Annotated in this window: 54 protein-coding genes, 1 pseudogene and 2 riboswitches (1 of these 57 cut by a window edge); of the genes and pseudogenes, 32 read left to right on the top strand and 23 right to left on the bottom strand. The window is 62.6% G+C overall.

What is annotated here, in order from left to right; genetic code table 11:
- The 9 genes from RCH91_RS14860 to pseB form a co-directional block, all read right to left on the bottom strand.
- On the bottom strand, positions 1 to 3,835 hold the 5' portion of the coding sequence (locus RCH91_RS14860) for a carboxypeptidase regulatory-like domain-containing protein (RefSeq protein ID WP_306535755.1). 2,153 nt of this gene lie to the left of the window's left edge; the window shows 3,835 of its 5,988 coding nt (coding positions 1-3,835); it begins with the start codon at positions 3,833 to 3,835; the stop codon falls past the left edge of the window.
- Positions 3,836 to 3,877: 42 nt separating this feature from the next.
- Positions 3,878 to 4,210, bottom strand: a complete 333-nt coding sequence (locus tag RCH91_RS14855; protein WP_306535754.1) for a hypothetical protein — start codon at positions 4,208 to 4,210, stop codon at positions 3,878 to 3,880.
- A 75-nt stretch (positions 4,211 to 4,285) separates the two neighbouring features.
- Positions 4,286 to 4,365: riboswitch (cyclic di-GMP riboswitch) on the bottom strand.
- Positions 4,366 to 4,533: 168 nt separating this feature from the next.
- Complete coding sequence (locus RCH91_RS14850; protein WP_306535753.1) at positions 4,534 to 7,053, bottom strand: 6-hydroxymethylpterin diphosphokinase MptE-like protein; 2,520 nt, start codon at positions 7,051 to 7,053, stop codon at positions 4,534 to 4,536.
- 17 nt (positions 7,054 to 7,070) lie between these two features.
- Entirely contained in the window at positions 7,071 to 8,132 is a 1,062-nt protein-coding gene (gene pseI, locus RCH91_RS14845; protein WP_373694398.1) for a pseudaminic acid synthase, read from the bottom strand.
- 11 nt (positions 8,133 to 8,143) lie between these two features.
- Entirely contained in the window at positions 8,144 to 8,689 is a 546-nt protein-coding gene (pseH, locus tag RCH91_RS14840; RefSeq protein WP_306535751.1) for a UDP-4-amino-4,6-dideoxy-N-acetyl-beta-L-altrosamine N-acetyltransferase, read from the bottom strand.
- Positions 8,683 to 9,744 (bottom strand): UDP-2,4-diacetamido-2,4,6-trideoxy-beta-L-altropyranose hydrolase, encoded by a 1,062-nt coding sequence (gene pseG, locus RCH91_RS14835; protein WP_306535750.1) that lies wholly within the window; start codon positions 9,742 to 9,744, stop codon positions 8,683 to 8,685. Before pseG ends, pseH begins: the two co-directional genes overlap by 7 nt.
- 15 nt (positions 9,745 to 9,759) lie before the next feature.
- Complete coding sequence (pseF, locus tag RCH91_RS14830) at positions 9,760 to 10,446, bottom strand: pseudaminic acid cytidylyltransferase (protein ID WP_306535749.1); 687 nt, start codon at positions 10,444 to 10,446, stop codon at positions 9,760 to 9,762.
- Positions 10,443 to 11,612 (bottom strand): UDP-4-amino-4,6-dideoxy-N-acetyl-beta-L-altrosamine transaminase, encoded by a 1,170-nt coding sequence (gene pseC, locus RCH91_RS14825; protein WP_306535748.1) that lies wholly within the window; start codon positions 11,610 to 11,612, stop codon positions 10,443 to 10,445. Before pseC ends, pseF begins: the two co-directional genes overlap by 4 nt.
- Positions 11,609 to 12,637 (bottom strand): UDP-N-acetylglucosamine 4,6-dehydratase (inverting), encoded by a 1,029-nt coding sequence (gene pseB, locus RCH91_RS14820; RefSeq protein WP_306535747.1) that lies wholly within the window; start codon positions 12,635 to 12,637, stop codon positions 11,609 to 11,611. The genes pseC and pseB overlap by 4 nt, the downstream gene beginning before the upstream one ends.
- Positions 12,638 to 13,025: 388 nt before the next feature.
- Between pseB and RCH91_RS14815 the strand changes: the two genes are divergently transcribed.
- Positions 13,026 to 13,820, top strand: coding sequence for a PilZ-like domain-containing protein (locus RCH91_RS14815; RefSeq protein ID WP_306535746.1), 795 nt, complete (start codon positions 13,026 to 13,028; stop codon positions 13,818 to 13,820).
- An 89-nt stretch (positions 13,821 to 13,909) separates the two neighbouring features.
- On the opposite strand, the gene RCH91_RS14810 is transcribed toward RCH91_RS14815, so the two are convergent.
- From RCH91_RS14810 to RCH91_RS14800, 3 genes are read right to left on the bottom strand one after another with little or no spacing between them, the layout of a single operon-like run.
- Positions 13,910 to 14,713, bottom strand: a complete 804-nt coding sequence (locus tag RCH91_RS14810; protein WP_306535745.1) for a flagellar motor protein MotB — start codon at positions 14,711 to 14,713, stop codon at positions 13,910 to 13,912.
- Between the two features lie 6 nt (positions 14,714 to 14,719).
- Positions 14,720 to 15,487, bottom strand: coding sequence for a flagellar motor protein (locus RCH91_RS14805; RefSeq protein WP_306535744.1), 768 nt, complete (start codon positions 15,485 to 15,487; stop codon positions 14,720 to 14,722).
- Between the two features lie 45 nt (positions 15,488 to 15,532).
- A complete protein-coding gene (locus tag RCH91_RS14800) occupies positions 15,533 to 15,796 on the bottom strand; it encodes a flagellar FlbD family protein (protein ID WP_306535743.1) in 264 nt (87 codons plus the stop codon).
- Between the two features lie 275 nt (positions 15,797 to 16,071).
- On the opposite strand from RCH91_RS14800, the gene RCH91_RS14795 reads away from it, so the two are divergent.
- Positions 16,072 to 16,449, top strand: coding sequence for a flagellar protein FlaG (locus RCH91_RS14795; RefSeq protein ID WP_306535742.1), 378 nt, complete (start codon positions 16,072 to 16,074; stop codon positions 16,447 to 16,449).
- Between the two features lie 379 nt (positions 16,450 to 16,828).
- Complete coding sequence (locus RCH91_RS14790) at positions 16,829 to 20,827, top strand: chitobiase/beta-hexosaminidase C-terminal domain-containing protein (protein ID WP_306535741.1); 3,999 nt, start codon at positions 16,829 to 16,831, stop codon at positions 20,825 to 20,827.
- Positions 20,828 to 20,902: 75 nt separating this feature from the next.
- Here the strand turns inward: RCH91_RS14790 and RCH91_RS14785 are convergent, their stop codons facing one another.
- Entirely contained in the window at positions 20,903 to 21,757 is an 855-nt protein-coding gene (locus RCH91_RS14785) for an HDOD domain-containing protein (RefSeq protein WP_306535740.1), read from the bottom strand.
- Between the two features lie 146 nt (positions 21,758 to 21,903).
- On the opposite strand from RCH91_RS14785, the gene yihA reads away from it, so the two are divergent.
- From yihA to cobD, 22 genes and pseudogenes are all read left to right on the top strand, one after another.
- Positions 21,904 to 22,518, top strand: coding sequence for a ribosome biogenesis GTP-binding protein YihA/YsxC (gene yihA, locus RCH91_RS14780; protein ID WP_306535739.1), 615 nt, complete (start codon positions 21,904 to 21,906; stop codon positions 22,516 to 22,518).
- A gap of 60 nt (positions 22,519 to 22,578) precedes the next feature.
- A riboswitch (cobalamin riboswitch) is annotated at positions 22,579 to 22,763 on the top strand.
- 91 nt (positions 22,764 to 22,854) lie between these two features.
- Positions 22,855 to 23,373, top strand: a complete 519-nt coding sequence (gene cobU / locus RCH91_RS14775; RefSeq protein ID WP_306535738.1) for a bifunctional adenosylcobinamide kinase/adenosylcobinamide-phosphate guanylyltransferase — start codon at positions 22,855 to 22,857, stop codon at positions 23,371 to 23,373.
- Positions 23,374 to 23,429: 56 nt separating this feature from the next.
- The gene (gene cobT / locus RCH91_RS14770; protein ID WP_306535737.1) at positions 23,430 to 24,488 is read left to right on the top strand and encodes a nicotinate-nucleotide--dimethylbenzimidazole phosphoribosyltransferase; all 1,059 of its coding nucleotides are present in this window, start codon (positions 23,430 to 23,432) and stop codon (positions 24,486 to 24,488) included.
- Complete coding sequence (gene cobS / locus RCH91_RS14765; RefSeq protein ID WP_306535736.1) at positions 24,485 to 25,231, top strand: adenosylcobinamide-GDP ribazoletransferase; 747 nt, start codon at positions 24,485 to 24,487, stop codon at positions 25,229 to 25,231. Before cobT ends, cobS begins: the two co-directional genes overlap by 4 nt.
- Positions 25,228 to 25,833, top strand: coding sequence for an alpha-ribazole phosphatase (gene cobC, locus RCH91_RS14760; RefSeq protein ID WP_306535735.1), 606 nt, complete (start codon positions 25,228 to 25,230; stop codon positions 25,831 to 25,833). The genes cobS and cobC overlap by 4 nt, the downstream gene beginning before the upstream one ends.
- 30 nt (positions 25,834 to 25,863) lie before the next feature.
- Positions 25,864 to 27,255, top strand: a complete 1,392-nt coding sequence (locus RCH91_RS14755; RefSeq protein ID WP_306535734.1) for a cobyrinate a,c-diamide synthase — start codon at positions 25,864 to 25,866, stop codon at positions 27,253 to 27,255.
- Complete coding sequence (thiC, locus tag RCH91_RS14750; RefSeq protein ID WP_306535733.1) at positions 27,252 to 28,559, top strand: phosphomethylpyrimidine synthase ThiC; 1,308 nt, start codon at positions 27,252 to 27,254, stop codon at positions 28,557 to 28,559. Before RCH91_RS14755 ends, thiC begins: the two co-directional genes overlap by 4 nt.
- Before the next feature lie 22 nt (positions 28,560 to 28,581).
- Positions 28,582 to 29,319, top strand: coding sequence for an energy-coupling factor ABC transporter permease (locus tag RCH91_RS14745; RefSeq protein ID WP_306535732.1), 738 nt, complete (start codon positions 28,582 to 28,584; stop codon positions 29,317 to 29,319).
- Between the two features lie 44 nt (positions 29,320 to 29,363).
- Positions 29,364 to 29,630: pseudogene (locus tag RCH91_RS14740) on the top strand (hypothetical protein); the annotation flags it as partial.
- Positions 29,614 to 30,135: a hypothetical protein gene (locus RCH91_RS14735; RefSeq protein ID WP_306535730.1), complete on the top strand. Its 522-nt coding sequence runs from the start codon at positions 29,614 to 29,616 to the stop codon at positions 30,133 to 30,135. The pseudogene RCH91_RS14740 and the gene RCH91_RS14735, both read left to right, overlap by 17 nt.
- A gap of 22 nt (positions 30,136 to 30,157) precedes the next feature.
- Complete coding sequence (gene cbiQ, locus RCH91_RS14730; RefSeq protein WP_306535729.1) at positions 30,158 to 30,910, top strand: cobalt ECF transporter T component CbiQ; 753 nt, start codon at positions 30,158 to 30,160, stop codon at positions 30,908 to 30,910.
- Complete coding sequence (locus RCH91_RS14725; protein ID WP_306535728.1) at positions 30,901 to 31,755, top strand: energy-coupling factor ABC transporter ATP-binding protein; 855 nt, start codon at positions 30,901 to 30,903, stop codon at positions 31,753 to 31,755. The genes cbiQ and RCH91_RS14725 overlap by 10 nt, the downstream gene beginning before the upstream one ends.
- Positions 31,752 to 32,135, top strand: a complete 384-nt coding sequence (locus tag RCH91_RS14720) for a sirohydrochlorin chelatase (RefSeq protein WP_306535727.1) — start codon at positions 31,752 to 31,754, stop codon at positions 32,133 to 32,135. Before RCH91_RS14725 ends, RCH91_RS14720 begins: the two co-directional genes overlap by 4 nt.
- Positions 32,135 to 32,779, top strand: a complete 645-nt coding sequence (locus RCH91_RS14715) for a precorrin-8X methylmutase (RefSeq protein ID WP_306535726.1) — start codon at positions 32,135 to 32,137, stop codon at positions 32,777 to 32,779. The genes RCH91_RS14720 and RCH91_RS14715 overlap by 1 nt, the downstream gene beginning before the upstream one ends.
- Before the next feature lie 23 nt (positions 32,780 to 32,802).
- Entirely contained in the window at positions 32,803 to 33,882 is a 1,080-nt protein-coding gene (locus RCH91_RS14710; protein ID WP_306535725.1) for a cobalt-precorrin-5B (C(1))-methyltransferase, read from the top strand.
- 43 nt (positions 33,883 to 33,925) lie between these two features.
- Positions 33,926 to 35,143 carry a precorrin-6y C5,15-methyltransferase (decarboxylating) subunit CbiE gene (gene cbiE, locus RCH91_RS14705; protein ID WP_306535724.1) on the top strand — a complete coding sequence of 406 codons (1,218 nt, stop codon included), beginning with the start codon at positions 33,926 to 33,928 and terminating at the stop codon, positions 35,141 to 35,143.
- On the top strand, positions 35,140 to 35,844 hold the full coding sequence (gene cobI, locus RCH91_RS14700) for a precorrin-2 C(20)-methyltransferase (RefSeq protein ID WP_306535723.1): 705 nt from the start codon (positions 35,140 to 35,142) through the stop codon (positions 35,842 to 35,844). The genes cbiE and cobI overlap by 4 nt, the downstream gene beginning before the upstream one ends.
- Positions 35,845 to 35,875: 31 nt before the next feature.
- The gene (cobM, locus tag RCH91_RS14695) at positions 35,876 to 36,670 is read left to right on the top strand and encodes a precorrin-4 C(11)-methyltransferase (RefSeq protein ID WP_306535722.1); all 795 of its coding nucleotides are present in this window, start codon (positions 35,876 to 35,878) and stop codon (positions 36,668 to 36,670) included.
- A gap of 34 nt (positions 36,671 to 36,704) precedes the next feature.
- A complete protein-coding gene (locus tag RCH91_RS14690; RefSeq protein ID WP_306535721.1) occupies positions 36,705 to 37,760 on the top strand; it encodes a cobalt-precorrin 5A hydrolase in 1,056 nt (351 codons plus the stop codon).
- 17 nt (positions 37,761 to 37,777) lie between these two features.
- Positions 37,778 to 40,138 carry a cobyric acid synthase gene (locus RCH91_RS14685; protein WP_306535720.1) on the top strand — a complete coding sequence of 787 codons (2,361 nt, stop codon included), beginning with the start codon at positions 37,778 to 37,780 and terminating at the stop codon, positions 40,136 to 40,138.
- Positions 40,135 to 41,091, top strand: a complete 957-nt coding sequence (gene cbiB / locus RCH91_RS14680; RefSeq protein WP_306535719.1) for an adenosylcobinamide-phosphate synthase CbiB — start codon at positions 40,135 to 40,137, stop codon at positions 41,089 to 41,091. Before RCH91_RS14685 ends, cbiB begins: the two co-directional genes overlap by 4 nt.
- Positions 41,088 to 42,164, top strand: a complete 1,077-nt coding sequence (cobD, locus tag RCH91_RS14675; protein ID WP_306535718.1) for a threonine-phosphate decarboxylase CobD — start codon at positions 41,088 to 41,090, stop codon at positions 42,162 to 42,164. The genes cbiB and cobD overlap by 4 nt, the downstream gene beginning before the upstream one ends.
- Before the next feature lie 10 nt (positions 42,165 to 42,174).
- On the opposite strand, the gene RCH91_RS14670 is transcribed toward cobD, so the two are convergent.
- Both RCH91_RS14670 and RCH91_RS14665 read right to left on the bottom strand, forming a co-directional pair.
- The gene (locus RCH91_RS14670) at positions 42,175 to 43,530 is read right to left on the bottom strand and encodes a hypothetical protein (protein ID WP_306535717.1); all 1,356 of its coding nucleotides are present in this window, start codon (positions 43,528 to 43,530) and stop codon (positions 42,175 to 42,177) included.
- A 26-nt stretch (positions 43,531 to 43,556) separates the two neighbouring features.
- The gene (locus tag RCH91_RS14665; RefSeq protein ID WP_306535716.1) at positions 43,557 to 44,021 is read right to left on the bottom strand and encodes a PPC domain-containing DNA-binding protein; all 465 of its coding nucleotides are present in this window, start codon (positions 44,019 to 44,021) and stop codon (positions 43,557 to 43,559) included.
- A 184-nt stretch (positions 44,022 to 44,205) separates the two neighbouring features.
- Between RCH91_RS14665 and RCH91_RS14660 the strand changes: the two genes are divergently transcribed.
- The 7 genes from RCH91_RS14660 to fsa all read left to right on the top strand — a co-directional run bounded on the left by RCH91_RS14660 (position 44,206) and on the right by fsa (position 48,838).
- On the top strand, positions 44,206 to 45,159 hold the full coding sequence (locus RCH91_RS14660; protein WP_306535715.1) for a metal ABC transporter substrate-binding protein: 954 nt from the start codon (positions 44,206 to 44,208) through the stop codon (positions 45,157 to 45,159).
- On the top strand, positions 45,150 to 45,902 hold the full coding sequence (locus RCH91_RS14655) for a metal ABC transporter ATP-binding protein (RefSeq protein ID WP_306535714.1): 753 nt from the start codon (positions 45,150 to 45,152) through the stop codon (positions 45,900 to 45,902). The genes RCH91_RS14660 and RCH91_RS14655 overlap by 10 nt, the downstream gene beginning before the upstream one ends.
- 99 nt (positions 45,903 to 46,001) lie before the next feature.
- Entirely contained in the window at positions 46,002 to 46,820 is an 819-nt protein-coding gene (locus RCH91_RS14650) for a metal ABC transporter permease (protein WP_306535713.1), read from the top strand.
- Positions 46,821 to 46,898: 78 nt separating this feature from the next.
- Entirely contained in the window at positions 46,899 to 47,318 is a 420-nt protein-coding gene (gene nikR, locus RCH91_RS14645) for a nickel-responsive transcriptional regulator NikR (RefSeq protein WP_306535712.1), read from the top strand.
- Positions 47,319 to 47,398: 80 nt separating this feature from the next.
- Positions 47,399 to 47,887, top strand: coding sequence for a 2-amino-4-hydroxy-6-hydroxymethyldihydropteridine diphosphokinase (folK, locus tag RCH91_RS14640; protein ID WP_306535711.1), 489 nt, complete (start codon positions 47,399 to 47,401; stop codon positions 47,885 to 47,887).
- Between the two features lie 10 nt (positions 47,888 to 47,897).
- Positions 47,898 to 48,197, top strand: a complete 300-nt coding sequence (locus tag RCH91_RS14635; RefSeq protein WP_306535710.1) for a transcriptional regulator — start codon at positions 47,898 to 47,900, stop codon at positions 48,195 to 48,197.
- The gene (gene fsa / locus RCH91_RS14630) at positions 48,194 to 48,838 is read left to right on the top strand and encodes a fructose-6-phosphate aldolase (protein ID WP_306535709.1); all 645 of its coding nucleotides are present in this window, start codon (positions 48,194 to 48,196) and stop codon (positions 48,836 to 48,838) included. Before RCH91_RS14635 ends, fsa begins: the two co-directional genes overlap by 4 nt.
- Before the next feature lie 82 nt (positions 48,839 to 48,920).
- Here the strand turns inward: fsa and RCH91_RS14625 are convergent, their stop codons facing one another.
- From RCH91_RS14625 to RCH91_RS14590, 8 genes are all read right to left on the bottom strand, one after another.
- Positions 48,921 to 49,535, bottom strand: coding sequence for a GNAT family N-acetyltransferase (locus tag RCH91_RS14625; RefSeq protein ID WP_306535708.1), 615 nt, complete (start codon positions 49,533 to 49,535; stop codon positions 48,921 to 48,923).
- 16 nt (positions 49,536 to 49,551) lie between these two features.
- A complete protein-coding gene (locus tag RCH91_RS14620; RefSeq protein ID WP_306535707.1) occupies positions 49,552 to 49,929 on the bottom strand; it encodes an SET domain-containing protein in 378 nt (125 codons plus the stop codon).
- Between the two features lie 67 nt (positions 49,930 to 49,996).
- Positions 49,997 to 52,018: a TonB-dependent siderophore receptor gene (locus tag RCH91_RS14615; protein ID WP_306535706.1), complete on the bottom strand. Its 2,022-nt coding sequence runs from the start codon at positions 52,016 to 52,018 to the stop codon at positions 49,997 to 49,999.
- Positions 52,005 to 53,588, bottom strand: coding sequence for an ATP-binding protein (locus tag RCH91_RS14610; protein WP_306535705.1), 1,584 nt, complete (start codon positions 53,586 to 53,588; stop codon positions 52,005 to 52,007). The genes RCH91_RS14615 and RCH91_RS14610 overlap by 14 nt, the downstream gene beginning before the upstream one ends.
- 3 nt (positions 53,589 to 53,591) lie before the next feature.
- Positions 53,592 to 54,131 (bottom strand): YfiR family protein, encoded by a 540-nt coding sequence (locus tag RCH91_RS14605; protein WP_306535704.1) that lies wholly within the window; start codon positions 54,129 to 54,131, stop codon positions 53,592 to 53,594.
- Between the two features lie 18 nt (positions 54,132 to 54,149).
- Positions 54,150 to 55,250: a PAS domain-containing sensor histidine kinase gene (locus RCH91_RS14600; protein WP_306535703.1), complete on the bottom strand. Its 1,101-nt coding sequence runs from the start codon at positions 55,248 to 55,250 to the stop codon at positions 54,150 to 54,152.
- A 2-nt stretch (positions 55,251 to 55,252) separates the two neighbouring features.
- Positions 55,253 to 55,678, bottom strand: coding sequence for a response regulator (locus tag RCH91_RS14595; protein WP_306535702.1), 426 nt, complete (start codon positions 55,676 to 55,678; stop codon positions 55,253 to 55,255).
- A gap of 17 nt (positions 55,679 to 55,695) precedes the next feature.
- On the bottom strand, positions 55,696 to 56,307 hold the full coding sequence (locus tag RCH91_RS14590) for a DedA family protein (protein WP_306535701.1): 612 nt from the start codon (positions 56,305 to 56,307) through the stop codon (positions 55,696 to 55,698).
- Positions 56,308 to 56,467: the final 160 nt, after the last annotated feature.

Here is a 56,467-nt window from a genome sequence, read left to right as displayed (position 1 = left end):
CAAGGCCGAAGACGACCTGGGTGGTCGAGGGCTCGCTGGTGGTCCAGTAGACGACCGCCTGGGTTTCGGTGATGCCGGTTACCATCGGGGTTGTCATGTCGGGTCCGATCGTGTCGGCGGCTCCCTTGGTGGTGAAGGTATAGATCGAGCTCGTGGTCGGGCCGTTGCCCTTCGGGTCGTACGATACCACGTAGTAGGCGTAGGTGGTGGCTGGCTGGAGGTTGGTCAGGACCACCACGTGCTCCTTGAGGTACTTGGTCTCGCCTTCGAAGTTGTCCATGGGCTGACCCTGGATGCCGAAGTAGACGCGGGAGTCGGCGGCCCGGTCGGTGCGCCACTTGATGCTCGCCTTGCTGTCGGTGATACCGATGGCGATCGGGCCGTCGATGATCTGCGGGGCTGCCGTGTCCGGCGGGTTGAGGGTGGTGAAACTGACCGGGGCCTTGACGACTGCACCGTCAACACTGGCGGAGACAACCGTTGCGTTATAGGGGGTGTTCTGGGCCAGGTTGCCGATGGTCAGCTGGTGCCTTTTGTCCCGCTTGGCGTCGGAAACCCGCAGCGTGCCGGGAACGCCTGCCGCGGTGTACTCGATAACCGAGTCGGCCGGGATGTCGGTCTCCCAGGCGATGGTGGCCAAGTCGTAGGAGAGGTGAACCACATCCGGTCCTTTCGTGATGACGAGGGACTTCGCCCTGGGGAGGGTGTCGGTGGTGAAGGTGAGGATCGTGCTCACCGTGGGGCCGTTGCCGACGGCATCCTTGGAACTCACGCGGAAGTAGTAGAGGGTCCCCTGCTCAAGTCCGGTGAGGGTAATGGTGTGATGGGTGACCAGGGCGGCTTTCCCCTCGCTGCTCCCGAGGGCATCGGTCTTACCGAATTCCACGAGGCTGTCGGCGGGCTCGTCGGTGCGCCAGAAGATGACCGCTGACTGGTGAGTCGTGTGGACCACCACCGACCGCTCGATAATGACAGGTGGCGTGGTGTCGGGGGTTGAAAGAGTTTTGAACGTGGCCGGCTGACTCAGGGCCGGGCCGTTTCCGAGGGCATCCTTGGAGGAAACGGTATAGGTGTGCATCGTGGATGGTTTGAGCCCCGTCAGGCGCACCGAATGGTCGGTTACCCGGCCGGCGTCCGCGGTGACGCCGTAGGCGACGCCGTCGTTGTAGGAAACGCCGCTGGTGGCTGGTTCGTCGGTCTTCCAGAGGATAGTGGCCTCCGTGTCGGAGATGTTGACCGCCATGGGGCCCTCGACGATCAACGGCGCCGTCGTGTCGGCCGCGGCCAGGGTTCTGAAGGATACGACGGCGCTGGTGGTCGGGCCGTTCCCCTTCAGGTCCTTTGCCGCTACTTTTACATAGTAGAGGGTGTTGGCTGCAAGCCCCGTGAGGGGGAGCCGGTGGCCGGTTGTCTGGGTTGTGTCATTCTTGGCTGTACCAGGGTTGCTGGTCAGCCCGTAGTAGAGGGTTCCCGTGGAGGGCTCGTCGGTGGCCCACTCCACCGTGGCGCTGTTCTGGGTGATGGAGGTGACGGTCGGCCCTTCGAGGATAACGGGAGGCGTGGTGTCGGCAAGCTGCTTGGTGCGGAACGAAACCACCGGGCTGTTGACCGGGCCGTTGCCCGACGTGTCGGTGGCCGCCACGCTGACGTAGTAGATGGTGTCGGCAAGAAGGCCGCTCAGTGTCTGGGAGTGGACAGACTTCGGAGTCGCGATGGAGTGTCCGGATGCCGGCGGGTTGGCGGTGCCGTACTTGAGCTCTGCCGTTGTCGGTTCGCTGGTCTGCCATTCGACCACGGCCGAGGAGTTGGTGATGGCCGAGACGGAGGGACCGGAAACCACCACCGGCGGTTTCGTGTCGGGGAGGTCTAGGATGATGTTCTGGAGGATGTCGCTCGTGTAGTTAAGACTCCTGAGCATCTGCGGCGAGAATCCGCTGCCGGTCGGAGGGGTGATGTTGACGGAGTAGCCGTTGTACCGGGGCACGTAGAAGGTGTATGAGCCGCCGGCGTCGGAGGTCACGGATTCGGAGTAGAGAATGAAATCCGACAAAGAGGTATATCCGATGCTCAGGGAGACCCCCGCGATTGGCACGCCGTTGCTGTCGGTGGTCTTGCCGGATATCGTCGTCAGGTTGAGCGTGAAGTCTCTGGTGCCGCCGGTGGTGAAAGTCTGGCCGTAGAAGTAGAGGCGTGAACTGAGGGGGACGTGGTTGGCGGTTCCCTTTACGGGGGAAATGATCACGTCGTAGGAACCGGCGGAAAGCGTGACGGAATAGGCGCCGGCGGAGCTGGTGTTGATCTGTTTCGCGATGCTGCCGGTCCCTGAGTAGTAGAAGTAGACGGTGGCGTTCTGAACCGGAGTGCCGTCGGAGCTTAGCACGGTGCCGTCCACCGTTATCGCGGAATTCAGGGCGAAATCCCTCACTGTGTCGGTCAGGAAGCTCAGACCGGTAGATACGGTCGGGGCGAGGGCGGTATTTCCGGCCGGCGGCGAGACGTTCAGCGTGTGGCCGTTGTATGTGGGGAGATAAAGGGTGTAGTTGCCGTTCACGTCCGAAACGGCCGATTCACTGTACAGGATGAACTGCGAGGAGTTGTAGACCATTTGCGCCATGAGCGTTGCGCCGGCCACGGCCGTTCCGCCGCCGTCGACGACCCTGCCGGTCACCGTTGCTATGCCGAGCACGAAATCCTTGGCGGTTGCGGCGGAGAAGTTCTGCCCGTTGAAGTAAAAGCGCGCGCTATACGGGACATGGTTCGCCGTCCCTTTGGCGGCGGATATCATCACGTCGTAGGTGCCCGGAGAGAGGGTTGTGGAATACGCGCCGGTTGTTCCGGTCGTCACGGTTTTCGCCGCGGTCGACGTGCCCGCATAGTTGAAGTAGATCGTTGCACCCTGGACGGCGGTGCCGTCGGAGCTCGTCACGATGCCGGAGACGACAAGGGCCGAATTGAGGACAAAGTCCCTGGCGGTGTTTGCAGTGAGGTTCAGCCCGGAATACATGGTCGGGGCCAGAGCCGTATTTGATGAAGGAGGAGTGACGTTGACGGTGAAGCCGTTGTATGACGGCAGGTAGAGTGTGTAATAGCCGCCGGCGTCGGAGGTTGCGGTCTCCGACACCAGATAGAAGCCGGACGTGATGAGAGACACAACCGACAGGGATGCGCCGGGAACGGGCGTCCCGCCGCCGTCGGTGACTTTCCCCGTAACGCTCACCACGTTGAGAGTCAAATCCCTGGTTCCCGATGTCAAAACGGTTTGGCCGAGAATGTAGAATCGTGCGGATGCGGGTACGTGATTGGCGGTTCCCTTCGTTGCGGAAACTTCAATGTCGTAGGTTCCCGGCGAGAGGGATAAGCCGTAGGCCCCCGCCGTATCGGTCGTGCAGTTCCTGGCGACTGTGGACGTCCCGGTATACTTGAAGCTTACGGTGGCATTCTGTACGACGGTTCCGTCAGAACTTTTCACCGTTCCGGAAACGGTGACGGCCTGCTGCATCAGCACAACGTTCTGGGTCACATCCGCGCCGCTCACCGTGATGCCGTTTACGCTCGACTGGCTGAAGCCGCTTCCGGCGGGCGGGCTGACATTCAGATTATAGATGCCGTTGCCGGCCGAGAACCCGTATCCCCCGCTGCTGTTGGACGTCGTGCTCGACAGGTTGGAGAAGGTCGACGCGTTAATCAGGTCAACCTTCGCATTGGGGAGCGGGTTGCTTCCCCCATAGATAGTTCCCTTCAGCTGGTAGGCGAAGGCATCCGGGCCGAGGGCCAAGATCACGAGAGCGATCACCGCCATAAGGCCTGTCGCAGCTTTGTGCAATCCGCGTTTCATACCATCCTCCTTGCAAAGACCGGTTTGCGGGGTCCGATTTAATTATAGTAAGGGTTGCAATACCAAGGCAGTGTCGCCCGACGCGATGATTCCCGCGGGCAACGTGATGGGGATGAATTCGGCGCCTCCGGGTTCTTTGGCGGTGATGAGGGCCGCTGAGAAATCATTCGTCGGGAAAAGGAAATAGCCGTTGCTATCGGTGGAGAGGGCAAACTCGAGGCGGCTGTCGACGAGTATCGACACCGAGAGGTCGGCGGCGGGCCTGCCGTCGGGGTAGATGACCCTCACACCTCCTGCCATGGAGGGTGCAGTCATGAAGGCGAGGAGGATAAAAGTCGTGCAACACACTAGCATCATTGATTTTTTCGTGTTCATAACAACCTCCTTGCCGCGAATAAAAAAGGCCTGCCATCTATGAATAGATATACGGCAGGCCCGTTCTTGCGCCATTTCGACAGCCCCTCTATCCTGCACGATGCAGGATGGTAGCTTTGTGCCGCCTGGTTACCCAGGGTTTACCATTTCGATGGCTTGCAACGATTCGATTGTACCCTGGCCGGTGCGGACAGGGTGGATGATTCATTTTGTAAATTAAGGTCTTAGTTGCTTTATCGGTGATGTTTAACAGAACTTTAGAAAAAAATGCACGGGACACTTCCCGTGCATTTTTAAGTGGTGGGAGTCGTTTGAATGTGTGGTCAGGCTGGAACCGCAGTCCCCAGTTCCTGAAGCACGGCTGTTGCCGCACTGTTATTGGGGGCCTTTTCAAGGACTCGCCGGAAGAGTTCCGTGGCTGGTTCGATTAGTCCCGCCTCTTTGCTGAGGAGGCCAAGGGTTACCAGCGCTGCGACATCGTCGGGGGCAAAACCCAGGTAGCGGTTATAGGCGTCGAACGCTTCCTCGAACCGTCCGATGGCCTTGAGCAGGTCGCCATAGGGGGGGAGATAGGAGGGAGATACTCCTATGAGGCACTCCATGGCAAGGAGCGAGTTGTCCAGGTCATGGCATTTCAAGGCAAGGGACGCGAACTGCAGCAGCGCATCTTCTGTCAGTGCGTGGGGGGGATCGGTGAACAGGTTTTCATAGTGGGACACCGCTTCCTGGGGGTCATCCCGCAACTCCGCAAGGAGCCCGTTCACGAAATGAATGTAGGGGAGCGCCTTTTCCTGGTCGGGGTGCTTCTGGAGCCCAAGGGCCATGGTTTCCAGCTCCGCGCACTCGCCGCGCACGAAGAGAAGCAGCGCCTTGCTGCGGGTATGGATGAGATCGTGAAGCTGTTCGAGCAGTTTGATTTGTGATGTCTCTTCCTCGGTCATGGAACGGGTGAATTCCGCTTCGAGTTCCCGTACCTTTTCCTGCTCGGCGGCGGTCAGCGCTGCCGCACGTTCCGGATGCCGCTGCCGCCAGACATGGAGCCGGCCGAATTGCTGGTCCTTTTCCCATTGGGAAGCCAGCGCGCTGAAATCGGGAGATTCCTTTTCCTCTTCCAGTCGCGAAGCGACCCTCTCGGTGGTGTCATCCAGAATCCTGATCAGGTTTTCGGTCCCTTCGACGTACGCTTCGTAATACTGGCGGGTGGCGGCCTCAACCTGCTCGTCAGTCAGTTCCTCCGCCTGGGATGCCCCTTTGAGGCTGACGAGGAACCGTTTGATGCCAAACTGTTTCACCAGTCTGGTGTAGTCGCCGAGACTCCGGTCGAGCCGCCGTTCGATCTTGTCCATCTGGACCTTGTGCCGAAAGTCCTGCTTCTTGCCGTTCCGTCCAAAGAGTCCGTCGCAGTGCCGGAGGGCGTCGTTGCAGAGGTTCAGGGTCTCCTGCAGCTTGCCCCGCATGCGGGAGAGTTCCTTGCTGACGGTCCTGTAATGGGCGATCCGTTCTTTTGACGTCGCTCGGGGAATGCGGGCCGCGAGTATGTCGCTGGTGGACGATTCGGCAGGGGGAAGCTCGAACTCGTCAAGGGCTTTGTAGTCGATAAGGGGGATTTTTGCGGCACCGAGCGAACAGTTGTAGACGCGGGCGCCGAGGTTGCGGGCCCAGTGCGCCTGAATCTTCAGCTCGTCGAGGGATTCCAGGTAACCGCGGTTGGAGTCGGCATAGCCGCCGCCGTAGGTCTCGACACGGGGTGCCACCTGACCCAGGTCCGGCCCCACCTTGTTCTCGTTGCTGCCCGCGGCGTGGGTCTGCCCTTCCGCGGAGAAGCAGAGGTTGACCCCGGCGAGTATGATCGTTGTGCACCCCAGATTGACGGCCAGGGAGAGGCCGTAGTTGCTGACCGTCGGGCCGCTGAATTGAAGCGTGTTGACGTTCAGGTCCGTTTTCCAGGGGAACAGGTGGTTGCTGTATACTGATTCCCCTCCCCACTGGCTCAGGAGCAGGGGGGATACGTGGTGGCTGTTGACCAGGAGGGGGGGATTGGGGAGGCCGGCGAAACGGAGCATTTCCCGACTTACGTCGAAGCTGATCTTCTGGGGGTCCACCGACACCACAAAGTGGGGGACGATCCCTTCATCGAGAAGGATCCTGCTGATCCGCGACACGGCAATGACGACCAGTTGGTCGCGGTTCTCCCTGATCCAGGGAAGCGCCGCGTTGAGGGACGGCCCGCCAGCCAGAACGATTGCCGTCCGGCCGGGGAGAAGATTGTGGAGGACAGTGGAAACGGCGAGCCGGTTTTCCGGGAGGTTTTCCAGCTGCTTCAAAATGAACGGGGCACTGTTGTTGGCTACTTGTATCCGGTGGATGCTTGTCATCAGCTGCTGGCTGATGGTCCAGGACAGATTCCTGTATTCCGAGAGATTGGCATCGGTTGCGGCAAGGGAGTCGAGAAAGAGGACCGCATCGAGAAAGATAAAGTCGCTTATCTGGTATTCTTTGGCCCTTTTCTGCCACGAGCCGGAGGTCGTTACTGAAATTTCGGCCGGCAGGTCTTCCAGCAGACCCGATTCCTCCAGGGCGCTGAGGACTTCCGGCAATTCGATGAAGAGAAAGCGCGACCCCGTCGGTATTCCGGAATTGACGATGTGACGTACCAGCATTCCGGAATCGGTGCCGATGATGACAGTGAACTGGTATTCGGCTGAGAGCCTTTCACCGAAGTGGGTCCGGTAGAGGGCATCGGAGCCGATCCTGTTGAAGGCGTTGCGGTTGACGGAATAGAGGTAGCGGTCGCCGAAATCGTTAGTCAAAAAAGATCCGAGAGAGTGCCCGGCAGTTTCCATGATGATCCTTTCCTGCGTTATTCGTTGCCTAACAGGTTCCAGTCGAGGGGGGTTCCCTTTCTGATGTCCCGGGCCGCCTTTCTGCCGAGGAAGAGTTCCAGGTATTTCGTCGGCAGTCCCAGGCCGGGGCGGATGGCTTTCAGGTTTTCCGGCCCGAAGGTTTCGCCTCGGGCGATGTCCCGCACCACGTAGAGGGAGCGGCGGAACTTCAGCGACGGCACTTCCCGCGCCGTGGGGCCGTAGCTGATGCCCCCGAGAGCCTGCCAGGCCCTGAGGGTTTCATCGGCCAGCATCTTCATCTCCTGGGGCTCCAGGGAGAACGCGGAATCGACCCCGCCGTCGGCCCTGGAGAGGGTGAAGTGCTTCTCGATGACCGTTGCGCCCAGGGCCACTGCGGCGACTGCCACCCCTGTCCCCATGGTGTGGTCGGACAGCCCTGCCTCGCAGCCGAACAGCTCGCGCAGGTGGGGGATGGTGCGGATGTTGGTGTTTTCGGGGGTGGCGGGATAGGTGCTGGTGCACTTGAGGAGGATCAGGTCACGGCATCCCCCCTCCCGGGCAGTGCGGACCGTCTCGTCCAGTTCGGCCACGGTCGCCATGCCCGTGGAGATGATCATCGGCTTGCCGGTGGCGGCAACCCTGCGGATGAGAGGGAGGTCCGTATTCTCGAAGGAGGCGATCTTGTAGCAGGGGACCTGGAGCGCTTCGAGGAAGTCGACGGCGGTTTCGTCGAAGGGGGTGCTGAAGCAGATGAGCCCCCGATCTCGGCAGCGGTCAAAGATGGGGCCGTGCCACTCCCATGGGGTGTATGCCTCCTGGTAGAGTTTGTAGAGGGATGCCCCCTGCCAGAGGCTGTTGGGATCGCTGATGTGGAACTCGCCTTCATCGCTGTCGATGGTCATGGTGTCGGCGGTGTAGGTCTGAAGCTTGAGGGCATGGGCACCCGAGTCGGCCGCCGCATCGACAATCGCCAGTGCCCGGTCCAGGGACTGGTTGTGATTGCCTGACATCTCGGCGATGATGAATGGCGGCTGGTCCGGACCGATGGTTCTGCCGCCGATAACGGTCTGTCGCATCATGGTTCACCTTTTCACGGGGCAAAGGGGTTGAACTGCTGCTTGTGGGCCTCCCACTGGTCCCTGAACAGGGCAAAGGAGAGGATGTCCTGGTAGCTTCCGTTCTTCATGACGTGGCGCACGAAGTGCCCTTCCTGGGAGAATCCGAGCCGGCGGTGAAAGGCAATGCTTGCCTCGTTGAAGGCGAACGCCTCGCCGGTCACCTTGCGGATGCCGAGGGTCCCGAAAATGTACTCCAGCCCCAGGTACCCCAGTGCCGTGCCGCTCCCCTTGGGGGCATCGGCCTCTCCGATGTAGAAGCCCCAGTGGCAGGTGCCGTTGAGGCGGTCGATCCGGGTGACGTTCACCACCCCCAGGGGGCGGTCGTTCACCTCGAAGAGCAGCGCACGGGCCGTGTCGTTCGTGCCGAGGCGCTCGAACCAGGCGGCGTGTTCCTCCCAGCCGATGAGGTGGTCAGTATACATATAGGCCCGGATCCGGTCGGCATTGCGCCATTCCAGGAGCTTTTCCAGGTCTTCCCTTTCCACGGGCCGCAGGATGCACTGCGAACGCTCTAGCATGATCCGTCTCCTTCCCCGAGAAGCGCCCTGACCAGGGGGCTTTCCTCCCGTGCCGCGCCGCTCCCCATGAGGGCCAGGGCGCGGATTCCCATCTCTCGCACCGCGCCAGGATTGCTCATGGCCCACTCCAGTTCCGCGACGATCCGGTCGACCGTTACGTCGTCGTGCCATCCCAGGTTGCGCAGTGCTCCGCCCCTCTCCACGGCCCGGATCACCTCAAGCTGATTCTGGGCGAGCACGATGGCGGCTGTCGGCAGGCCGAGGAAGCACCGCTCCCAGGTGGCGGTTCCCCCGGCGCCAAAGGCGAAGTCCGCCTCGGCCATGAAACGCGCCATGTTCTGGACCTGGCAGTGGAACGCCACGCCGGGGATGGCGGCGCACTGCTTTCGAAGCTCTTCACGACGGGGATTGGACGCACCGACCACCACATCGACCGAAAGGTTTTTCCCTCTGAACCGGGCGAGGGCATCGAGGACTTTCCCGGTTTCATTGGTGCTGTCACTGCCGCCGAAGAACACGAGCACCCGGGTGACCGTGCCGTCCCGTTCCTTCATGGAACTGCGCGCGGCGAAAAATTCCCGTCGGAGCAATGCATGCCGCGGACCCAGAAAAAGACGGCAGGTCTCGGGAACGAGGCCCCGGTAACGGCTGTCGAGGTCTGCGTAGTAATTCTGATCAAGGAGGAGGTCGCAGTCGTGGCGCCGGTTTGCCAGGTCGTCGATGACCATGATCCTTCCCACATGGGGGCGCATGGGGGACTCCCACGCCGTATCGAGGTCATAGTGGTCGACGATCAGCAGATTGGGGCGCTCTTTCCGAAGGACCGCTTCCGATTCAGCGGCATCATTTCCCTCGGGAGCCAGTCGGAGTGTGCGGAACCCCCGCGCCTCGATATGGTCGCACAGGTTTCCGGGGAGTTCCCGGCAGAGAAAGGATACGTTCGCACCCCGCTCCGCCAGGCTTTCGGCAAGGGTCAGGCACCGCATGACATGGCCGGATCCTGTCGGGATCGATGCATCGGCTCGTATGATAACGGTCTGGAGCCTGTCAGCCACAATGCACCGTCCTGTTCATGGAAACAGTGCCCGGTACATCCGTTCCGCCGTCTCCCAGTCCTCGGGGGTGTCGATGTCCTGCACCAGGTGACGCGGGATGAAGACCGGAACGGCATCACGGGAGAAAAGTCTCCGCTCTTCGAGATATCTGCCGGTGTCGGCCCAGTAGAACTGCCCCGCGTCGTGACAGGCCTCGCCCAGGTCCTGGGAGCGGCGGTCGCGGTTCTCGGGCCAGATCATCTCAAGCCGGCCGTTTGCGGTGGTGCGCAGCGCCCGGAAGATGGAATAGGCAAAGGTGGTTACCGAAAAGGCCGTCGTCGCCTCCTCGCGGCGAAGCGCCTCCAGCCCCTGGCGCAGGTAGTCGCTTCGGACAAAGGGAGCGGTGGCGTAGATGCAGCAGAAGGCGGCGGGGAGTTCTCCCCTCTCCTCCAGCCACTTCAGGGCGTGGAGCAGGACGGCGTCGGTTCCCGCGAAGTCATCGGCGAGTTCCGCCGGCCGCATGAACGGCACTTCGGCTCCATGGTCGCGGGAGACATGGGCAATTTCCTCGTCATCGGTGGAGACGATGACGCGCTCGAAGAGTCCGGACTCCCGGGCGGCGAAAATGGAGTGTGCGATCATCGGCTTGCCGGCGAATGGCTTGATGTTCTTCCGGGGGATCCGCTTGCTTCCGCCTCGCGCCGGTATGATTGCGACGTTCATTGCAGCGCCTCCCGCACCGCGTCGATGACTCTGTTCTGGTCGATGTCACTCAGTCCGGCGTAGAGGGGGAGAGTGATCACCTCCTGATAGTACTGCTCCGCTTCGGGGAAATCCCCGTCGTGAAAGCCCAGAGCCCGATAGTAGGGCTGGGTATGGACCGGAATGTAGTGGAGGTTCACCTGGATACCCTTGGCCCGGAGCGCCTCAAAGACCTCCCGCCGACCCTTCCCGAGCCGGCCGAGGTCCAGGCGGATGACGTAGAGATGGAACGCAGAATAGGCATCGGGATTCTGCCAGGGAAGGGTGAGCGGCAGGTCGCGCAGGGCGTCGTCATAGCATTTTGCCAGGTGCTGGCGCCGCTCCACGAAATCTTCGAGCCGTTTCATCTGGCTCACTCCCAGCGCAGCCTGGATGTCGGTCATCCGGTAATTGAAACCCAGCTCGATCTGCTCGTAGTACCACGGGCCGTGGGCCGCGCCTACCATGTGGGCAGGGTCGCGGGTTATGCCGTGGCTGTGGAGAAGGACCAGCCTCTCGTGCAGCTCAGGGCTGTTGGTGAGTACCATGCCACCTTCGCCGGTGGTGATGATTTTGACGGGGTGAAAACTGAACACCGCCATGGCGGAGTAATGGCACGCTCCAACCGGTTTTCCCTGGTACCTGCCGCCGATGGCGTGGGAGGCGTCTTCGATGACGGTGAACCCGTAGCGGTCGGCAAGGCGGGCGATGGCATTCATGTCGCACGACTGCCCCGCGAAGTGGACCGGAATCACCACTTTCGGCAGCCTCCCTTCCCGTGCGGCCTGCTCCAGCTTCTCTTCCAGGCGGTCTACGCTCATGTTGTAGGTGCGTGGGTCGATATCAACAAAGTCCACCGTAGCGCCACAGTAGCGCCCGCAGTTCGCCGAGGCGACGAAGGTGTTGGGGGAGGTCCAGAGGATGTCGCCGGGGCCGAGCCCCGCAGCGAGGCAGGCAATGTGGAGGGCCGAGGTGGCGCTGTTCACCGCCACGGCGTGGGCCGTGCCGCAGTGGTCGGCCACGGTTCGCTCGAAACGTTCCACCATGGGCCCCCGGGTCAGCCAGTCCGAGGAGAGAACATCCACAACGGCCTGGATGTCCTGCTGGCTGATGCTCTGACGGCCGTAGGGGATAGGGGCGCTTTTCATGCGAAATCGTCCTTGCGTCGATTGGCCTCCGGATTGAGGTGGGTGTAGATCAGCTCCCGCAGTTGCTCAACGTTCAGCCAGTCGGTGTTGGTGCCACTGTTGTAGGCAAATCCATCGCTGCAGCGTCGGCCGTCAAAGTCCTTCATGAACTGCTCGGTATCCCAGAGGGGCATGGAGGGGAGGATGACGAAGTAGTCCGTGAACTCGATGGTGTTGATTGCGTCGGTGGTGGTGATCATCTCTTCGTGGAGTTTTTCGCCGGGACGAATGCCGACGATTTCGACCCGGCAGCCCGAGTCTACGGCCTGTGCCACGTCCATGATCCGGTAGCTCGGGATCTTCGGGACAAAAATTTCGCCTCCCCACATGATGTCAAGGGCCTTGAGGACCAGTTGGACTCCTTCTTCAAGAGTGATGTTGAAGCGGGTCATCCGTTCGTCGGTTACGGGAAGCACCCCTTCGCGCTTTTTTTTCAGGAAAAAGGGGATGACGCTGCCGCGGCTTCCCATGACGTTGCCGTAGCGGACCACGGAGAATTTTATGTCTTTTTTCCCTTTGAAATTGTTGGCCGCCACGAAGAGTTTATCAGAGCAGAGCTTTGTTGCACCGTAAAGGTTGATGGGGGCGGCGGCCTTGTCGGTGCTCAGGGCCACCACTTTTTCCACTCCCTGCTCGACGGCTGTTTCGATGATGTTCTGAGCGCCAAGGATGTTGGTCTTGATGGCCTCGAAGGGGTTGTATTCGCAGGCGGGCACCTGTTTGAGGGCTGCGGCGTGAACAACGATGTCGATCCCCTCGAAAGCCCGATAGAGCCGGTCCCTGTCGCGGACATCACCGATAAAGTACCGTATCTGGCGATACCGGTCCGGCGGGAACTGCTGCGCCATCTCGAACTGCTTCAGTTCGTCCCGGGAGAAGACCACGATCCGCTTTACTCCGGGATGGGCCGTAAGAATTGTCTCGATGAACTTCTTGCCGAATGATCCGGTGCCGCCGGTAACGAGAATGGATTTTCCTGTAAGCATGTCTGCTCCGTAGGTTGTAGTGCTCGTGCGGTCTCATTGTGGAATCGCCGCACGGGGACGCAGCTGTTTTTGCTGTCAGTGGGTCACTGCAAGTAAAATGCCGGTACTTATGTGTCAAAAAAACAGAAATGGTGAGGGGGGGATGGTGTGAAATAGCCAGTTTCCGGGGGTGCTGTCGCAGTTAACAAGAGTTCCGTGGTGTGACAGAGTTTTGACTCGAAAGGACCGTGCAAGGGAGACGTTTGCGGATTAGTATGTCTTGACATGGGTTGACAAGTATGGAACTAAAGAAATGTCATATGATGCCGATAAAATACATTATGATATATATCCGGTCAAACGAACGGATTATTGAATTCAAAATCCTTCTTCTGAGGATGCCCTGGAAATGGCGGCCGATTACAACAACTACTTCGAAGAACTCCAGAAGGTAAACCTTTCGATCCGTCTCGGTGCAAACGGATCGTTCGACGGGACTGCGGCCATAACCTCCCTCAAGGGAGACCTGGTCTGGCTCGAGCTGTTCGGCAACGAGCAGCCTCCGCGCGGGGGGGTGCAGCCGGGGGGAGAGGCGTGGGTATCGGTCTGGACCGGCGGAGCCCTGTGCCGCTGCGATGCCCGGGTGGATACGGTCCGCGATGAGCGTCAGTTTTCCGTCCGTCTGGTCGGTGAGGTCAAGGAGACGCAACGACGGGAGTATTTCCGGCTCGACGTGACACTCCCTCTGCTCTACAAGGTTCTCGACGGCGCCACCCCCGAGGAGGCCGAGGCCGACTGGACCTCTGACCGGAAGGTGTTCTGCCGTCCGCCCGAAATCGTGCCGAGCGGCGAGGGGCACAAGGTTATCGACTGGGACGGTGAGGACGTCCTCCCGGTGCGGACGAACCTGAGCGGCGGCGGGATGCGCTTGAGAGTTTCCCGCCTGGTGGAGTCAGGCGCACTGGTGAAGCTGACCCTCTTTCTGCCGCTCCCCCAGCCCCGCGTCATTTACGTGGTCGCCGAGGCGCTGCGCTGTCAGGAGATAACCCTGAGCCGCGAGCCGGGCACCCACTACTCCCTTTCCCTCAAGTTCATCATGATTGTCGACCGTGACCGGGAGGCGATCATCTCCTACCTCTTCAACGAACAGCGGCGCGAGCTCATGGCGAAAAATGAGCGCGTTTCGGTGAAGGGCGGGCGGTAATTGTCCAAGCCAGTACGTAAACGGGCCGGGAAGAAATCTCCCCGGCCCGTTCTTTTTTTCTGGCATGCAATCAAGGGGATTGCCTGTCGCTACGGTTTTGGCGTCGTCTCCGGCTCCGCCTTCTCCCCTTCGTCGGAGAGAAGGACGATGTCGACGCGGCGGTTTCTTGATCGTCCTTCGCTTGTGGCATTGTCGTCGATGGGGCGGTACTCGCCGAAGCCGGCAGCAGAGATGGCGCCGGGTTCGAAATCGTAGGATTTTGTCAGGAAATGGACGATGTTGGTGGCCCGTGCAGTGGAGAGTTCCCAGTTTGAGGGGAACATGGCGGAGCTGATCGGCATGGTGTCGGTGTGCCCCTCCACCCGGACCGCGTTGGCGTAGCCGGCCAGCGATTCAGCCACCTTGGCGAGAAGAGGGTAGGCGCTCTCGCGCACGATGGCACTCCCCGAATCGAAGAACCCTGCCTCCTTGAGGCTCACCACGAGCCCCCGCCGCGTGATCCCCACGTTCACCTTGTCCTGGGCCCCCTGTTTCACCAGATAAGCTTCCATGGCTGCCTTGATGGCCCGGAAATCCTTCTCCTCGGCCCGGGCTTTTCCCCCCATCTTCTGCCCCTGGCTCCTCCCCTTGTTGAGGAGGTCGGGGGTGATGGTGGGAATGATCCGGAGATCGGAGGAGTTGATGACCGCCGGTCTGGCCGCTGACCCCTGGATGGTGGTGAAACCGAAGGATTCCCGCAGCGACTGCATGACCTGCTCCACCTTCTTTTTGTCCTGCTGCCCCATGGCGTAAAGGACGACGAAAACGGCGAAGAGGAGGGTTATGAAATCGGCATAGGAGACGAGCCACCGCTCGTGGTTGGGTTCCTTTTCATGTTTCTTCTTTCTGGCCATGAAGGACTACTTCCCTTTCTTCTCGTCTCCACCGTGCTGGACGAATGCCTTCAGCTTCTGCTCGATGAAGTGGGGGTTTTCGCCGTTCTGGATGGCGATGAGCCCTTCGATGATCATGCTCTTGCAGATGAGCTCTTCTTTGATGCCGTGCTTGATCTTGGTGCCGAAGGGGAGGCAGATGATGTTGGCGGTCATGAGGCCGTAGATGGTCGCCACGAAGGCAACGGCGATACCTGCCCCCAGCTTGGAGGAGTCCGACAGGTTTCCCATGACGTGGATGAGGCCGAGGACGGCGCCGATGATGCCGATGGTGGGGGCAAAGCCTCCGGCCGCCTCGAAGAACTCCGCGCTCTGTTTGGCGTGCTCCTCGTAGTAGGTGAGCTCGATCTCGAGGGTCTCCCGCAGTTTCTGGGGGTCGATGCCGTCAACCACCAGAGAGATTCCCTTCTTGGTGAAGGCGTCCTTGACGTTCTGGGCCTCCTGCTCCAGGGAGATGAGGCCGTTGCGCCGAGCCTTTGCCGCGTAGCCGATGATCTCCTTAATGACCTTCTCGGGGTCATGCTGGGCCGGAAAGAGGACCTTCTTGGTATCCTTTGCCGCACCGATGATCGTCTTCAAGGGGAAACTGACGAAGGCGGCGCCGAAGGTGCCCCCGAGCACGATGATCGCGGCGGTGGGCTGAATGAGGGCGGTCACGTGCAGACCCTCCAACAGCGCCCCGCCGAAGATGGCCCCGAAGCCCATTACCAGACCTATGATTGTCGCGATATCCATGTGTTAATGATCCCGTAAGAGGTTTTTTGAGTAGGGGTGCAAGATTCAGTCCTCCAGCATGCAGCAGAGGCGGTAGATGGCCATCTTCTTCCTGAAGAGGTACTTTTTGCCTGGACCGGGTGTGGCGCGACGAAGGATGATCGCCTTGAAGGAAACGATCTTGTCGACGATCGCCGGCGTCTTTTCCAGTACAAGGTACTTCTTGCCGTTGGCGAGGGTGATGTGCGTGTCGGGGGTTTCTTCGATGGTTTCGATGAGATCGGGATTAACGAAGAGCTCACTTCCATCGAGGCGTGTCAGCTTGATCATGGGTCACCTTTTGTTGAGAAGGGATAGTGGCAGTTCTCTCTCTTTGTTTCGGCTGTATCGCGAAATACTTTAGAAAAAGCCACTGTTCGGGCAGCAACTGTCGTGCCATGCGGAGGTCGATCATGTTCGCAGGTTGCCGGTATCACAGAAAATATCATGATTTTTCGGGGTGGTAGCGGGAGGGAAATTAGTCCGCCGACAAAAAAAATCCTCAAGATTTGACCGCTCGGGCCGATACGTTCCATAAGGGATATCAGCAGTCAAGGAGGAACCCCATGAATGTCGAGCTTACAAGTGTTGCCAGGGCGTTGCCGGGTGGCGTGACTGCAACGGATGCAGTGAAGCCACAACAGGCAGAAAGGCGTGACAAGGAAGTCGTAAAGGTTGAACTGCCTAAAACGGCCCTGAAGGAGCTGTCGCCTGCCGAGCAGGAAGAACGAGCGAAAGCTGCGGCCGAGAAGATCAACGAATTCATCCAGTCATTCACCCGCGATCTCCAGTTCACCGTCGACAGGGATACCGACAGGGTGGTGCTGAAGGTCCTTGATCGCACGAGCGGCGAAGTGATCAGGCAGATTCCGTCTGAAGAAGCTCTTAAGATCGCTAAGGCCCTTGACGAACTCAAGGGGTTGATCATTACGGAAAAAGTCTGATCGTCCTGCGATGTAGCGCGTAGTTTGGCAGTTGCCTCATTCGCCGGCCATCGGCGGAAGGGGTGACGTGCGTCTTAATGTCTTTAATCCGCTTTGGCACCTGTCAGATTTACGACACTCGGTGTCAAGCCCTCCCCCCCTTTTTTCGCAATTCCTTTTCTTGGCAAACATTCCTTTTTTAGTGGGCATTCAGGATGAATCGCAGAGACGTCGTCTGTGTTTTTGACTATTAGTTTCGCTAAATCAATATGATGCAAAAGTTTTTTCCGGTTGTGCCGATAAGGTATCCAGAGCGGATTGATTCGCGCCGTGGGAAGGCCAGGGTGCGAAGTCTGATACCCAGGGACGGGGCTTTTTACTGGTAAAAGGAGGCCATGTCATGGGAGTTTCAGCAAGAGTTGCCGCTTGGGTTCAAGGGAGGCTGGCCGCGGCTGCCGTCGTGTGCGGCGTGCTGCTGGTCGCGGCCGGAATGCCGGCCCTTGCCATGCAGTTGCCGGGCGAGGGAGAGATCGAACGGCTCAAGGAGTCGGGCGAGTACGAGAACCGCCGCAAATTTGCCGAGGAGATCGGCAACAACAAGATCGACCCGGAACTGGTAAAGAGGGCGGTCAACAAGGCCAAGCGCAAGGCGCTTCAGCAGCAGGGATTCGCACCGAGCGACGTGGACCAGATGGCCGGCACCTACGCTCCGCCTCCGGCCTGGAGCGGCATGCCAACCACGGGGAACGTGAAAATCTTCGCGCTTCTCATCGATTTCAACGAGTACCCGGCCGTTACCACCCAGACCAATGTGAACAGCATGCTGTTCGGTGCCGGCAGCCCTTCCGACGCGCCCTACGAGAGCCTTGCCGCCTACTACAGCCGCTCTTCCTACGGGCTGCTCGACTTCTCCGGCGGTGCTACCCTCGGCTGGTACCGGGCGGGTAACCGCAGTGCAATTCCCGAAACCCCCCCCGGCCGCGAAAACCTCATCAAGGATGCTCTCAATTACTTCGACGCCCAGGGCCACGACTTCTCCCAGTACGACAACAACGGCGACGGCAAGATCGACTACTTCCTCGTGATCTGGACCGGTAACGCCGGTGCCTGGGCATCGTTCTGGTGGGGCTACCAGACCTCCTTCTACGACACCGGCTACACCATAGATGGCAAGACCCTCGGCAAGTACTCCTGGCAGTGGGAGGGGAGTCCCTACGGCCAACAATTCAAACCCCTGGTCACGATCCATGAAACCGGCCACGCCCTGGGGCTTCCCGACTACTATGACTACAACGAGGCCTCGGGACCGAAAGGGGGCGTGGGCGGCCTCGACATGATGGACCACACCTGGGGCGACCATAACGCCTTCAACAAGTGGGTGATGGACTGGCTCTCCCCCACGGTGGTGGCGAGCGGCAGCCAGACCATAACCCTCAATCCTTCCGCCACGTCGCCCGAAGCGGTCCTCATCATGCCGACTATCACCTCCGGCGATCTGTTCGACGAATACTTCATGGTGCAGAACCGCCATCGAACCGGCAACGACAGCGGCATCCCCACCGACGGCCTCCTCATCTGGCACGTGGACGCAACCCTTAATGCCGGAGGCACCACTTACGTCTACAACAACTCCGATTCCTCCCACAAACTGCTCAGGCTCATGGAGGCCGACGGGTTGGAGGAGATCGAGAAAAACCTCTCCTACAATGGTGCCGATGCCGGCGATTTCTATGTGCCGGGCAAGACATTCGGGACGGCGACGCTTCCGTCGAGCAAGAGCTACGGCGGGCTCAACACCGGAGTGACGGTGGCCAACATCACCCGTTCCGGCTCCCAGGTTACCGCCACCTACAGCATCAATATCGCCGCCCCCTCCGGAAGCGTGAAGATCAACGGCGGAGCAACGGCTTGCAATACCACGTCGGTTGCCCTAACCCTTGCCGCCAGCAGCGCTACCGCCAACCCGGTCACCCAGATGCGCTTCAGCAATGACGACGTGAGCTGGAGCGCCTGGGAAACCTACAAAACAACCAAAAGCTGGACCATCCTCTCCGGTGACGGTGATAAAACGGTTTATGTGCAGTTCCGGAACAACGTGGGGGTCGACTCAGTATCGCTTTCCGCAACCATTACGCTGGATACCGTGGCGCCCACGGCCGTTGTCGTCGCCAACGGCGCCCTCGGCGGAGTGATCAAGGCGTCGACCTTCGGCTTCGGCGTGACCGGCGTTGCCGGCTACAAGTACAAGATCGATGCGGGCGCCTGGTCTGCCGAGAAACCCGGCACGACCGCCATGAACATTGCCGGCGTGACCACCGGCAACCATACCTTGTCGGTCGTCGGCAGGGATGCGGCCGGCAACTGGCAATCGGCCACGTCACCCACCTCCCTCAGTTGGACGGTGGACGTCACCCTACCGACGACAACCGCTTCCCCGGCCGGGGGAACCTATGTGGGGGCGCAAACCGTAACCCTCGCGGCCAGCGAAACGGCCACCATTTACTACACCACCAATGGCACCTTGCCCACCATCTCTTCGCCCGTGTATTCCGCCCCCGTTACGGTGACTCCGCCGGCCACCCTCAAGTATTTCGCCGTCGATGCAGTTGGAAACAAGGAAGCGGTCAAGACTCAGATCTATGCCGTGCCCGCCGGCGTGAAGTTGAGCGGCGTCCCCGTTGCCTTGACCAAGCTGACGAGCGCCACCGTTGGCGTGTCCGGCACCTATGTGACCTACAAATACATATTCGACGGCGGGGCCGAGTCGGCCGAAGTACCGATCAGCACGAAGATCACCAAGACCGGCCTTGCCGCAGGGAGCCACACGCTCTCGGTGCGGGGCAAAACGTCGGGAGGCGTCTGGCAGTCGGCGCCGACCACCGCCACGTGGACCATTGACCTTACCACACCGGCGACTACCGCTTCACCTGCCGGCGGAACCTATTCCTCCCCGCAGTCAGTGACGCTATCTGCCAGTGAAACCGCGACCATCTACTACACCACCAACGGCACCACGCCGACCGCTTCGTCACCCAAGTACACAGGAGCGATTCCCGTCACCACCACGACGACCATCAAGTACTTCGCCAAGGACGCCGCCGGCAATATCGAGGCGGTAAAAAGCCAGGCGTACAACTTCCCGCCGGAGACCACCCTTAAAGGCGTTCCCGCGTCCCTGACCAAGCTGGCCAGCGCACTCATCACTGTAGGCGGCGCAGGGGTGTCGGTGTACCAGTACAGTCTCGACGGCGGGGCCACCTGGTCGGCCGAGACGCCGGTCACCACCAAGATATCTCTGTCTGGTCTCACGTCGGGACTCAAAACCCTCCAGGTCAAGGGGAAACATGCCGCCACCGGCGCGTGGCAGGCCTCTCCCACCACCGCCTCCTGGACCGTCGACACGGTCAAGCCGGTTACGAGCGTATCACCGGCCGGTGGAACCTATGGGGCACCCCAGACGGTGACCCTCTCCGTCAGCGAAACGGCGACCATCTACTACACTACCACGGGGATAGCACCCACCACTGCATCACCGAAGTACACGGCGCCCATAGCCGTCAACGCCACGACGACCCTCAAATTCTATGCCGTGGACGCAGCCGGTAACATCGAGACGGTGCAGACCCAGCTTTACACCCTGCCGCTGGCGGCAGTGGTGACTGGCGTGCCTACCGCGCCCACCAAGACCACCTCCGTTTCATTGACCGTGAGTGGCGCAGGGGTTACCGCCTACAAGTACAGCCTCGATGGGGGGGCGGTTTCGGCCGAAACCCTCATCAGCGCGAAGATCGCCAAAACCGGCCTGGCAGCGGGGAGCCACACCGTGTCGGTCTACGGCAAAAACTCGGCCGGCACGTGGCAGAGCACTCCCACCACCGTCACCTGGACCATCGACCTGACCAAACCGGTTACTACGGCATCCCTGCCTGCCGGCACCTATAGCTCCCCGCAGATGGTCACCCTGTCGGCGAACGAGACGGCGACCATCTACTACACCACAACCGGTACCGCTCCAACCACAGCGTCGCCTAAGTATGCGGGGCCGGTGACGGTCACGACGACCACGACCTTTAAGTATTTTGCCGTTGACTCCGCCGGCAATGCGGAGGCCGTTAAGAGTGCCGTCTATGCGTTGCCGCCGACCGCCCTCGTTTCGGGTGTCCCCTCCGGAACAACCACGGCCACAACCGCAACTCTCGTGGTCTCTGGCGCGTATGTGACCGCCTACAAGTACAAGCTGGACAGCGGCGCCTGGTCGGCCGAGATTCCCGTTTCCCAGACCCGCACCTTCGTCGGGCTTGGGAGTGGCACCCATGCGCTCTCCGTCATCGGGAAAAACGCCAGCGGTACCTGGCAGGATGCGGCGGCGGCCACCGCGGCGGTCTGGACTGTCCAATAGAATCTCTAGGATTCTGAAACGCAAAGAGGGAAGCCATCCGGCTTCCCTCTTTGCGTTTTGATTGGGGTGTGGATGTCAGTCGTTCAGGAAGAAACTCTTGTTCTCCTCGAAGGTCTCCTGGAAGGTCTCAAGGGCCTTTTCGAGGGAGTCAGCGGTGTAGCCCAGGAGCTTCGCCTCGGGTGAATTTGCCAGATCCAGTTCCTCGTCCGACTCCCGGTCGCCGATGCCGAGTTTTTTGCAGAACTTGTTTGCCAGGCTCGCCGTGGCGGTGAGGAAGAGGTCGTACTGGTCGGTGATGGGGGCGCTTCCGAATTGGTGGTGGTACATGATGGCGGTGGAGAGGGCCTCGGGGAAGTTCCACTTCCGGATGACCAGCGCTCCCGCTTCGGCATGGGAGTAAGGATAGACGCTCCGCTCCGCCTCCACGAAGGGGAGCCCTTCGTTGTAGCAGCGCATCATCACCCCCTGGAATTTCTGGGGGTCATGGTTGTTCATGATGGTCTTGCCCAGGTCGTGGAAGAGCCCCACCAGAAAGCCGGTTTCCTCGTTGATGAATTTCCCCTGGGAGGCGATGACCCGTCCTGCCAGGGCAGCGCCGACCGAGTGTTCCCAGAGCATCTTTTCCGTGAGCCCGAAGCGCCTGCTAAGCTGTTTGAGGGAGGCGGCGATGACGAGGCTCTTCAGGGTCTTGAAGCCCAGGAGCATGATGGCGGCGGAGAGGGTGTTGATCTGCCGCTGACAGCCGTAGTAGGCCGAGTTGGAGAGCTTGAGGATGCGGGCCGCCACGGCCGGGTCGGAGGAGACCGCCTGGGCCAGCTTTTCGATGGTGACGTCCTCCTGCTCGATCAGTTCGATGACTTTGGTGGCCACCATGGGAATCGTTGGCAGGTCGACGGCGGACATGGTGAGGGTTTCGAGTTCTCTGTTCATGGGCGTTTCCTGTTGTTATGTGATACGGGGTTGTCTCTCCCCTATTGTTGCAAATACCTCGCCGGTACCTCTATCCGATTGCGCGGAACTCGCCGAGATGGTATGACTGTACCCTGTACGAACGAAGCAAGGACAGGGAGATCACGGTGAACGTAACAAACGCTGAATTCGTCACGAGCGGCACCAGGCCGGCCCATTTCCCGCCGGCGGAACTCCCGGAGGTGGCCTTTGCCGGCCGCTCCAATGTCGGGAAATCGTCACTCATCAATATTCTCGTCAACCGGAAGAGCCTGGTGCGGACCAGTTCCACCCCCGGGCGGACCCAGCTCATAAACTTCTTCCGGGTCAACGGTAATCTCATGCTGGTGGACCTCCCCGGTTACGGCTTCGCCAAGGTTCCCCTGGCGGTGAAGAGGGAGTGGGGCCCCATGGTGGAGACCTACCTCTCCACCCGCCCCAATCTCGGCTGTGTGGTACTTATCGTCGACATCCGCCGGGTCCCCACGGAGGAGGATCAGTTGATGCTCCAGTGGCTGCGGGCCTACAATATTCCGGTGCTCGTGGTGGTGACCAAGTGCGACAAGGTCTCAAAGAACGAGCGTGCCCGGCAGGCGAGCATCATCACCCAGACCCTGGGCCTCTCCCGGGACGAGATGGCTTTTTTCTCCGCCCTCTCCAGGGAGGGGCGCGATGAGGTGTGGGAGCGGATCGAGGCGATTCTGGCCTCCAGCCAGGAGGACCCGGCCGGTTCCTGCGAGTGAATACACTGTTTCAGCCATTGACTTTCGGCCCCCCCGTCTGCTAGAACAGTCGATACAACAAAATACTTTGTACGTTCAGGTGCTTTTGCCGCGCGGCAAAAGGTAAAAGGGAAAAGGGTGCGAATCCCTTGCTGTCCCGCAACTGTAAACGGCGATGAACACCGCAGCGATGCCACTGGGATAAACCGGGAAGGCGCGGATGGGAGTCGTGAGCCAGGAAACCTGCCCGAACGTCAGCTTGTCAGGACCTCCGTGGAAGAGGCTCCGAGGCCCGGCGTGCAGCTTTTTACCGGTTTTTGGACCCCGCTTCCTTTTAGGAGGCGGGGTTTTTCATTTATGGCACGAGTCATTTTCATAACGGGAGGAGCCCGCAGCGGCAAGAGCCGGCTGGCCGAGCGCATCGCCGGCGGGTTCGGCACCCCTTTGGGCTACCTCGCCACCGGCGCCGCTGGCGACTCCGAGATGGCGGAGCGTATTTCCCGCCACCGGACCCGGCGTGGGGATGCCTGGACCACCATTGAGGAGCCGATGGAAATCGCCGGCGCGCTTCGGGAGAACGACGGGCGCTTCGCCGCCGTCCTCGTGGACTGCGTGACACTCTGGCTCTCGAACCTTCTCCTGACCTACGACGACCCTGCCCGATGTCTGGGACATGTCAAAGACTTGACATTGATGTTGCCTTTGCTCACGACCCCGATCATCCTCGTCTCCAGCGAGGTTGGGATGGGGATCGTGCCCGAGAACCGGCTGGCCCGCCAGTTCCGCGACCTGGCCGGCGAGGCCAACGAGATGATCGCCGCCGCGGCCGACGAGGTCCATGTGACCTTCAGCGGACTGCCATTGCGTCTGAAATGAATGTAAGGGCGCGGCAAGCGGTGCCCTTACGACGAATCCTGAAAACGAGGTAATCCATGATCCTGCTGACCGAAACCCTGTCAAATATCCGTCCCGTGGACGCCGACCTGATGGCTCAGGCCCAGGTGAGGCTCGATAACAAGACCAAGCCCATCGGGTCCCTCGGTCGCCTGGAAGAGTTCGCCCGGCGCTACGTGGCCATTGCAGGGAACCTGGACCCCTCCACCGGGAAGAAGGTGATCTTCACCTTCGCTGCTGACCACGGGGTGGTGGAGGAGGGGGTTTCCGCCTTCCCGAAGGAAGTGACGGTCCAGATGGTCTTCAACTTCCTTAACGGAGGGGCGGGGATCAACGTCCTGGCCAGCCATGTGGGGGCCGAGGTCCTCGTGGTGGACATGGGGGTCGACCATGATTTCGGCGACACCCCTGGCCTCATGGGCCGCAAGGTGGCCCGCGGGACCCGCAACATGGCCAAGGGACCGGCCATGACTCGGGATGAGGCGGTTGCCGCCCTGGAAGTGGGGATCGAGCTGGCCAACGGCTGCAAGGCCAATGGAGTGGCCATGGCTGGCACCGGGGAGATGGGGATCGGCAACACGACGGCGGCATCGGCCATCATCGCCGCCTTTTCCGGGAAAACCGTCGCCGACGTAACCCACCGGGGGACCGGCATCAATGACGAGGCCCTGGCCCACAAGATTCGGATCATCGAGCAGGCCCTGTCCGTGAACCGCCCCGACCCGAAGGACCCTGTTGACGTCCTGGCCAAGGTGGGAGGTCTGGAGATCGCCGGCATCGCCGGCCTCGTCCTCGGCTGCGCCGCCAACCGGATTCCGGTGGTGGTGGACGGCTTCATCTCCACCGCCGGCGCCCTCATCGCCTGCGAGCTTTGCCCCACGGCGAAGGAGTACCTCTTCGCGGCCCACGAGTCGGTGGAGATCGGCCACCGGTTCATGCTGGAGCGGATTGGCGCGGAGCCAATCCTCGACCTGCGGATGCGCCTCGGCGAGGGGACCGGCGCGGCCCTGGCCATGGGGCTCATCGAAGCGGGAGTAAAGATTCTGAAAGAGATGGCAACCTTCGCGGAGGCCGGCGTGGCGGAAGGGGAATATTGAGACTCTATTTCATCGCCCTCCAGTTTCTGACCATCATCCCGCTACCGTTCTCCCCCCGCTGGGAGGAGAATGACCTGGGGCGCTCCATGGCGTTCTTTCCCCTGGTGGGGCTCACCATCGGCGGGCTCCTGGCCGGGGCGGACTTCCTCCTAACGCAGTACCTGCCGCGGCCGGTGGGGGACCTCCTCCTGGTGGCGCTTCTGGCGGGGGTGACCGGGGCACTCCACCACGACGGGCTCGCCGATGTCTGCGACGGCCTGGCGGCCCGGGGTGCCAGGGAGCGTTTCCTGGCGGTGATGAAGGATTCGCGCATCGGCGCCGTGGGGGTGGTGGGGCTCGTGCTGGGGCTTCTTCTCAAGTACCAGGCCATTCTGGCCCTTCCTCCCGAGGTGAAGCGCCAGGCCCTCTTCTTCTTCCCGGTCGTGGCCCGCTTCGCCCAGGTGCAGATGACCGTGGGCTCCCGCCGGGCGCGGGAGGACGGCCTTGGCGCCGCCTGCATCGCCGGAGCCGGGGTGGCGCAGGTAGCGGTCGCCGGGATCGTGACCCTTGCCGCCGCGTATCTCCTCTTCGGGGTGAAGGGGATCGCCTGCTGGGCGGTACTTTCCCTTTTAACGGCCGGAGTCAGGGCCTGGTCCCATCGCCGCCTCGGCGGGGTGACCGGCGATGTCATCGGCTGTGCCAGCGAACTGAACGAGATTATCTGCCTCTTGATTATTGTGGGAATGTACGGGAAATTGACATGACACCAAAAACACGGATTCATCTCATTCGCCACGGCGAAGTTGAAGGGGCGGGCGCTGTCCGTCGCTACAACGGCCATACCGACGTAGGGCTCTCGGAGCGGGGGCGGAGCCAGTACCATGCCCTCAAAGAGCGTTTTGCGGATGCGCCCATAACCGCCCTCTATACCAGTGATCTTACCCGGTGCGCCTGGGGAGCCGAAGTGCTCGGTTCCCACCTGGGGCTTACCCCGGTGCGAAAGCCGGAGTTGCGGGAAATGGGAGTGGGGATCTGGGAGGGGAAGAGCTGGCCCGAACTCATGGAACAGTACCCCAACGAGTGGCAGGCACGGCTCGACGACATCGTCAACTACCGGGTCCCCCAGGGGGAGAGTGTCCTCGACGTGCACAGCCGGGTGATGCCGGTCATCAGCGCAATCGTGGAGCGCCACCGGGGGGAGGAGGTCCTCGTGGTGGCCCACGGCGGGGTGAACCGGATCATCCTCCTGAACGCCATCGGCGCCCCCCTGAGCAGCCTCTTCGCCATCGAGCAGACTTACTGCTGCCTGAACGTCATTGACTACTTCGCCGACGGCAATACGGTAGTTAAACTGGTGAACGGCTGACCAAGCCATAGGGAAGGACCGCGAAAGACCATGAAATCGATCATCATCGCAGCGCCCCACAGCGGATCGGGCAAGACAACCATCACCCTCGGCATCATGGAATGCCTGAAGCGGCGCGGGCTGACAGTGGCCCCCTTCAAGGTGGGGCCCGACTTCATCGACCCTGGGTACCACCGCCACATCTGCGGCCGCCCCTCCGTCAACCTGGACGGCTGGATGTGCGGCGGCGACTTCGTGCGGGAGACCTTCTTTCATCACGCCGCCGGAGCCGACATCGCCGTCGTCGAGGGGGTCATGGGGCTCTTCGACGGTATCGGCGGGGCCTCGGAGGAGGGGAGCACCGCCCAGGTGGCGAAGCTCCTGGGAGCGTCGGTCATCCTCGTGGCGGACGCCAAGGGGCAGGCCCGCAGCGTCGCCGCCCTGGTGAAGGGGTTCGCCGAATTCGATCCGGAGGTGAAGCTCGCCGGAGTCATCTTCAACAACGTGGCGAGTGAAACCCATGGCCGCGTCCTGCGGGATGCCGTGGAAAGTCATCTCCCCGACGTTCGGGTGCTTGGCTGTATCCCCCGCGACGAAAGCCTCGGTATCCCGTCGCGGCATCTGGGGCTCTTCACCGTGGATGAGAACCCCCTGCCGGCGGATTTTCTCGATCACCTTGTGGAGGTGGTCCGGGAGTACGTGGACCTGGGTATGCTCTGGACGGTGGCCACCCTCCAGGGGGTACCGGACAGTAAGGGACATGAGGGACAGACGTCCCGGCGGAAGCCGGTCCGGATCGGCGTTGCCTGCGATGCAGCCTTCTGCTTCGTCTACGAGGACAATCTGCGACTGCTTCGTCAGGCAGGGGCCGAGCTTGTAGAGTTTTCTCCCCTGGCCGACGAAGCGCTTCCCGAGGGTGTTGCCGGCCTCTACCTCCCCGGTGGCTATCCGGAGGTTTTCGCCGACATCCTGGCTGCCAACGGACCCATGAAGGAGGCGGTGCGCGGGGCGGTGGAAGGGGGTATGCCGGTCTTTGCCGAGTGCGGCGGCTTCATCTACCTGTCCCGGGGGGTGGCCGGCATGCTGGGGGATGTGGAGTCGTTTCACGAATTCGTCGGCATCTTTCCCGTCGCCACCCGGATGCTCCCCCGGCGCAAGGCCCTGGGCTACCGGGAGGTGGAGCTTGCTGACGACTCCATCATCGGTCCCGCCGGCACCATCGCCCGGGGGCACGAGTTCCACTACTCCGAGATGGAGGCGATGCCCCCCGAGGTGGAGCGCCTCTACCGGGTGCGCCGGGCCGGCGTTGACCTGGGAATGGAGGGATATCGCCACAAGAACTGCCTCGCCTCCTACATCCATCTCCATTTCGGCAGCAATCCCGGGATGGCGGAGGCGTTCGTGAACAATTGCCGCAACTACGCACAAAGGAGCCGTTCGTGAAAACCCAGATCGAAATCGCCCGCGAGGGCACAATTTCTTCCCAAATGATGGACGTGGCGGCCGAGGAGCACGTTTCACCCGACTACGTCAGGCAGATGGTTGCCGAGGGGAAGATCGTCATTCCGTGGAACCACAACCGCAAGCCGCGGGCCGTCGGCATCGGCAAGGGATTGAGGACCAAGGTGAACGCCTCCATCGGCACCTCTTCCGACATCATCGATTACGAAGCCGAGGTGCGGAAGGCGCGGGCGGCCCAGGAGTCGGGGGCCGACACCCTCATGGAGCTCTCCGTGGGGGGCGATCTGGACCGGGTGCGGCGCGAGGTGATCGCCGCCGTGGATCTCCCCGTGGGGAACGTCCCCCTCTACCAGGCCTTCTGCGAGGCGGCCCGCAAGTACGGCGACCCCAACAGGCTCGACCCGGAGATGCTCTTCGACCTGATCGAAAAGCAGTGTGAGGACGGCATGGCCTTCATGGCGGTCCACTGCGGCATCAACCTCTACACCATCGAGCGGCTGAAGAAGCAGGGGTACCGCTACGGCGGCCTCGTCTCCAAGGGGGGGGTGAGCATGGTGGCCTGGATGATGGCCAATGGTCGCGAGAACCCCCTCTACGAGCAGTTCGACCGAGTGACTGGAATCCTCAAAAAATACGACACGGTTCTCTCCCTGGGGAACGGCCTGCGGGCCGGTGCCATCCACGACTCCTCGGACCGGGCCCAGATCCAGGAGCTTCTCATCAACTGCGAGCTGGCGGAACTGGGCCGGGAGATGGGGTGCCAGATGCTCGTGGAGGGACCCGGCCACGTCCCCTTGGACGAGGTGGAGGGGAACATCCAGCTCCAGAAGCGGATGAGCGGCGGCGCGCCGTACTATATGCTGGGCCCCATCTCCACCGACGTGGCCCCCGGTTTCGACCACATCACCGCCGCCATCGGCGCGGCCCAGTCGAGCCGCTACGGCGCCGACCTCATCTGCTACATCACCCCGGCCGAGCATCTGGCCCTCCCCAACGAGGAGGATGTCCGCCAGGGGGTGAAAGCGGCGAAGATAGCCGCCTACATCGGCGACATGAACAAGTACCCCGAGCGGGGCCGGGAGCGGGACAAGGAGATGTCCAAGGCCCGCCGGGACCTGGACTGGCAGAAGCAGTTCGACCTGGCCCTCTTCCCGGAGGATGCCCGGGCGATCCGCGCCAGCCGCACCCCCGAGGACGAGGCCACCTGCACCATGTGCGGCGACTTCTGCGCCTCCCGGGGGGCAGGGAAGCTGTTTGCGGCGGATCTGCGTGGTGATAAAATCTGATTATTTTGCTACAGAGGTTGTAATGAAAAAGGCCCTCTTTATGGGATGCTGGTTCCTCGCACTGGCCTCCCCCGCCCACGCCATGCACATCTCCGAAGGGATCCTCCCCTTCGGGTGGGCGCTCCTCTGGTTCGCGGTGGCGGCGCCGTTTCTGGCGGTGGGGCTCCGGCGGCTGAACGAGCTCTCCCGGGACGACCTCTCCATGAAGCCCCTGGTGGGGCTCATGGCGGCGGTGGTCTTCATCATCTCCTGCATGCCGATTCCGGTTCCCAGTGCCGGCACCTGCTCCCACCCCTGCGGCACCGGGATCTCGGCCATCCTCGTGGGGCCCTTCGTCTCGGTGGTCATCGCCGCCGTGGCGCTCCTCATTCAGGCGCTCCTTCTGGCCCACGGGGGGCTCTCGACCCTTGGCGCCGACATTGTCTCCATGGGGGTGGTGGGCTCCTTTGCCGGCTGGTTCATTTTCCGTGGGATGCGCCGCGTCGGGGCGAGTCTTGCGGTTGCCGGTTTTCTGGCAGGACTTGCGGCTGACTGGGCCACCTACCTGGCTACGTCCGGAGTGCTGGCTGCCGGAGTCCGGGGGAGCGAGCCCTTTATCCCCCTCTTCCTGAAGATTGCCGTGGCCTTCATCCCGACCCAGCTCCCCTTGGGCGTTCTCGAAGGGGCCATGACCGCCGGCATGGTGGTGCTCCTCTCCCGCAAGCGGCCCGACCTGCTGGTGAAGATGCGAGTGCTCCGGCCTGAAGAGGTGGCGGCGTGAGGATTTTTTTGCTGGTTGCGGTACTCTGGTGTGGTGTACTTTCAGGCGGGGTTTCGGCTGCCGGTGACAAGTGGCCGGGCGTCGACGAGACGGTGGTGGAAAAAGTCGCCAGGGAGCGGGGCCGTGAAGCCCGTGCACCCCTCATCAACACCGACCAGGGGGACCTCCTTCTCTTCGTCTTTCTTGCTGCCGGTGCCATCGGGGGATTCGCGGCAGGATACTGGTGGCGGATGCTTGTCTCTGAAAAGGGAAGCGCCGGCCGGACCACGGTGCACGGGGCGGCAGGGGAGAACCATGACACTCTACGGTGAAACGTCGGAAAACGGCTCAGTGGTGCCCGATGCGGATCTGGTCCGCCTCATCAACGAGGCGATTGCCCTCGAACTGAACGTTTCGCGGCTCTACGCCCTCTTCCAGGATCAGTTTCCGGAGGATGCCGAGTTCTGGCAGACTCTTTCCGTGGAGGAGGAGAACCATGCCCTCCTCCTCAAGATCGGCCGCAAGCATTTCGTCCCCCAGGAGATCTTTCCCCATGAGCTTCTCCCCGAATCGGTGAAGCCGCTGATCAATCAGAATCGGGAACTGGAGCAACTCATCGGCGATTTCGAGATCCTTCCTCCCCTGCGCGAGGACGCGTTTCATCTGGCCATTGCTCTGGAAGAGGCGGCGGGGGAGCTCCACTATCAGCGGGCCATGGCGGGGGGCGCCCACAATGAAGCCCTGAAGGTTTTTCAGACCCTCAACAACGACGACCGGGACCATGCCGACCGGATCAGGCGTTACATGGAGGAACGGGGAATCGGCCAGTCTCCGTGACCGGCCTGTGACCTCCGCACCGATGCACCGACTTTCGCACCCCACACTGATCGCTCACCCCGTCACGCTGCTGGACCCGCGCGTGAAACTCCTCTCGGCCCTGGCGCTCCTCGTCATGGTGGTGAGCTGCACGGGAGTCGCCTTTCCGCTGCTGGCGGCGGCCCTCGGCCTTCTCCTCTGCCTCTGGCTGGGGGTGCCGGCGCGGCTTATCCTCGTGCGGTTTGCCGAGCCCCTCTTTATCGCGGCGGTGGTGCTCCTCCTCAAGACCTTCTTCAGCGGCACCGACCCCCTCTTCACCCTTCATCCCTTCGGCCTGGAGATCGTGGCCCACCGTGACGGACTCGCCGAAGGGGGCGCCATCGCGGCCCGGATCGCCGGGGCCGTGGCGGTGGTGGCGGCGGTGGGGTTCGCCACCCCCTTCACCGACCTCATGGCGGCCCTGTCGTGGCTGCGGGTCCCCCAAGGGCTCATCGACGTGGCCCTCTTTGCCTGGCGCTACCTCTTTGTCCTCTTCGACGACGCCCAGGTGGTCTACGCGGCCCAGAGGAACCGCCTCGGCTACGCAGGGTTCCGGCGGGGGCTGCGCTCCTTCGGGATGCTGGCCGGCGCCCTGGTCATCAAGGCCTTCGACACCAGCCAGACCATCACCACAGCCATGGTGCAGCGGGGGTACGACGGAAACCTGCCGCTCCTGAAGCACCGCCCTTTCCGGACCGGCGAGGTGGCCGCATCGGTCCTTTTCGTGGCGGCCATGGGGATGCTGCGGTGGCTGTAGCGCGCCTTTCCGTCCATATCCGCGCCTTCACCTACCCCGACGGCACCCGCGCCCTGGCCGACATCCGGCTGGAGGTGGAGAGGGGGGAGTTCTGCGGCATCCTCGGCTCCAACGGGTCGGGGAAGACGACGCTTCTGAAGATCATGGACGGCCTCGTCAAGGAGTACGACGGCCAAGTGCTCCTGGACGGCCGGGACGTGCGGAAGCTCCATCCCCGGGACATCTACCGGACCGTGGGGCTCGTGTTCCAGAATCCCGATGACCAGCTCTTCGCCCACACGGTCTTCGAGGACGTGGCCTTCGGGCCCCGCAACATGGGGTTTGCGGAGGCGGAGGTGAAGGTGCGGGTCGAGGAAGCCCTGGCCGCCGTGGAGATGGTGGAGCTGGCAGGCAAGAACATCCACGCCCTCAGCTACGGCCAGAAGAAGCGGGTCTGCATCGCCGGGCTCCTGGCCATGGGGCACGAGGTGCTCCTCCTGGACGAGCCCACCGCCGGCCTCGACCCCATGGGGGAGTACCGGATGATGGAACTTCTGACGCGCCTCAACCGCGACCAGGGGGTGACGGTCGTCATGGCGACCCACTCGGTGGACCTGGTCCCCCTCTTTCTCCATCGGCTCCACATCCTGAGCCGGGGGAAGATCGTCCGGAGCGGCCCCCCCGAGGAAGTCTTCACCGCCCCGGCCGAACTGGAGAACGTGAAGCTTCGGCTCCCCCACATCGCCGAACTGATCCATCGGCTGAAGCACGAGGACGGTCTCCCCTTCCGGCGGCTTCCCCTCACCATTGGCGAGGCACGGCGGGAGATCGTCGAGGTAATGGAAATGAAAAGGAGCAGTTCATGAAAACCGCAATTTTATTGATGGCCCACGGGAGCCGCATCCCCGAGGCCAACGACGCCGTGCGGGAGATCGCCGCCATGGTTAAGGAGATGACCGGCTACGGGATCGTGGAGGTGTCGTTCCGGGAGCAGCACCTGCCGAATATCCAGCAGGGGATCGACGCCTGCGTGGCGAAAGGGGCGGAGCGGGTGCTCCTGATGCCCTACTTCCTCTTCGTGGGTGCCCACGTTCAGGAGGACCTCCCCGAGGAGATGGCCGAGGCCCGCAGACGCTACCCCAACGTGGAATTCGCCATGGGACCTCACCTGGGGGTACACCGCAAGCTGGCCGAGGTGGAGGTGGATCGGATCGCCGAGGCCCTCACCGCCACGGGATGGCACTGATGTCGGTTCATCTCACTCCCGAAGAGATCGAAGCCGAATCGTTCCGCCTCATCGATGCCGAAGTGGGACCCCACCCCTGGGGACCTGCCGAGTGGCCGGTGGTACGGCGGGCCATCCACACGAGCGCCGACTTCGACTACGCCCGCTCCATGGTATTCTCCCCCCAGGCCGTGGCCCGTGGCGTGGCGGCCCTGCGGAAGGGAAGGGGGATCGTCACCGACACCACCATGGCCCTGTCGGGGATAGCCAAGCCGCGCCTTGAGCGCTTCGGCATCCGCGCCGCCTGCTTCGTGGCCGACCCGGAGGTGGCCCGGGACGCAAAAGCGCTCGGGGTGACCCGCTCCATCCTGGCCATGCGGAAGGGGGTGGCCGACTGCGGCAACGGCATCTTTGTCATCGGCAACGCCCCCACGGCTCTCTTCGAGCTGCTGCGCCTCATCCGCCATGAGGGGGTGCGGCCGGAACTGGTCGTGGGGCTACCGGTGGGCTTCGTGGGCGCCGCCGAGAGCAAGGAGGCGCTCCTTGCCCTGGAGGAGGAATCTCCCGAAATTCCCTTTATCACCAACCGGGGGCGCAAGGGGGGCTCAAACGTGGCCGCGGCCGTAGTGAATGCACTTCTGATCCTGGCGGAGGAGGCGGGGTAGGGGCAGTCCCCCCGTCACTCACAATGGACAGAAAAGAGCTCAGACACGGCTACACCACCGGTGCCTGCGCCGCTGCTGCCGCTAAGGGGGCGGCGCGGATGCTCCGGGAGCAGCGCATCGTGGAGGAGGTGGAGCTTGTCCTCCCCAGGGGCGAGCGGGTCATTTTTCGCCTCCATGGCCAGGAATTCGACGCCGGCGCCGCCTCCTGCTTCGTGGTGAAGGATGCGGGGGACGACCCTGATGTGACCAACGGAGCCGAGATCCACGGCCGGGTCCATCGCGAGCCCCTCAACCGCTCCGGCGCCCGGACCATGGTCTTCGTGGACGGGGGGAAGGGGGTCGGCACGGTGACCAAGCCGGGGCTCGGGGTGGGGGTGGGGAACCCGGCCATCAACCCGGTGCCGATGCGGATGATCACCGAGGGGGTGAAGGAGGAGTTCTCCGTTGTCTGCCTCCCCCAGGTCCTCTACGTCACCATCTCCATCCCCAACGGCGAGGAGCTGGCGAAAAAGACCCTCAACGCCCGCCTCGGCATCGTGGGGGGGCTCTCCATCCTCGGCACCACCGGCATCGTGCGCCCCATCTCCGCCAAGGCCTGGACCGACACCCTCGATGCGGCCCTGGACGTGGCCCGGGCCTGCGGCTGCAAGACCGTGGTCCTCTCCACCGGAAGGACCAGTGAACTGGTGGCGCTGAAGGCCAATCCTCTCCCTGAAGAGTCCTTTATTATGATGGGGGACCACGTGGGGTATGCTCTTCGGGCGTGCGCCCGCAAGGAGATGCGTCATGTGGTCCTGGCGGGGCAGTTCGCCAAGCTCCTGAAGATCGCCTGCGGCCACGAGCAGACCCACGTCTCCTCCTCGGAGCTGGATCTGCGGATGCTGGCGGAATGGCTCCACGAACTGGGGTCCCGGTCCCCGGTCCCCGGTCCCTGGTCCCGGTACAACACCGCACGCCAGGTGCTGGAGGAGTCGGGTCACGATCGTGCCCTCATGGAGCTCGTCTGCATCCGGGCCCAGGAGGCGGCCCGGCGGCTGGCTCCTTCCCTCGACATCAAGGTTTTACTGGCAGGGTACGATTCAACGGTGCTATATTTCGGGTAAAATTACGGACAGAGTCCCATTTCGGAATTGAGGAGGTTTCCCCATGCCTCACCAGAAAATCTACCTCGTCGGCGCAGGCATCGAAGGGTGGGAAGGGTTCGGCGCCAAGGCCCTGGAGGTTATCGGCAAGGCCGAGGTCCTCATCGGCCACAAGCGCCACCTGGACATCTTTCCCGACTTCACCGGGAAGAAGCAGGAACTGGGGGACCTCTCCATCCTCCTGGAGCAGCTCAAGGGGACCGACAAGCGGACCGTGGTCCTCGGCTCCGGCGACCCGAACTTCTTCGGCATCGCCCGGTTCCTGCTCCGCAACCTCCCCAAGGAGCGGATCGAGATCTTCCCCAACGTGACGAGCGTCCAGTACGCCTTCGCCCAGATCAAGGAACCGTGGGACGACGCCATCTTCGTCTCGGTGCACGGCCGGGGGCTCAAGGGGGCCGTGGACCGGATCGTGGCCGCCGAGAAGGTGGCGGTCCTCACCGACAAGACCAACTCCCCGGCGGCCATCGCCCGGGAACTCATCGCCCGGGGGGCCGAGGGGTACGAGGCGTGGCTCTGCGAGAACCTGGGGCTCCCCGGAGAGAAGTTCACCAGGACCGACGTGAAGGGCCTTCTGGAGCTGCCGGCGGCGGAGCTGAACATCCTCATCCTCATCAAGGCCTGGGAGCCCCAGCTGACCCAGTACCCGGTCATCGGCATCGATGACGACGAGTTCGCCACTGCCAAGAAGCTCATCACCAAGCAGGAGGTGCGGGCCGTGACCCTGGCGAAGCTCAGGCTCCAGGATGATCTCATCATGTGGGACATCGGCGCCGGGAGCGCTTCCGTCTCCATCGAGGCGTCGAACCTGATGCCCAACGGCCGTATCTTCGCCCTGGAGAGGAATCCCCAGTACCTCGGCTTCATTCGCGACAACCTGAAGAAGTTCGTGGCCCGCAACGTGGCGCTCATCGAGGCCTTCGCCCCCGAGGGGCTCGACGACCTCCCCGATCCGGACCGGGTCTTCATCGGCGGCTCCGGCGGCATGCTGGAGGAGATCATCGATGCCGTGGACCGGCGCCTCAAGCCCGACGGCGTCATCGTCCTGAACGCCGTGACCCTCGACACCCTCACCAAGGCGGTGGAGTTCCTGGAGGACCACGGCTACACCGTGGAGGTGGCCTGCATCAACGTGGCCAAGACCAAGGGGCTCACCGAGTACAAAATGTTCGAGTCCCACAATCCCGTGTACATCGTTTCTGCCTGGAAGGGAGAGGAATGACCGCAAAAATTTACGCCGTAGGCGTCGGCCCCGGCGACCCGGAGCTTTTGACGAGAAAGGCCGAGCGGATCATCCGTTCGGCCGCCGTCATCTGCGCCCCCACCGGCGCGGCCGACGCGGCCAGCTACGCCCTCTCCATCGTGGAGGATCTCATCGATCCCGCCCGCCAGGAGGTGCTTCCCCAGGTCTTCCCCATGCGCAAGGACCAGGAGGGGCTCGAAGCGTTCTGGGAGGAGGCCGCCGCCCAGGTTGCCGCGCGGGTCCAGGCCGGGAAGGATGTGGCCTTCATCACCATCGGTGACCCGTTCCTCTACTCCACCTTCCTCTATCTCTACCGTATCTTCCGGGAGCGCTACCCGGAGATTTCCGTGGAGATCGTGCCGGGGATCTCCAGCATCAACGCCGCAGCGGCCGCTGCCGGTGTCCCCCTGGGGATGGCCGCCGAGCGGATCGCCATCCTCCCCACCACCTACGAGGACGACGAACTGCGCCGGACCTTCGCCGACTTCGATACCGTCATCCTCATGAAGGTGAACCGGGTCTTTGACCGGATTTACTCGCTTTTGAAAGAGCTGGGGCTGGAGCGGAAGGGGGTCTTTGTCCGCCGGGTCGGCTCCGCCGACGAAGAGGTGGTGTTCGACCTGGAATCTCTCGTGGGGGAGAAGCTCGATTACCTGTCGCTCTTGATTGTCAAAAAGTAAAACCGAAAAGGCTAAGGAGAGGTTTCCCTCTGTGTCCTCTGTGGTCGAAAGCACTATAGTCCATTTCGTCGGCGCCGGCCCCGGTGATGCCGAGCTCATTACGGTGAAAGGTGCCCGGCTTCTGCGGGAGTCCCATGTGGTCGTCTACGCAGGGAGCCTCGTGGACCGGGAACTGGTTCGCACCTACGCCCCCCAGGCCGAGGTGTACGACTCCGCCGCCATGACCCTTGAAGAGACCACGGCGGTGCTGGCCCAGGCGGTGGCGGATGACAAGCTGGCCGTGCGCCTCCACACCGGCGACCCCTCCATCTACGGGGCGATCCAGGAGCAGATGGCGGAGCTGGATGCACTCGGCATCGGTTATGCCGTGGTCCCGGGGGTGACGAGCGCCTTTGCCGCCGCGGCGACACTCAAGCAGGAACTGACCCTGCCGGAAGTCTCCCAGACGGTCATCATCACGCGGCTTGCCGGGCGGACCCCGGTGCCGGAGCGGGAGAAGCTTTCCGAGATCGCCAGGCTGGGAGCGACCCTGGTCATCTACCTGTCGGTCTCCATGATCGAGCGGGTGGTGGCGGAGCTTCTGGAGGGGGCCTACACCCCGGCGACGCCGGTGGCGGTGGTGGCCAGGGCTTCGTGGCCCGACGAGCAGACGGTGGAGGGGACCCTGGCCGACATCGCCGGGAAGGTGCACGAGGCGGAGATCGGCAAGCAGGCTATCATCCTCGTGGGGGACGTGCTGAAGGCTCGTCGGGAAGGGCTGAAGAGCAAATCGCTCCTCTATGACAAGGGTTTTTCCCACGAGTTCCGGAAGGGGATTGTCACCTAACGCTCCCGCTTCTTCCCATGGCTGAGAGGCTTTCATGCGCATCGCCATCATCGCCATAACCCGCAACGGCGCCCGGCTCGGCACGCAACTGCGGGACGGGCTCGGCAACGCGGAGATGTACGTCCTGCAGAAATTCTCCGGGCAGGCGGGGAAAGGGGCCGTTCCCTTCGGGGGGGAGCTGAAGGGGCTGGTGGCGGAACTCTGGCCCGTCTTCGACGGTTTCATTTTCATCATGGCCACGGGGATCGTGGTCCGGATGGTGGCCCCGCACCTGGTCGCCAAGGATGTGGATCCGGCTGTTGTGGTGATGGACGACGCCGGGAAATTCGCCATTTCCCTCCTGGCGGGGCACCTGGGGGGTGCCAACGAGCTCGCCTGCCGCTGTGCCTTCGTCACCGGCGCCCGTGAGGTCATAACCACCGCCACCGACGCCAACAATCTCCCCTCCTTCGACATGCTGGCCAAGGAGGAGGGGTGGGCCATCGACGATCTCTGCCGGGTGAAGACGCTGAACGCGCTCATCCTGGAGGGGGAGGAGATCGCCGTGGTGGACCCCACCGACCGGCTGCGGACCGCCTTCCACGGCACGGCACGGCTCACCTTCCACGACACCTTTGTGGAGGCCCTCCAGAGCGGCGCCCGGGGGTTCGTATTCGTCACCAACCGGCGGCTTCCCCCCCAGGCCCAGGCGGATACCCTCCTTGTCCTGCGCCCCCGGAACCTGGTCCTCGGCATCGGCTGCAACAGTGGAACCGAGGCCCGGGAGATCGCGGAGGCGGTGGGGGCCCAGATGAAGCGCCTCTTCCTCTCCCTGAAGAGCGTCGCCTGCATCGGGAGTGCCGCGGCCAAGCGGGAGGAGGCGGGGCTCCTGGCCTTTGCCCGGGAGCATGGCCTACCCCTTCGCTTCTTCGAGAGCGAGGAACTGAACGGCGTTGCCGTGCCGTCTCCCCCTTCGGCCCATGCCCTGGAGGCCATCGGCGCCGCCGGCGTTGCCGAGCCGGCCGCGGTGCTCGCATCGGGCGGCGGGCGGCTCCTGCTGAAGAAGATCAAGAGCGGCAACGTAACGCTCGCCATCGCTGAAATTTCCTGAAAAACATGAGGTTTGTGATGTCCAAGCTCTACGTCGTCGGCATCGGCCCCGGCGATCTCGACCATATGACCTTCCAGGCCAACGAGGCCCTCGACGCTGCCGACGCGGTGGTGGGGTACAAGACCTACCTGGATCTGATAAACCCCCTCATCGCCGGCAAAGAGATCGTCTCCTCCGGCATGATGAAGGAGGTGGAGCGCTGCCGCGAGGCCCTGGACCTGGCCGCCTCGGGGAAGACCGTGGCCCTGGTCTCCAGCGGCGACGCCGGCATCTACGGCATGGCGGGGCTCGCCCTGGAGCTGGCGGCGGAGATGGCCGCTCCCCCCGAGATCGTGGTGGTCCCCGGCGTCTCGGCCGTGCAGGCGGCGGCGGCCGTGCTCGGCGCCCCCCTCATGCACGATTTCGCCGTCATCTCCCTGTCCGATCTCCTGACCCCGTGGGACCTCATCAAGAGGCGGCTTGGGGCAGCGGCCGAAGCCGATTTCGTGGTGGCCCTCTACAACCCCCGGAGCAAGGGGCGGGTACAGCAGATCGAGGAGGCGCGGCGGATTCTCCTTTCTGCCCGGCCGGCCGATACCCCGGTGGGGATCGTCCGCAACGCCCTGCGGGAGGGGGAGGAACGGGTCGTCACCACCCTGGGGCGGATGCTCGACCACCCCATCGACATGTTCTCACTGGTCATCGTGGGGAACTCCGCCACCTTCGTCGATCCGGCAGGGCGGATGGTGACCCCGCGGGGCTATAAGGCCGGGACCGGGGACCGGGGACCAGGGACCAGGAAAAAGCAAAAAAACGCAGTCGACGAGCACTTGTCAGATTCTCCGCCCCAGATTTTGAATTCCCGGTCCCCGGTCCCCGGTCCCCGGTCTTTAATGATCGTCGGCACCGCCTCGGACGTGGGGAAGTCGGTCCTTACGGCCGGCATCTGCCGCATCCTGAAAAATCGCGGCCTCAGGGTGGCCCCCTTCAAGTCCCAGAACATGGCCCTCAACTCGGCGGTCACCCCCGAGGGGGGAGAGATCGGCCGGGCCCAGGCGGTGCAGGCGGCGGCCTGCGGCATCCCTCCCCATGTGGACATGAACCCGATCCTCCTGAAACCCTCCTCCGACACCGGCAGCCAGGTCATTGTCGCGGGGGAGGTGGTGGGGAACATGTCGGTGAGGGAGTACCACGCCTACAAGCCCGTCGCCTTCGAGCGGGTGCGGGAGAGCTTTGACCGGCTTTCTTCGGCCCACGATTTTGTGGTCATCGAGGGGGCCGGGAGCATTGCCGAGATCAACCTGAAGGCCCACGACATCGCCAACCTGAAGGTGGCCGAGATGGCGGGGTGCCGGGCCATCCTCGTGGCCGACATCGACCGGGGCGGGGTCTTCGCCCAGATCGTGGGGACCATGGAGCTGCTGGAGCCGGCGGAGCGGGAGCGGATCGCCGGCATCGTCATCAACAAGTTCCGGGGTGACCCGTCGCTCCTCGCGCCGGGAATCGAGTTCGTGGAGAAGCGGACCGGCGTCCCGGTCCTCGGTGTGGTGCCCTGCTTCACCGGTTTCCGCATTCCGGAGGAGGACAGCGTCGCCCTGGAGAAGCGGAAAACCGGGAGCGGCGAGCGGGGGACGACGGCGGGAGAGCGGCTGAACATTGGCGTGGTGAAGCTGTCGCGGATCTCCAACTACACCGACTTCGACGCCCTGGAGGGGGAGCCCGACGTGCGCCTCACCTACGTGGAAGGGGCGGACCAGCTCCGGGGGCTCGACCTCCTTATCATCCCGGGGAGCAAGGCCACCACCACGGACCTCTATTTCCTCATGGAACGGGGGCTCTTCGAGGCGATCCGGGCCTTCCGGGGGCCCATCGTCGGCATCTGCGGCGGCTACCAGATGCTGGGGAAGCGGGTCTCCGACCCCCACGCCGTGGAGTCGGGAATCCGCGAGGCCGAGGGGCTCGGTCTTCTGGATGTGGTGACGGTGATGCTGGAGAAGAAGACCACCCACCAGGCCCGGGCCGAGCTGTTGCCGGCGGGGTACCAGGTGGCTCCCCGCTGCCGGGGGGAGCTGGAGGGGTACGAGATCCACATGGGGGAGACGATCCTCGGGCCCAGCGTCCGTCCCTTTGCCCGGGCCACGGAGCGTTCGGGGCGCGCTGTGGAGGTGCTGGATGGCGCCGTCTCCTGCGATGGCCGGGTCTTTGGCACCTACCTTCATGGCATCTTCGACAACGCCGGCTTCCGCTCCGCCTTCCTCAATAAGCTCCGGCGGGCCAAGGGGCTCGATGAGCGCCCCGCAGCCGAGGTGCAGGACGATCCTTTTGATCTGTTGGCGGCCCACCTGGAGAAGCACCTGGACATGGATCGGCTCCTGGCCATCTGCGGGCTTGCCCGGTGACCGAGGCGTGTGCGGTCGTCCTGGCCGCGGTCCTGCTCGACCTCCTTTTCGGTGACCCCCGCTGGCTGCCGCATCCGGTGGTGGTCATGGGGAAGCTGATCACGGGGCTGGAGAAGGTCCTGCGGCGGCTGGTGACGAACGAGCGTGTCGGCGGAGTGTTTCTCCTTCTCCTGACCGTCGGCATAACCGCCGGTGTCGCCTGGAGCGTGGTGCAGGGAGCCGCCCTCATCCATCCCGCTGCTGGCGCCGTCGTCTCGGCCATCCTGGGGTGGACCTGTCTGGCGGCCCGTTCCCTCCACGGGGAATCGAAGCTGGTGGCCGAGGCCCTTCTGCGGGGCGATCTACCGGAGGCGCGGCGGCTCCTCTCCTACATCGTGGGGCGGGACACGGCGGAACTCCCGGAGCCGGAAATCTGGCGCGGCGCCGTGGAGACCGTGGCCGAAAACACCTCCGACGGGGTGATCGCGCCGCTCCTCTTCCTCATGGTCGGCGGGGCCCCCCTGGCCCTGGCCTACAAGGCGGTCAACACCCTCGACTCCATGGTGGGGTACAAGAACGAGCGGTATCTCCGCTTCGGCTGGGCCTCGGCCCGGTTCGACGACCTGGCGAACCTCGTCCCGGCGCGGCTCACGGGGCTCCTCATGGTCCTCGCCGCCCCCCTGGCGAGGCTGTCGGGCCGTAATGCCTGGCGGATAATGCTCCGGGACGGCCGTAACCACTCATCTCCCAACAGTGGCATCCCCGAGGCGGCCGCTGCCGGCGCCCTCGGCGTACAGCTCGGGGGGACCAACATCTACTTCGGCAAGCCGGTGGCGAAGCCCACCATCGGCGATCCCCTCAACCCCCTCGACGCCGTGGCCTGGCGGGGAGCCGTGCGGCTCATGTACGGCGCCGAGGGGCTTCTCCTGCTGGCCTGGGGAGTCTTCGCGCTGCGAGGTATCACTGCTCCATGAAAGAGACCTTTGACCACGGCGGCACGGTCTTTGCCGTTGCCCGCCATCTCGGCGTTTCCCCCGATGACATCCTCGACTTCTCGGCGAGCATCAACCCCCTCGGCCCGCCGGCCGGTGTGCGCGGGGCGGTAACGTTCGCCTTCGACCGCCTCGTCCATTACCCCGACAGCACCGCTGCGGAGCTGCGGGAGGCCCTGGCCCGCCGCCACGGCCTCCATCCCGGCACAATCTGCGTCGCCAACGGATCAACGGAGCTTATCTATCTGGTGCCGCGCCTTGCGGGGGGAGCGCGGGGGCTGATCGTTGCGCCCCCGTTCTCCGAGTATGCCAAGAGCCTCTCCCGGGCCGGATTGGAGGTCGACTACCTGGACCTCTCCCCCGCCGACGGATTTGCTCTTTCCCTTGATCTCCTCGATTGCCGCCTGGCGGACGGTTACGACCTCCTCTTCCTCGCCAACCCCGGCAACCCCACCGGGGCGCTCATTCCCCGCCATGACATTGCCGAGATTGTCCGCCTCTGCCGGAGCCGCGGCACCTTCCTTGTCCTTGACGAGGCCTTCATCGATTTTTGCGAGGAGGAATCGGCGACGCCCCTCGTGGCCCAGGGGGACGGGGCCGTGGTGCTCCGCTCCATGACCAAGTTCTACGCCATTCCGGGGCTGCGGCTCGGCTACGCCGTGGGGAGCGAAGCGGTGATCGCCCGGCTCTCGGCCCTGCGGGAGCCCTGGAGCGTCAACACCCTGGCCCAGGCCGCCGGCCTCGCCTGTCTGGCTGATCCGGATTACCCGGCCAGGACCCGTTCCCTCGTGGAGGTGGAGCGGGCGCGGCTTGCCGCCGGCATCGCAGCCTTGCCGGGGCTTGCGGTCTATCCATCCGCCGCCAACTATCTCCTGATTCGGATCGATGTTGGCCCCACGGCCCGGGAACTGGCAACGCGGCTTCTCTCAGAGCGGGTCCTGATCCGGGACTGCTCTTCCTTTCGGGGGCTTTCGGAGCGGTTCTTCCGTGTTGCCGTGCGGGGAGCCGGGGAGAATGGGCGGCTGTTGGAACTGTTGGGGGGGATTTTCGGCTGAAACCGGGGCCTTAGCCCCGCTTGCCGCTCTGGAGGATTACGACCCGGCACCCGGGAAGCGCCAGCCGGAGGCGGTCGAGACCCCCGTCGGTGACCGGGGCATTGCTGATGGTGAGGGAGCGGAGCCGCGGCAGGTATTTGAGGCAGGCGAGCCCGGCGTCGGTGACCCGGGTGTCGTAGAGGTAGAGGCGTTCGAGGTTCTTCAGTTCCAGGAGGTGGACAATCCCCTCGCCGGTTATGCCGGCGCCCGAAAGGTAGAGCTCCGCAATGCCCGTGAGCCGCAGGATGTGGGTCAGGTCGTCGTCGCTGACGCCGTAGAGGAAGCACGCCTGGAGGTCGTCGGCCTGGAGTGTCCCGAGGAGGTCCAGGTCAGCCACGGCCCCTTCGCTCACGTCGAGCCGCAGTCCCTTTCCCGCCGGCACGGCCATGTCGCCGACCGCCTCGCCGAGGCGCTTCCAGTCGAGAAAGCTCCCCGAGTTCCGCTCCCGGACGAAGAGGGTTCCGAGAACGCGGTCGGCGGGAAACCTGACAATACGGAAGGAGTCGGCCGGCGGTGTCGGAGGTGCGAGGGCGGCTTCGGGTGTGTCGTCGGAGCGGCGTCCGCGATCCAGCCCGTTCAGGGTCCTGCAGGTGGCAAGGATCTCGGCGTCGAGCCTCGACGACATTTCGGCGATGATGTCGCGCCCCCGCCACCGGGCGTCCTGCACCCGCTGGATGAGGCGGTAGAGGTCGGTGTTCCGGAGCCGGACCATTTCCAGTTCCACCCCCCTGATCCGTTCCACGACCCGGGCGATCCGCCGAGTGACCAGGGCCAGTTCTCCTGCGGTGCCGACGGCTACGGCCGTCTCGGGAGACAGCTCCCACTCTTCCAGAATTGCCTGGAGGGTGACCCGGTCCTCTTCGGCGTAGGCCCGGTTCGCCTCGGCCATGAGCTTCTGGCGGCGCCGGCGGTCCCCGTCGGAATCGGCAAAGTCGGGGTGGATCGCCTTGGCCACCCTGCGGTAGATGTCGCGGATCCCCTCGCTCTTTCCCGTTGCCACGGTGCCCGGTTTTACCCGGGGGATCTCCTCGGCCTCCGGTTCCTCGTCCCGGAAACCGTAGTGCCGCCGTTCCCCTGCATCATCCGTTTGGCCGCCTGCGTCCTCTGCCCGGGCCTTGGCAAGCTCCTGCCGCAACTGGTCCAGTTCCCGGATCCGGTCGGCCATCTTCACGGAATAGAGCTTCTCGAACTCCTGGATCTCCTCCCGAAGGTCCTCAAGGTCGTGCTCGAGCCGGGCCAGGCGCCGCTCCAGGGCGTGGAACTCCCGCCGCTTGCGCTCAAGCTCCAGTTCATCCGTGGTTGGTGTCCGTTTGTATCCTGCTTTCATGAAAACCTGGAATGGTGCGCGTGAAGTTACGGGTGGAGAAGTGCCCGCTGGAGCTCGGGGGAGAGTTTCTTTTGTCCCGGGGCAGGGTACTGTTCCCGCTCCCAGAGGAAGAGGCCGGTGGCTTCGTCAAAGGTGCGGACGGGCGCAGTCCCCACCAGCGGTATGATGACATACTCGGCGGCGAAGATGATGCATCCCTCCATGGCGTGGCCGCCGAAGACCTTCCCTTCCTCGTCGGAAACGGCGAGGTGGAGGTGGACGAAGGGTTTTCCGTCCCGCAGCGATATGTTCCCCGTGCCGGAAACGATCTCCAGGGGGTTGTTGAACGGGAGCTCCCGGTAGGCCTTGCTCCACTGGTCGTAAAAGCCGAGTGTTGCCCTCTGGAGGGCGCCCATCACCTGGACGGCGCCTGCCTGGATTCCGTTGGCGCCGGCCGTCTCGGTGAGGGCGCCGATCAGGTCCGCCTTGTGGGGGAGCTTGCCCATGAACATCGCCGTACCTCCGTCAGAGAGCCGCCGGTGGCGGCAGACTTCGGCCACTGTAGCCCATCTGCCAATGGGAGTCAACGGAGGGATTCCCCCTTGACAAGCAACGGGTGCGGGGTATTTTAGAGCGGCAACCACCATTGATTATTACTGCTTCGGCTGCCGTTTCGGCAGGCGAAAAAGAGGATTCATGAGACGCATCGTTGCTATTTTGCTTGTGTTGACGCTGACGGTTGCCGTTGGCTGCAGGAAAACGGCGGATCAGGATGCCGGCGGGAGCGGCAAGCTCCGGGTCGTGGCCACCATCTTCCCGGTCTATGAGTTTGCCCGCGCCGTGGCGGGGGACAAGGCCGAGGTGACGATGCTCCTTCCCCCGGGCATGGAGCCCCACAGCTTCGAGCCGCGCCCCGAGGACATCGTGCGGGTGAGCCGGGCGGACCTCTTCGTCTACACAAACCGCTACATGGAGCCGTGGGCCGGCGAGATCGTCAAGGGGGCAGGCAAGGGGAACCTCTCGGTGGTCGACGCGAGCCGGAGAGCGAAATTTCTGAAGGCGGGCGCCGGGGAGAATCACGACGGCCACGACGACGGGGAGCATGGCCACGGAGGGGAGGGGATGGACCCCCACCTCTGGCTCGATTTTACCAACGCCCAGCGCATGGTGGATACCATCGCCGGTGCCCTTGCGGAGCGGGACCCGGCGAACCGTGCCGTCTACCTGGCCAATGCCGCCGCCTACCGGGCGAAGCTGGCCGACCTGGACGAGCGGTACCGCACGGGGCTCGCCACCTGCGCCACGCGGACCGTTCTCCACGGCGGACACTTCGCCTTCGGCTATCTGGCCAACCGCTACGGCCTGCGATACGAGTCGGCCTACGCCGTCTCCGCCGACGCCGAGCCCACTCCGGCGAAGCTGGCGAAGCTCGTTAAGCAGGTGCGGGCCGAGGGGCTGACGCACATCTACACCGAGGAGCTCCTCGATCCCCGCACCGCCGAGACCATCGCCCGGGAGACCGGCGCCTCCATCCTCATGCTTCACGGCGCCCACACCGTGGCCAAGGCCGACCTGGACAAGGGGGTCACGTTCATCGCCCTCATGGAGAAAAACCTGGCGAGCCTTCGGGAGGGTCTCCAATGCCGGTAGGGGTCGTCACGGTTCAGGGGCTCTCCCTCGCCTACCAGGGGGCGGATGCCCTGTGCGACGTGTCGTTCGCCGTGGAGAAGGGGGACTACGTGGGGATCGTCGGCCCCAATGGCTCGGGGAAGAGCACCCTCATCCGCTGCATCCTGGGGCTTGCCCGCCCCGACCGGGGGGGCGTCGACCTCTTCGGTACCCCCCTGGGCTCCTTTGAGCAGTGGCAGCGGGTCGGCTACCTCCCCCAGGGGCTCCAGCACTTCAATCCCCACTTCCCGGCCACCGTCGCCGAGGTGGTGGGGCTGGGACTCTTGGCTGCCCGTCCCTTTCCCCGTCGCGCCCGCAGGGAGGATACCGGGGCCGTGGACCGGGCCCTGGATCTCATGGGGATCGGCGGCATCCGCAACCGGCTCATCGGCGAACTCTCCGGGGGCCTGCGGCAGCGGGTACTTCTTGCCCGGGCACTGGTGAACGGGCCGGAGCTTCTCGTCCTTGACGAACCCACCACGGCCCTGGACCCGGAGACCCGGGAGAGCTTCTACCGCACCATCCAGGACGTCAACCGGGAGCGGGAAACCACCGTCATCCTCGTGACCCATGACAGCGGCACCATCGGCCGCTACGCCTCACGGTTTCTCTACCTGGACAAACGCCTGGTCTTTTACGGCGGCTTCGACGACTTCTGCGGCTCGCCGGAGATGGCGGACTACTTCGGTCCCCATACCCAGCACCAGATCTGCCACCGGCATTAAACAAGGATTGTAGGGGCGCTGCTTGCCGCGCCCTGGCCGATCCTGAAACAAGGGCGCGGCAAGCGGCGCCCCTACGGATTCATCTGAACTGGAATAACAATGACTTTCCTCGAAATCTTTCAGTACGGCTTTCTCCTCCGGGCCCTTGTGGCCGGCTCCCTCATCGCGGCCCTCTGCGCGGTGCTCGGGGTATTCCTCGTCCTGCGGCGGCTGTCGCTCATCGGCGACGGCCTTGCCCACGTCACCTTCGGGAGCGTGGCGTTAGCCCTCTTTCTCCGCTTCCAGTCAGTCTATGCCACCGCCGCCGCCATACCGGCCGTGCTCCTGGCGGCCCTGGGGATCCTGAAGCTGGCCGAGCGGGCGCGGATCTACGGCGACGCCGCCATCGGCATCGTCTCGTCCCTGGGGATCGCCACCGGCATCATGCTGGCCAGCATGGCCGGCGGCTTCAACGTGGACCTCTTCAGCTACCTCTTCGGCAACATCCTCTCCATCAGCCCCTTCGAGCTGGGGCAGACGGCGGTTCTCTTCGTGGTGGTCTGCCTGACGGTAATCCTCTTCTACCACGATCTCTTCGCCATCACCTTCGACGAGGAGCTCGCCCGCACTTCGGGTATCCGGGTGGACCGGATCAACGCGGTGCTCGTCCTCCTCACGGCGCTCACCGTGGTGTTGGCCATGAAGGTGGTGGGGATCATGCTCATCTCGGCGCTCCTCATCCTGCCGGCGGTCACATCGCTGCAGGTTGCCCGGGGGTTCCGGACCGCCATAGCCCTTGCCGTGCTCCTCGGGGTCCTGTCGGTGGTGGGCGGGATCGTCATCTCCTTTCTCGCCAATCTCCCCGCCGGCGCCACCATCATCCTGGTGAACTTTACCCTGTTCCTGGTCTCCTTTGGGTTGCGGAAGCTGCGGAAGTAGCGCGAAAAAAGATTCCCCTCCGGGGTAAAGTAGTCTATCATCCGGCCGTTTTGAAACCGGCCGCAGGAGAAGAGACCCATGGGCGAAACCGTCAGATTCGGCATCTCCATCGACGACAAACTGCTGGAAAATTTCGACCGGCTCATCGAGGAGAAGGGGTACATGAACCGCTCCGAGGCGGTCCGCGACCTGATCCGCGCGGCGCTGGTGGAGCTCAAGTGGGAAGGGGGCGACGAGGAGACCGTCGGCACCGTGACCCTTGTCTACAACCACCACGTCCGCGACCTTTCCGACAAACTCACCGAGCAGCAGCACTCCCACCACAACGAGATCATCTCGGCCCTCCACGTCCACCTGGACGCCCACAACTGCCTCGAAGTCCTCGTGGTGCGGGGCAAGGCCCGGGAGGTGAAGAAGATCGCCGACGAGCTGATCGGCGTGAAGGGGGTCAAGCACGGCAAGCTCGTCATGACCACCACGGGGGAGGAGCTGCACTGAAAGCCGGGACCGGGGACCAGGGACCGGAAAAGGCGGTCAGGAGCGTTGAAAAATCTGGCGCGTTATGCTCTAATCTGCCGGTGGAATCGAATGTTTTCATAGCCCTCGGCTCGAACCAGGGGGACCGGGAGCTGGCGCTGCTGCGGGCCGTGGCCGAGGTTGGCAAGCTGGCCCAGACACGGATTACCGCACTTTCCGGCTTCTACGACACCGAGCCTGTGGGGTTGGTGGCGCAGCCCACCTTCCTCAATGCTGTCATGAGGGTTGAAACGTCCCTTTCCCCCCGCCAGCTGCTTGCGGAACTCCAGAAGATCGAAACCGGGGTGTTCCGGAGGGTTCGGGATGTCCCGCAGGGACCCCGACCCATGGACCTGGATATCCTCCTCTACGGCGACCTCGTCCTTGAAGAAGAGGGGCTCGTCATCCCCCATCCCCGGCTCCACGAGCGCCGCTTCGTGCTGGTTCCCCTGGCGGAGATCGCCCCTGCCGTCATCCATCCCCGTCTGGGGGTGCGTGTCGACGAACTGCTCAGGTCGCTCCCTTCCGGCGAGCGAGTCACCAGGATTTAAGGAGAAGAAAGTGCGACTCATTCAACTGCTCAGCTGGATCATTCTGATCTACATCGGCTACAGGATCGTCAAGGGATTCCTGGCCTCGCGGCAGAAGGAGGCGCCCCCCGCGCCCCCGGAACCGCGTCAGGAGGAGACCTTTCAGGACCCGGTCTGCGGCGTCTACGTGACCGAGGACGATGCCGTCATCGGCCGCCACGAGGGAAAGCGGATCCATTTCTGCTCCATGGCCTGCCTGGAGAAGTACCGGGCGAGCCTCGAGCATACGAGCACTACCCATAACCAAACAACCCCGGAGGAACACAAATGAAGTTTTTCATCGACACCGCAGACGTGAATGAAATCCGCGAGGCCCACGAGCTCGGGCTTGTGGACGGCGTCACAACCAATCCCTCGCTCATCGCCAAATCGGGGCGCAAGTTCGAGGATGTCATCAAGGAGATCACTGGCATCGTGGACGGCCCCATCTCCGCCGAGGTGGTCTCCCTTGACCACGACGGGATGATCCGCGAGGCCGAGGAGCTGGCCAGGATCCACAAGAACATCGTCATCAAGCTCCCCATGACCCCGGAAGGGCTCAAGGCGTGCACCACCCTGACGAAGGAGGGGATCAAGACCAACGTGACCCTCGTCTTCACCGCCATGCAGGCCCTTCTGGCCGCCAAGGCGGGTGCCACCTACGTCTCCCCCTTCGTGGGGCGCCTCGACGATATCTCCCAGGATGGCATGGGGATCATCGACGACATCAAGACCATCTTCGACAACTACGGCTATACCGCCGAGATCATCGTGGCCAGCGTGCGCAACCCGATCCACGTCCTGAACGCCGCCCTCATCGGCGCCGACATCGCCACCATCCCCTATTCTGTCATGCTCCAGCTGGCCAAGCACCCCCTCACCGACGCCGGCATCGAGCGGTTTCTGAAGGACTGGGAGAAGGTGCCGAAGTAAGGTGTTCCTGCACAAATAGAAAAAAACCCCGACGGCGGAGCGCTGTCGGGGTTTTTTCGTGTGCGGCGTTTGCTGAAACCGTTCATGGTCTGTTAAGGGAATGCAGCTCCTTTATCCAGAACTCCATCATATTCTCAGTGACGTTGCCATCAAGGTCGGGCCAGGGGAGGGTGACCCGGAATTCCGGATGTCTGATGAGTCCGGCTCTGATAAGGAGTCCGTCGATGGGGTGATAGTCGCTCGGTCTCAAGGGATGATTTTCGGTCCGTACGACGGTTGCGCAGGCAAAGTGCTTATACCTCCCCAGAGCGCGGACGTGATCCTCGAACTCCTTCAGAAGCCGCGACCCAAGCCCTTGTCCCCGGTAGGGCGGGAAAAAAAGCACTTCGCCGAGGTAGTAGATGGTGTCCAGGGGGTAGGGGCCGGATGCGAATGGTGCCGTGAAGGCCGCCGGCTCCTCGCTCAGGGGAACCCCGGTAATGGCGCCGATGATGGTTGTGCCGTCCCGGACCACGAACACGCAGGCGTCGGGCGCTTTGGCGTAGGCTTGCAGATACGTCGTCTCACTATCCTCGGACCCTTTGTAGAGGTAGGGAAACTCTTTGAAGATGGTGATCCGGAGCCGGGCGATTTCCGAAAGGTAAGGAATGACAGCCTGCCCGACGAGTAGTTCCAGTTTGAATTTTCCCCAGTCCATTCCTATCCCCCCGCCTTCACCGTGTCTCGTGAAGAACATTGAACTGATGAGCAAAATCCCCGTAATCGCACGTGATCTCCTCACCTGGGTGGATATCGCGAGCAGCTATCGAATAATCACCGCAGGAAAGCTCTGTCGGCTCATTTGCGTGGTTAGTGAATCTGGCATCGTCTGAACAAAGCACATACTTGTTCAGATCCGGGTCGTAATGACCATAGTGGTGAACTTGTTCCTGAACCGATGGGGGGAAGCTTTGCAGTTCTTCTTCTGAAAACAGGCAGTCGAATCCGGGAACAAGTTTCCACGTGACGGTCCCCTTAGGAATAAATTCTTGAGCAATCAAACCAAATCCGTGAATTTTGCTGATTCCCACCCTCGCACGTATTAAGAGCACGATTCCTCCTTTCACCACACTTGCAGGTCTTACGCAGATTAAGTGACAAGTATCATTCTTCCGTTGATCAGATGCCCGGCGTATAGCTGATCCTGAGCACGTACTCCCTTCCCGGGCCGGGGAGCGGGGCGTGCCCGCCGTTATAGGGCTGGATGAATTCATGGTTCGCCCCGAACAGGTCGAACACCCCGAGACCCACGTCCACCCCTTTCCAGAAGGCGTTGCGGTAGAGGAGGTAGAGGTTGGCCACCAGTTCCGGGCTGTGCCGGTTCACTTCCGGTTCGCCCGTGGCCGGATCGACGCGGTCGAAGCCGTAGCGGTCCCCCACGAACACCAGCGTCGTGTTCAGGTTGAGGTTGCGCGTTACCTTGTATCCGGCGTCGAGGGTCACCTTGTGGGCCGGTAACGCCACAAAAACATCGTCATGGCCCGGCACCCGGAAGATGTCGGAGCCCGTATTTGTGACCCGGTAAAAGGAATAGCGCAGTGCCAGATGTCCCCAGTCGTCCCGGAACCGGTACTCGGCCTCTACGCCCCGTGTTCCGATGCGCCCCTCGTTCTTGTAGGCATCGAGGTCATTGACAAAGTCGTAGTAGTAGTTGATGGGGTGATTTATGCGGATATCGAAAAGGTTGACCGACAGATGGTTTCGGGCATCGAACCGGTGGCTTGCCTCCAGTTCCACCACGTCGGCCGTTTCGGTTTCGAGCTTGTTGCCGGTCTTCAGGGCGGCCGCTGTCTGCTCGATGGTCGGTGCCCGGAAAGCCCGGTTGTAGATGGCCTTCACGTTCGTGTCTCCGAAGCTGCGGGTGAGGCTGATACGGGGAACGACCGAGGGATCGTACTCGCTGTGCTTTTCCAGGCGCACCCCGGCCGTGACGTTGACAAGGGGGGTCTTCAGGAGCCATTCGTTGTAGAGGGCAAAGCGGTTGAAGTCGATGCTCTGCTTCCCGTCCGGGAACTGGTATTTCCGTGTCGGCTCGTCTCCGCCGTAACGGGCATATTCCCATTCATATTCCGCCCCGAACAGGGTGCTTGCCCAGCGTGCCAGGTCCCAGTCGGCCTTGAGATTCAGAGCGTACTTCTGCACGGTGGGGTCATAGTAGGTCACGTCGCTCACCGGCACTCCGGTGTTTCTCCAGGGCTGCTGGACGGTTGCCTCGAAGAGCGGCGTCAGGCGGAGGTTGTCGGTTATCTGGGCCCTGTAGGAAAGCTGCCCGATGGAGGTGACGAAGCGGACGCGGTAATCGTCGGGAAGGACATCCCCATAGCCGTCGCGGTGGGTGATCAGGTGGTTGTCGTAGATGAACCGGGCATTCAGGTTCCCCTGCCGGTAATTAAGATTGACGTTTCCGGTCTGGAGGTCGGAATCGTTGCGCATGTCCCACCGGCCTCCGCTCTGGTCCGTGTAGGTTTTGGCGCTCCGCTGGGCAAGCCCGCCGAACAGGGATATGCCGAAATAGCCACTGTCTCCGATGGTGGCCCCGTATTTCGCATTCAGATTCTGGCGGGCGAATCCCCTGTCGAAAAGCCCGGTGGTGGACGAGGCCTGGATACCCGGCACCTCGGCGCCGATCCTGGTAACGACATTGACGACCGCCAGTTCGGCGAAATTGCCATACATGGCCGAGCCGGGACCGCGAATGATCTCGATTCTTTCCATCTGCTCCACGGGGAAATGGCTGCCGAAGGGGACGTTCCCGTACAGAAGATCGTTGAAGCCCATGCCGTCGACGGTGAGCTTTACTCTGCCGTTTTGCGCAAAGATACCCCGGAATCCAACTCCCACCACGTTCCAGATGTCCACCCCGAAGTCGAACCCCGGCACCATCCGCAATACGTCGATGAGGTCCCGGGCGCCGGACAACTCCATTTCCTCGCGGGTGATCACGCTCACGACAGCCGGGGCCTCGCTCGGCAGGGCCGGCTTTGCGGATGCCACCGTAATCTCCATGTTGAGCAGATCATCCAATGTCTGTCCGGTCTGGTCGCGAGCCACACCGGTTTGTGCAGGCGGCAGTTCCTCGCCCTGGACGGCCGAACTAGCCAGAAGAAGCATCAGGAGAAGCAGGAGTTTACTGTGCGTCATAGGTACTCTCTTTACCCGACGGTTTGGGTATATTCAGCGTGAATGTCGACCCGGAGCCTTCTTGTGAGGCAACCGTTATGGTGGCGTTGATGCAGTTGGCAAACGCCCGGGAGTAGGGGAGCCCCATGCCGGAGCCGATGATGCCCGGATGATCCCCCTTTTTGAACAGATCGAAAATCTTCTGCCGTTCCGGTTCAGCAATGCCGATGCCAGTGTCGAGCACACTCAGGGACCACTCCCGTTCCGTTTCCGTGCCGGAGATCTCAATGGTTTTCTCGCGGGAATCCCTGGTGAACTTGACGGCGTTGTCAAGCAGGTGGGAGAGAATCTGCCTCAGGACGGCCGGATCGGAGGTGATCCTTTCCGGCAGGTTGCGAGATTTTAGCGTTATGCCGGCGTCGTGAATCCGGGAGCGAAAATCGTCGAGGACCTCCTGCACCAGTGGGGTGAGCTTGAACTCGCTCGGCTTCGCCTTGATGCTGCTGATCTGGGCGATGTTCACGACGGCCTGGTACATGGACTTCACCGACGAGACCGATTTCCTGAGGATGTCCAGGCTGAAGTCCGTTTCGCCGCCGAGGCTTTCCTCCAGTGAGGCTGCATCTTCGGCGGTCATCTGGGTTTCGTACTTGGCGATGACCCGGTGGGCAGAGGCGATGGCGGAGGACACCTCCTCTACGTAGCAGGTCAGATTCAGAATCGGCGTTCTCAGGTCGTGATGGAAGATGTGGACGAAGTTTCGCAGGTCCTCGTTGATCTGCTCCAGGTTCCGCGTATGGTCTGCCAACTCCTTTGTCCGTTGCTCCACCTTTGCCTCGAGCTCTTCCCGGTTGCGGTTCAGTTCGTCGTCCCGCTGCCGTATCTGTTCAAGCATCTCGTTGAAGCTGTTGGTCAATATGCCGATTTCGTCGGAGCTCTCGGCGGGGATCCGGATCTGGTAGTTTCTGTTGGCGGATATGGTGTTGGCCGCCGTGGTCAGATGCTCGATGGGCTCAATGATCGATCGCTGCTTCCTCGTGATGATGGCCCTGCCGATCAGGAACGAGATGACAAACACCACCACCAGGGCGGCTACGATCCAGAGGATACGGTGGTAGAGGGCGGCGAGGTTGTAACGGATGGTGAGGGTGCCGAGCTTCCGGTCGTGGTTGATGTCGTCGGTGGCAATGACCTCGCTGCGGAAGTCGAAGTGGGTCAGGCGGAAGGAGGTGCCCCGTGGGGTCTGCGGCTGCTGCTGGGCGTCAGGCGCGGAACCTTTCCGTTTGTAGGTGGCAAAGAGTCTCCCCGCGGCATCGTATATCGCCGCGGCATCTATGTTCCCGTTGCTGGCCAGGGAGGAGAGAAGGGCGTTGGCGGTTGCGGTGTCATCGAACATCAGGGAGGCTTCGATGTTTTTTGACAGGATTTTCCCCTCGGTGGATGCGGCCGCCATGAACTGGGAGCGGTATTCTCCGGTTGCGATGATGCAGAACAGCACGATGCTGCAGAAAAAAGCCGCTGCCGTTGCCTGCCGGTAGATGCGGCCGAACTTTTGCTCAAGGGAGATGTCGTGAAAGGGGCGGCGAGCCATTGATCAGTAAACCTTCTTTGCCAGCGACAGCAGCCGGGCGTCGATTTTTATCCTGCTGGCATCGGCAGCCGTGGCGCTGATGTCGAATGCCAGCTTCCTGTCCTTCAGATAGATGCGGATGATACCCCCTTTGCCGATGAAGCGTTCACCGGCGCCGATGGAGAGCACACGCTTCTCCCTGGCCTCCTTCAGGATATAGCTCTCTCCGCGCACAGTGTCGTTTTCCACGAATACGACATCGCACCCATCCAGGTTCCTGGCTCCGTCCAGGCTGCGCAGCTGAATCCTGGCATCCAGTCCCTTGAGTTGGACATAGGAACGCACTTCCGAGGAAAGCTCTTCCGACGCAGCCACGCAGACCCCGTAGGTGGCCGGTTTGGGCCTTCCCGGCCACTCGGCGTAGCCGAGGACGTTGACCAGGAAAATGGCCTTGAGTTTTGCCTCGGTAACCTCCTCGCCATGGGCCTTGGGTCCGGTGGCCAGGGAAATGACGCAGAAGAGGAGACACGAGCAGAGTATGCGGAGAAACAAAGGAGAAGCCATGGTTGCCGGTGAATAACCTCAGACCACGAGGGTTTTGGGGAACGCCACGTGGAAGGTCGTTCCCCTTCCCTCCTGGGATTCGAACCAGATCCGGCCCCGGTAGCGTTTGAGCAGGGCCCTCGCCAGAGGCATGCCGACGCCGTCGCCGGGAATGTCCAGGTCGGTGGCGCGCCTGAAGAACATGAATACCTTGTGCCTGTTGTATTCGGCAATGCCGATGCCGTTGTCGCGCACCGAGAAGATCACTTCCCGGTCGTTTTCACCCGCTTTGATCGTTATGGAACCCGGGCGGGAGGGGTCGAGATACTTGACGGCGTTGTCGAGGATATTGCCGAAAATCCGTTCGGCCACGGTGGGATCGATCATCAGGCACGGAAACAGGGCTTCCATGGAGATCTGGCACTCCTTCTGCCCGATCCGGTGCCGCATGGAGGTAACGATGCTCCTGATGAGGTTGGCCATGTCCACGCGCTGGTCGTTCAGCGGTATCCGTTCCAGCTTGGAGAAGACGACCAGCAGGTTGACCAGGCGTTCGACCCGTTTAGCGCTTGATTCCACAAAGCCAATGGCCTCGAACATTTCCTCGCGATACTGAGTGAGCAGTGCCTCGGATTCCGGGGAGAGCCCCGGGGAGGCGCCGATCTGCCTCATGAAATTTTCGGTCAGTCCCCGCAGTTCGCCGGTGAATCCCTTGATGCTTACCACGGGCGAGCGGAGGTCGTGGGAAACGCTGGAGACGAACGTCTGCTGCTCCTGCTCGGAAACCTCCATGCGGGATTCGATGGCGGCAAGGGCCTGTGCCACCTCGGGTATCTCCTGGCATTCCGTCAGTTTAACGATGTAGCGGTACGGAGTGAGGGTTTGATCAAGGACGGGGGAAACGACAGCCAACAGTGACAGTTGTGCCCCGGAAGCCTTCCTCAGGTCAACCCCGCTGAAGGTTCCAATGCTGGCAATGTCGCGGTTTGCGCTTCCGCACTGGATGACTTCCTGGAAAAGCCGGCCGGTGACCGCTTCCGCCCGATAACCGGAAAGGGCAGTGAACGCATCGTTTGTCTCGACGATCTTCCCGTCGGTCGCCACCACGAGGGTGGGATAGTTAGTTCCGGGGCCGACCATCCCTAGGGAAGCCTCATCATCGTGAGGCTTGCCGCCAGGAAGTCTATCGTTACCTGGAAGGCCGTGTAATCCATCGGCTTGACAAGATACAGGTTGGCCCCTTCCTGGTAGCACCGGCGTATCTCGTCCGGATGGTCCGTTGTGGTGAAGACGATGACAGGGACAGCGGCCGTGGACTCATTCCCCTTGAGGCGCCTCAAAACCTCGAAGCCATCAATGCCGGGCATGTTAATGTCGAGGACAACGAGATGCTGGCGGAGATCGTCCGGTGTCTTGCCATCGAAATACTCCAGAGCCCTGCGTCCCGTGTCGAAGGGAAGGATTTCCACATCGGCACATTTCATCAGGTTCTTGATGATGAGCCGCGTATGTCCCGGTTCATCCTCGATGAGGATGAGCTTCGTCTTCATGGCGGATTGTTGAGTCATGGCGACAATCTCTCCCTTTACGCGTCGGTGCTTACGTTCTTACGCCGGTGCCGCCGCACGTAGACCGCCACCAGCACAAAGCAGAAGATGATGACCCCGATCAGCGCCTGGTGGGAGTAACGCATGATCAGTTCCTGGTTCTGGCCGATGACATAGCCGATCCAGGTGAGGATCGTCACCCAGAGGAAGGCCCCCGCGGTGGTGTAGAAGGCGAACTTTCCGTGGTGCATCCCGGCAAGCCCTGCCGGCAGGGAGATCAGGTGCCGGACCACCGGGAGGAGGCGGCCGATGAAGGTTGAAATCTCGCCGTGCTTGTGGAAGAATGTTTCAACTTTCGCGAACTTCTCCTCGGTGATCCAGACATACTTCCCGTATTTCAGAAGCAGGGGCCGCCCCAGCCAGTGGGCGGCGAAGTAGTTGGCGTAGGCCCCGGCGAGGCTCCCCGCCGTCCCCAGGAGGATGGCCACCCAGATGTTCATCTGGCCCTGCTGGGCCAAGTACCCGGCGGGGGGCATGACCAGTTCGCTCGGCACGGGAAAGACGGAACTCTCCATGGCCATGAGGATGAAGATGCCGGGGTAGCCCATGGCGCCGATGGTGGCAACGAGCCAGTCGATGAGCTGTTGCATGGGAAATGTCCTTCCTTTGGAGCCTCTTGCAAAAGGCTTGAAAGTTGGCGGCCAGAGGCCGCGTGCGGTGAAATTTTCACCAGTGTGCAGCATTAAGCAGAGCCTCTGATCGTTTTCATCGGCATTTATCCGGAATCCGGGCGCACCCCCCCCACGGATT

It is taken from the genome of Geobacter sp. (assembly GCF_030834625.1).
GTDB lineage: Bacteria > Desulfobacterota > Desulfuromonadia > Geobacterales > Geobacteraceae > Geobacter.
This window is presented reverse-complemented; position numbering and strand designations above follow the sequence as displayed.

Excerpts from the sequence above, each read along its gene's own strand:
- RCH91_RS14855 (WP_306535754.1), bottom strand. The coding sequence starts at position 4,210 with ATGAACACGAAAAAATCAATGATGCTAGTGTGTTGCACGACTTTTATC.
- RCH91_RS14850 (WP_306535753.1), bottom strand. The coding sequence starts at position 7,053 with ATGGAAACTGCCGGGCACTCTCTCGGATCTTTTTTGACTAACGATTTC.
- pseI (WP_373694398.1), bottom strand. The coding sequence starts at position 8,132 with ATGATGCGACAGACCGTTATCGGCGGCAGAACCATCGGTCCGGACCAG.
- pseH (WP_306535751.1), bottom strand. The coding sequence starts at position 8,689 with ATGCTAGAGCGTTCGCAGTGCATCCTGCGGCCCGTGGAAAGGGAAGAC.
- pseF (WP_306535749.1), bottom strand. The coding sequence starts at position 10,446 with ATGAACGTCGCAATCATACCGGCGCGAGGCGGAAGCAAGCGGATCCCC.
- pseC (WP_306535748.1), bottom strand. The coding sequence starts at position 11,612 with ATGAAAAGCGCCCCTATCCCCTACGGCCGTCAGAGCATCAGCCAGCAG.
- pseB (WP_306535747.1), bottom strand. The coding sequence starts at position 12,637 with ATGCTTACAGGAAAATCCATTCTCGTTACCGGCGGCACCGGATCATTC.
- RCH91_RS14815 (WP_306535746.1), top strand. The coding sequence starts at position 13,026 with ATGGCGGCCGATTACAACAACTACTTCGAAGAACTCCAGAAGGTAAAC.
- RCH91_RS14810 (WP_306535745.1), bottom strand. The coding sequence starts at position 14,713 with ATGGCCAGAAAGAAGAAACATGAAAAGGAACCCAACCACGAGCGGTGG.
- RCH91_RS14805 (WP_306535744.1), bottom strand. The coding sequence starts at position 15,487 with ATGGATATCGCGACAATCATAGGTCTGGTAATGGGCTTCGGGGCCATC.
- RCH91_RS14800 (WP_306535743.1), bottom strand. The coding sequence starts at position 15,796 with ATGATCAAGCTGACACGCCTCGATGGAAGTGAGCTCTTCGTTAATCCC.
- RCH91_RS14795 (WP_306535742.1), top strand. The coding sequence starts at position 16,072 with ATGAATGTCGAGCTTACAAGTGTTGCCAGGGCGTTGCCGGGTGGCGTG.
- RCH91_RS14790 (WP_306535741.1), top strand. The coding sequence starts at position 16,829 with ATGGGAGTTTCAGCAAGAGTTGCCGCTTGGGTTCAAGGGAGGCTGGCC.
- RCH91_RS14785 (WP_306535740.1), bottom strand. The coding sequence starts at position 21,757 with ATGAACAGAGAACTCGAAACCCTCACCATGTCCGCCGTCGACCTGCCA.
- cobU (WP_306535738.1), top strand. The coding sequence starts at position 22,855 with ATGGCACGAGTCATTTTCATAACGGGAGGAGCCCGCAGCGGCAAGAGC.
- cobT (WP_306535737.1), top strand. The coding sequence starts at position 23,430 with ATGATCCTGCTGACCGAAACCCTGTCAAATATCCGTCCCGTGGACGCC.
- cobC (WP_306535735.1), top strand. The coding sequence starts at position 25,228 with ATGACACCAAAAACACGGATTCATCTCATTCGCCACGGCGAAGTTGAA.
- RCH91_RS14755 (WP_306535734.1), top strand. The coding sequence starts at position 25,864 with ATGAAATCGATCATCATCGCAGCGCCCCACAGCGGATCGGGCAAGACA.
- RCH91_RS14745 (WP_306535732.1), top strand. The coding sequence starts at position 28,582 with ATGAAAAAGGCCCTCTTTATGGGATGCTGGTTCCTCGCACTGGCCTCC.
- RCH91_RS14735 (WP_306535730.1), top strand. The coding sequence starts at position 29,614 with ATGACACTCTACGGTGAAACGTCGGAAAACGGCTCAGTGGTGCCCGAT.
- cbiQ (WP_306535729.1), top strand. The coding sequence starts at position 30,158 with ATGCACCGACTTTCGCACCCCACACTGATCGCTCACCCCGTCACGCTG.
- RCH91_RS14720 (WP_306535727.1), top strand. The coding sequence starts at position 31,752 with ATGAAAACCGCAATTTTATTGATGGCCCACGGGAGCCGCATCCCCGAG.
- RCH91_RS14715 (WP_306535726.1), top strand. The coding sequence starts at position 32,135 with ATGTCGGTTCATCTCACTCCCGAAGAGATCGAAGCCGAATCGTTCCGC.
- RCH91_RS14710 (WP_306535725.1), top strand. The coding sequence starts at position 32,803 with ATGGACAGAAAAGAGCTCAGACACGGCTACACCACCGGTGCCTGCGCC.
- cbiE (WP_306535724.1), top strand. The coding sequence starts at position 33,926 with ATGCCTCACCAGAAAATCTACCTCGTCGGCGCAGGCATCGAAGGGTGG.
- cobI (WP_306535723.1), top strand. The coding sequence starts at position 35,140 with ATGACCGCAAAAATTTACGCCGTAGGCGTCGGCCCCGGCGACCCGGAG.
- RCH91_RS14690 (WP_306535721.1), top strand. The coding sequence starts at position 36,705 with ATGCGCATCGCCATCATCGCCATAACCCGCAACGGCGCCCGGCTCGGC.
- RCH91_RS14685 (WP_306535720.1), top strand. The coding sequence starts at position 37,778 with ATGTCCAAGCTCTACGTCGTCGGCATCGGCCCCGGCGATCTCGACCAT.
- cobD (WP_306535718.1), top strand. The coding sequence starts at position 41,088 with ATGAAAGAGACCTTTGACCACGGCGGCACGGTCTTTGCCGTTGCCCGC.
- RCH91_RS14670 (WP_306535717.1), bottom strand. The coding sequence starts at position 43,530 with ATGAAAGCAGGATACAAACGGACACCAACCACGGATGAACTGGAGCTT.
- RCH91_RS14665 (WP_306535716.1), bottom strand. The coding sequence starts at position 44,021 with ATGTTCATGGGCAAGCTCCCCCACAAGGCGGACCTGATCGGCGCCCTC.
- RCH91_RS14660 (WP_306535715.1), top strand. The coding sequence starts at position 44,206 with ATGAGACGCATCGTTGCTATTTTGCTTGTGTTGACGCTGACGGTTGCC.
- RCH91_RS14655 (WP_306535714.1), top strand. The coding sequence starts at position 45,150 with ATGCCGGTAGGGGTCGTCACGGTTCAGGGGCTCTCCCTCGCCTACCAG.
- RCH91_RS14650 (WP_306535713.1), top strand. The coding sequence starts at position 46,002 with ATGACTTTCCTCGAAATCTTTCAGTACGGCTTTCTCCTCCGGGCCCTT.
- nikR (WP_306535712.1), top strand. The coding sequence starts at position 46,899 with ATGGGCGAAACCGTCAGATTCGGCATCTCCATCGACGACAAACTGCTG.
- fsa (WP_306535709.1), top strand. The coding sequence starts at position 48,194 with ATGAAGTTTTTCATCGACACCGCAGACGTGAATGAAATCCGCGAGGCC.
- RCH91_RS14625 (WP_306535708.1), bottom strand. The coding sequence starts at position 49,535 with ATGGACTGGGGAAAATTCAAACTGGAACTACTCGTCGGGCAGGCTGTC.
- RCH91_RS14615 (WP_306535706.1), bottom strand. The coding sequence starts at position 52,018 with ATGACGCACAGTAAACTCCTGCTTCTCCTGATGCTTCTTCTGGCTAGT.
- RCH91_RS14610 (WP_306535705.1), bottom strand. The coding sequence starts at position 53,588 with ATGGCTCGCCGCCCCTTTCACGACATCTCCCTTGAGCAAAAGTTCGGC.
- RCH91_RS14605 (WP_306535704.1), bottom strand. The coding sequence starts at position 54,131 with ATGGCTTCTCCTTTGTTTCTCCGCATACTCTGCTCGTGTCTCCTCTTC.
- RCH91_RS14600 (WP_306535703.1), bottom strand. The coding sequence starts at position 55,250 with ATGGTCGGCCCCGGAACTAACTATCCCACCCTCGTGGTGGCGACCGAC.
- RCH91_RS14595 (WP_306535702.1), bottom strand. The coding sequence starts at position 55,678 with ATGACTCAACAATCCGCCATGAAGACGAAGCTCATCCTCATCGAGGAT.
- RCH91_RS14590 (WP_306535701.1), bottom strand. The coding sequence starts at position 56,307 with ATGCAACAGCTCATCGACTGGCTCGTTGCCACCATCGGCGCCATGGGC.